The organism is Streptomyces sp. MBT65 (assembly GCF_016612545.1).
Lineage (GTDB): Bacteria > Actinomycetota > Actinomycetes > Streptomycetales > Streptomycetaceae > Streptomyces.
In genome coordinates this window covers 1-44,124 of the sequence record NZ_JAENRY010000043.1, presented here as the reverse complement: position 1 = coordinate 44,124, position 44,124 = coordinate 1, and the positions used below count along the sequence as shown (strand labels likewise).

27 protein-coding genes, 1 tRNA gene and 1 pseudogene are annotated in these 44,124 nt (G+C 69.8%); 14 read left to right on the top strand and 15 right to left on the bottom strand.

The features are described 5' to 3' along the window. Positions 1-77: 77 nt before the first annotated feature. Positions 78-1,097 (bottom strand): sugar ABC transporter substrate-binding protein, encoded by a 1,020-nt coding sequence (locus JHN63_RS12710; RefSeq protein ID WP_200679733.1) that lies wholly within the window; start codon positions 1,095-1,097, stop codon positions 78-80. A 289-nt stretch (positions 1,098-1,386) separates the two neighbouring features. Here JHN63_RS12710 and iolC point away from each other — a divergent pair, with 289 nt between their 5' ends. From iolC to JHN63_RS12680, 6 genes are read left to right on the top strand one after another with little or no spacing between them, the layout of a single operon-like run. Further along, positions 1,387-2,355, top strand: coding sequence for a 5-dehydro-2-deoxygluconokinase (gene iolC / locus JHN63_RS12705; RefSeq protein WP_200679732.1), 969 nt, complete (start codon positions 1,387-1,389; stop codon positions 2,353-2,355). A 39-nt stretch (positions 2,356-2,394) separates the two neighbouring features. Beyond that, entirely contained in the window at positions 2,395-3,273 is an 879-nt protein-coding gene (locus tag JHN63_RS12700; protein ID WP_200679731.1) for a deoxyribose-phosphate aldolase, read from the top strand. Between the two features lie 14 nt (positions 3,274-3,287). Next, the gene (iolB, locus tag JHN63_RS12695) at positions 3,288-4,187 is read left to right on the top strand and encodes a 5-deoxy-glucuronate isomerase (protein ID WP_200679730.1); all 900 of its coding nucleotides are present in this window, start codon (positions 3,288-3,290) and stop codon (positions 4,185-4,187) included. After that, a complete protein-coding gene (iolD, locus tag JHN63_RS12690; protein WP_200679729.1) occupies positions 4,184-6,061 on the top strand; it encodes a 3D-(3,5/4)-trihydroxycyclohexane-1,2-dione acylhydrolase (decyclizing) in 1,878 nt (625 codons plus the stop codon). Before iolB ends, iolD begins: the two co-directional genes overlap by 4 nt. Positions 6,062-6,090: 29 nt before the next feature. Further along, positions 6,091-7,584, top strand: coding sequence for a CoA-acylating methylmalonate-semialdehyde dehydrogenase (locus JHN63_RS12685; RefSeq protein WP_200679728.1), 1,494 nt, complete (start codon positions 6,091-6,093; stop codon positions 7,582-7,584). A 32-nt stretch (positions 7,585-7,616) separates the two neighbouring features. After that, positions 7,617-8,402, top strand: a complete 786-nt coding sequence (locus JHN63_RS12680; RefSeq protein ID WP_307781880.1) for a GntR family transcriptional regulator — start codon at positions 7,617-7,619, stop codon at positions 8,400-8,402. Here JHN63_RS12680 and JHN63_RS12675 read toward each other — a convergent pair. Further along, positions 8,392-9,390 (bottom strand): aldo/keto reductase, encoded by a 999-nt coding sequence (locus JHN63_RS12675; RefSeq protein WP_200679727.1) that lies wholly within the window; start codon positions 9,388-9,390, stop codon positions 8,392-8,394. The two genes, JHN63_RS12680 and JHN63_RS12675, sit on opposite strands and share 11 nt — an antisense overlap. 87 nt (positions 9,391-9,477) lie before the next feature. After that, positions 9,478-10,140 carry an NUDIX domain-containing protein gene (locus tag JHN63_RS12670; protein ID WP_200679726.1) on the bottom strand — a complete coding sequence of 221 codons (663 nt, stop codon included), beginning with the start codon at positions 10,138-10,140 and terminating at the stop codon, positions 9,478-9,480. Between the two features lie 165 nt (positions 10,141-10,305). Between JHN63_RS12670 and JHN63_RS12665 the strand changes: the two genes are divergently transcribed. Continuing rightward, a complete protein-coding gene (locus JHN63_RS12665) occupies positions 10,306-11,433 on the top strand; it encodes a DUF5954 family protein (protein ID WP_234476505.1) in 1,128 nt (375 codons plus the stop codon). Positions 11,434-11,483: 50 nt separating this feature from the next. Here the strand turns inward: JHN63_RS12665 and JHN63_RS12660 are convergent, their stop codons facing one another. The 9 genes from JHN63_RS12660 to JHN63_RS54255 all read right to left on the bottom strand — a co-directional run bounded on the left by JHN63_RS12660 (position 11,484) and on the right by JHN63_RS54255 (position 31,083). Then, positions 11,484-12,101 carry a DUF305 domain-containing protein gene (locus JHN63_RS12660; protein ID WP_200679724.1) on the bottom strand — a complete coding sequence of 206 codons (618 nt, stop codon included), beginning with the start codon at positions 12,099-12,101 and terminating at the stop codon, positions 11,484-11,486. Between the two features lie 68 nt (positions 12,102-12,169). Next, positions 12,170-12,586 (bottom strand): DUF6153 family protein, encoded by a 417-nt coding sequence (locus tag JHN63_RS12655; protein WP_200679723.1) that lies wholly within the window; start codon positions 12,584-12,586, stop codon positions 12,170-12,172. A 61-nt stretch (positions 12,587-12,647) separates the two neighbouring features. Continuing rightward, complete coding sequence (locus tag JHN63_RS12650; RefSeq protein WP_200679722.1) at positions 12,648-13,295, bottom strand: hypothetical protein; 648 nt, start codon at positions 13,293-13,295, stop codon at positions 12,648-12,650. A 126-nt stretch (positions 13,296-13,421) separates the two neighbouring features. Further along, positions 13,422-15,395 (bottom strand): discoidin domain-containing protein, encoded by a 1,974-nt coding sequence (locus tag JHN63_RS12645; RefSeq protein ID WP_200679721.1) that lies wholly within the window; start codon positions 15,393-15,395, stop codon positions 13,422-13,424. A gap of 65 nt (positions 15,396-15,460) precedes the next feature. Next, the gene (locus JHN63_RS12640; RefSeq protein WP_200679720.1) at positions 15,461-19,018 is read right to left on the bottom strand and encodes a choice-of-anchor D domain-containing protein; all 3,558 of its coding nucleotides are present in this window, start codon (positions 19,016-19,018) and stop codon (positions 15,461-15,463) included. A 236-nt stretch (positions 19,019-19,254) separates the two neighbouring features. Further along, positions 19,255-22,371, bottom strand: coding sequence for a discoidin domain-containing protein (locus tag JHN63_RS12635; protein WP_234476504.1), 3,117 nt, complete (start codon positions 22,369-22,371; stop codon positions 19,255-19,257). A gap of 338 nt (positions 22,372-22,709) precedes the next feature. Then, positions 22,710-23,381 carry a hypothetical protein gene (locus JHN63_RS12630; protein WP_234476503.1) on the bottom strand — a complete coding sequence of 224 codons (672 nt, stop codon included), beginning with the start codon at positions 23,379-23,381 and terminating at the stop codon, positions 22,710-22,712. 400 nt (positions 23,382-23,781) lie between these two features. Further along, complete coding sequence (locus tag JHN63_RS12625; RefSeq protein WP_234476509.1) at positions 23,782-24,450, bottom strand: hypothetical protein; 669 nt, start codon at positions 24,448-24,450, stop codon at positions 23,782-23,784. A gap of 108 nt (positions 24,451-24,558) precedes the next feature. Further along, positions 24,559-31,083 (bottom strand): RHS repeat-associated core domain-containing protein, encoded by a 6,525-nt coding sequence (locus JHN63_RS54255; RefSeq protein ID WP_200679719.1) that lies wholly within the window; start codon positions 31,081-31,083, stop codon positions 24,559-24,561. A gap of 248 nt (positions 31,084-31,331) precedes the next feature. Between JHN63_RS54255 and JHN63_RS12615 the strand changes: the two genes are divergently transcribed. Continuing rightward, positions 31,332-36,284 carry a LamG-like jellyroll fold domain-containing protein gene (locus JHN63_RS12615; RefSeq protein ID WP_200679718.1) on the top strand — a complete coding sequence of 1,651 codons (4,953 nt, stop codon included), beginning with the start codon at positions 31,332-31,334 and terminating at the stop codon, positions 36,282-36,284. 90 nt (positions 36,285-36,374) lie between these two features. Here JHN63_RS12615 and JHN63_RS12610 read toward each other — a convergent pair. After that, positions 36,375-36,448: transfer RNA gene (locus JHN63_RS12610), tRNA-Pro, on the bottom strand. Positions 36,449-36,546: 98 nt separating this feature from the next. On the opposite strand from JHN63_RS12610, the gene JHN63_RS12605 reads away from it, so the two are divergent. The 4 genes from JHN63_RS12605 (at position 36,547) to JHN63_RS12590 (ending at position 40,609) form a co-directional block, all read left to right on the top strand. Beyond that, positions 36,547-37,080, top strand: coding sequence for a DUF309 domain-containing protein (locus JHN63_RS12605; RefSeq protein ID WP_200679717.1), 534 nt, complete (start codon positions 36,547-36,549; stop codon positions 37,078-37,080). Between the two features lie 78 nt (positions 37,081-37,158). Then, positions 37,159-37,932, top strand: a complete 774-nt coding sequence (cobF, locus tag JHN63_RS12600) for a precorrin-6A synthase (deacetylating) (RefSeq protein WP_200679716.1) — start codon at positions 37,159-37,161, stop codon at positions 37,930-37,932. A 70-nt stretch (positions 37,933-38,002) separates the two neighbouring features. Further along, positions 38,003-40,084 carry an MDR family MFS transporter gene (locus JHN63_RS12595; RefSeq protein ID WP_200679714.1) on the top strand — a complete coding sequence of 694 codons (2,082 nt, stop codon included), beginning with the start codon at positions 38,003-38,005 and terminating at the stop codon, positions 40,082-40,084. Positions 40,085-40,144: 60 nt separating this feature from the next. Continuing rightward, positions 40,145-40,609, top strand: coding sequence for a hypothetical protein (locus JHN63_RS12590; protein ID WP_200679712.1), 465 nt, complete (start codon positions 40,145-40,147; stop codon positions 40,607-40,609). Here JHN63_RS12590 and JHN63_RS12585 read toward each other — a convergent pair. Together JHN63_RS12585 and JHN63_RS12580 are read right to left on the bottom strand one after the other, a co-directional pair. After that, positions 40,593-41,363 carry a cobalt-precorrin-6A reductase gene (locus JHN63_RS12585; RefSeq protein ID WP_200679710.1) on the bottom strand — a complete coding sequence of 257 codons (771 nt, stop codon included), beginning with the start codon at positions 41,361-41,363 and terminating at the stop codon, positions 40,593-40,595. The genes JHN63_RS12590 and JHN63_RS12585 overlap by 17 nt on opposite strands. Before the next feature lie 54 nt (positions 41,364-41,417). Then, complete coding sequence (locus JHN63_RS12580; RefSeq protein WP_200679708.1) at positions 41,418-42,203, bottom strand: sulfite exporter TauE/SafE family protein; 786 nt, start codon at positions 42,201-42,203, stop codon at positions 41,418-41,420. A gap of 130 nt (positions 42,204-42,333) precedes the next feature. Here JHN63_RS12580 and JHN63_RS12575 point away from each other — a divergent pair, with 130 nt between their 5' ends. Then, positions 42,334-43,158, top strand: a complete 825-nt coding sequence (locus tag JHN63_RS12575; RefSeq protein ID WP_200679707.1) for an alpha/beta hydrolase — start codon at positions 42,334-42,336, stop codon at positions 43,156-43,158. A 91-nt stretch (positions 43,159-43,249) separates the two neighbouring features. Then, a pseudogene (locus JHN63_RS12570) lies at positions 43,250-44,063 on the top strand (SAM-dependent methyltransferase). Positions 44,064-44,124: the final 61 nt, after the last annotated feature.

Here is a 44,124-nt window from a genome sequence, read left to right as displayed (position 1 = left end):
GGTCCGGCCGTCGGTTTCCTTCGGGCCGGGGGCCGGCGGTGAGGACACCGCCGGCTCGGCATGCTGGGTCATACTCATCACCGGGTTCCGTTGGCGGCGTACTTGGCGACGGCTGCGACGTTGGTCTTGTCGACGAAGGCCGGGCCGGTCAGTACGGGCTGCTCACCACCGCCGCTGTAGTTGCCGTTGTTCTTGTAGAGCCACAGCGAGTCGACCGCCAAGTAGCCCTGAAGGTAAGGCTGCTGGTCGACCGCGAACTGGATCGTGCCCTTGCTGATGGCGCTCGTCAGGTCCTTGTTGAGGTCGAAGGTGGCGACCTTCGCCTTGCTGCCCGCGTCGGTCAGCGACTGCACGGCGGTCAGGGCGAACGGGGCGCCCAGCGTGACCACGTAGTCGATGGCCTTGTCCTGCGTGAGCTTGGCGGTGATCGTCGACTTCACCGACGGCATGTCCGTGCCGTTGACGTTCAGGACTTCGGTGGTGCCGGTGAACGTCTTCTTCACGCCGTCGCAGCGCTGGGTCAGGCCGATGTTGCCCTGCTCCTGGATGACACAGACGACCTTCTTCGCGCCTTCGGTGTTCAGCCGCTTGCCGAGCGCCTCGCCCGCGACCGTCTCGTCCTGGCCGAAGAACTCCAGCAGGCCGAGGTTCTTCCAGTCGCTGAGACCGGAGTTGAGGCCCACGACGGGTATGTTCGCGGTCTTCGCCTTGCCGATGACGTCCTTGAGGGCGTCGGGCTTGGCGAGGGTGACGGCGATGCCGTCGACCTTCTGGTCGATCGCGTTCTGCACCAGGTTCGACTGGTTGCCCGCGTTCGGGTCGGCCGAGTAGATGAGCTTGATGTTGTCCTTGTCGGCGGCGGCCTGCGCGCCCTTGCGGACGATGTCCCAGAACGTGTCGCCGGGGGCCTGGTGGGTGACCAGGGCGACCGTCATACGAGGAGTGCTGGCCTTGCCCGCGGAGGCGCCGGAGGTGTCCTCCGTGGACTTCTTGCCGCCCGAGCTGCTGGAGCAGCCGGCGAGGGTCAGTGCCGCTGCCGCGGCGACCGCCACGAAGGGGGCCATTCTGCGCGTACGGGAGTGGGAAGAACGGTCCATCTTTCCTGCACCTCACTGTGCTTCAGGGGAAAGGGAGCAATGATCTCAGAGATCAGGGCTCGGGGCTTGGGCAACCCCGGGTCGTAGCCGTGAAACACGGCTGTTGCGCTGGGACGGAATCCAATCCCCGGTCGCGCCCGCTGTCAATACTTTGTTAAGACATCATTTCACAAGCAGGTCCGAATGTAAGTACAAACTATTGACAGGCGACCCCTCCGAGTCCTACACCTGGGAGTCGGCAGGCCCTCGGGACCCGCCCACCCCCCAGTAGCTCAGAGGAGTGCCGCGCATGGCCGAGTCAGCCCAGCCCTTCGATCTCATCACCATGGGCCGCATCGGGGTCGATCTCTACCCGCTGCAGTCCGGCGTACCGCTGGCGCAGGTGGAGACCTTCGGGAAGTTCCTCGGCGGTTCGGCCAGCAACGTGGCGGTCGCCGCCGCCCGGCTCGGCCGCAGCACCGCGGTGATCACCCGCACCGGCGACGACCCCTTCGGGACGTATCTGCACGAGGCCCTCAAGGACTTCGGGGTGGACGACCGCTGGGTCACGCCCGTCGCGGACTACCCGACCCCGGTCACCTTCTGCGAGATCTTCCCGCCGGACGACTTCCCGCTGTACTTCTACCGGCAGCCCAAGGCGCCCGACCTGGAGATCCACACCGACGAGCTGGACTACTTCGCGATCCGCCAGGCCCGCGTCTTCTGGATCACCGGCACGGGTCTGAGCGAGGAGCCGAGCCGCTCCGCCACGCTGGCCGCCCTCAAGGCGCGCGAGAAGGCGGGCACCACGGTCTTCGACCTGGACTGGCGCCCGATGTTCTGGAAGGACCCGGAGGAGGCCCGCCCGTACTACGCGGAGGCGCTGCGGCACGCGACGGTCGCGGTCGGCAACCTCGACGAGTGCGAGATCGCCACCGGCCTCCGTGAGCCCCGCGCCTGCGCGCAGGCGCTGCTGGACGCGGGCGTGGAGCTGGCCGTCGTCAAGCAGGGCCCCAAGGGCGTCCTGGCCGTGCACCGCGACGGCACGACCGCCGAGGTGCCGCCGGTCCCGGTCGAGGTGCTCAACGGCCTCGGCGCGGGCGACGCCTTCGGCGGCTCGCTGTGCCACGGACTGCTGGCCGGCTGGGACCTGGAGACCACCATGCGGTACGCCAACGCGGCGGGCGCCCTCGTCGCCTCCCGTCTCGCCTGTTCCACCGCGATGCCCACCGAGTCCGAGGTCGAGGACCTCCTCGCCGGCGCACGCGTGGGCGGCTGACCCCGTGACCGCCCGAGCCTTCCCCGAACGGAGTTTCTCTTGAGCATCAGCATCCCCGACCTGGTCACGGTCAGAGCCCGGCACCCGGAGGCGATCGCCGAGGCGGCCGCCCGCCGGGTCCGCCGCCCGCTGCTCGGTGACAGCGGTCGCCTGATGATCGTGGCCGCCGACCACCCGGCCCGCGGCGCGCTCGGCGTCGGCGACCGCCGTACGGCCATGGCGAACCGCGCCGACCTGCTGGAACGCCTGTGCGTGGCACTGTCCCGGCCGGGTGTCGACGGGGTGCTCGCCACCGCCGACATACTCGAGGACCTGCTCCTGCTCGGGGTCCTGGAGGGCAAGGTCGTGATGGGCTCGATGAACCGCGGCGGCCTGTCCGGCGCCGCGTTCGAGATGGACGACCGGTTCACCGGCCATCGCGCCGAGGACATCGAACGGCTCCGCTTCGACGCGGGCAAGCTGCTGCTCCGCATCGACTACGACGACCCGGGCTCGCTGACCACCCTGGAGTCCACGGCCCGCGCCGTCGACGACATGGCGGCCCGCCAACTCCCCCTGTTCGTCGAGCCGTTCATCTCCCGCCGGGTCGACGGCAAGGTCCGCAACGACCTGTCCGCGGAGGCCGTGACCCGCTCGATCGCCATCTCCTCGGGCCTGGGCGGGACGTCGGCCTACACCTGGCTGAAACTGCCCGTCACCGACGACCCGGACGACATGGCCGAGGTCCTGGAGACCTCGACGCTGCCGGCGGTGCTGCTCGGCGGCGAGGTCGGCGACGACCAGGAGGGCGCGTACGAGAAGTGGCGCAAGGCGCTGCGCCTGCCCACCGTCCAGGGCCTGGTCGTGGGCCGCTCCCTGCTGTACCCCGCCGACGGCGGCGTGGAAGCGGCGGTGGACACCGCCGTGGGTCTGTTGTGAACCGGAGGCACACGATGACGAGCGCGTACCACCTTCCCGCGGGCAAGGCCCTCGGCGGCCCCTACGTCGTGGACGTCACCCCCGAGTCGGCGGCCTGGGGCTACTCCAGTCTGCGGGTCCTGGAGCTGCCCCCGGGCGGCACGCACACCTTCGACACCGACGACAGCGAGTGGATCGTCGTCCCGCTCGCCGGCGCCTGCACGGTCGCCGCCGCCGACGACTTCGGCCACGACACCTTCGAACTCCACGGCCGCGAGAGCGTGTTCACGTCCGTGAGCGACTTCGCGTACGTCCCGAGGGATGCCCGTACGACGATCTCGTCGGCCGGCGGTGGCCGCTTCGCGCTGACCGGCGCCCGCTGCACGCGCCGGCTGCCCGCCCGTTACGGCCCGGCCTCGTCGGTGCCGGTGGAGCTGCGCGGCACCGGCAACAGCAGCCGCCAGGTCAACAACTTCGGCGCGGCCGGGGTCTTCGAGTGCGACAAGCTCATCGCGGTCGAGGTGATCACGCCGGGCGGCAACTGGTCCTCCTTCCCGCCGCACAAGCACGACGAGCACCGGCCCGGTGAGGAGTCCGTCCTCGAAGAGGTCTACTACTTCGAGTTCGCCGACCACGAGGGCACCCCGGGACTGGGCTACCAGCGCGTCTCGCCGTCCGGACAGGGCCGTAACACCGACGTCCTGGCCGAAGTCCGGGGCGGGGACGTCGTGTTGATCCCGGACGGCTGGCACGGGCCCTCGATGGCGGTGCCCGGCCACCACATGTACTACCTCAACGTCATGGCGGGCCCGGACGAGGACCGCTCCTGGCTGATCTGCGACCACCCCGATCACGCCTGGGTGCGCGGCACTTGGCCCGAGCAGCCCGTCGACCCCCGCCTCCCCCTCTACACGGCACCGGAGAAGTCCTCATGACCACCCCCACCCGCCGCCTGACCGTCGCGCAGGCCCTGGTGCAGTTCCTGTCGGTCCAGTACACCGAACGCGACGGCGTACGGCACCGGTTGATCGCCGGCACCTGGGGCATCTTCGGCCATGGCAACGTTGCCGGACTCGGTCAGGCGCTGTTGGAGGCCGGCGAGGACACGATGCCGTTCCACCAGGGCCGCAACGAACAGGCCATGGTTCACGCGGCAGTTGGGTACGCCCGCCAGCTCGACCGCCTCTCCGCGCAGGCCGTCACCACGTCCATCGGCCCCGGCGCCACCAACCTGGTCACGGGCGCCGCGCTCGCCACCATCAACCGTCTGCCGGTCCTGCTCCTCCCCGGCGACTACTTCGCGACCCGCGCCGCCGACCCGCTGCTCCAGCAGTTGGAGCACCCGGTCGAGGCGGACCTCTCGGTCAACGACACACTGCGCCCGGTCTCCCGCTACTTCGACCGGATCTCCCGCCCCGAGGCACTGATCCCGGCCGCGCTGAACGCGATGCGCGTGTTGGCCGACCCGGTGGAGACCGGAGCAGTGACTCTGGCTCTCCCGCAGGACGTTCAGGCCGAGGCCCACGACTGGCCGGAGGAGTTCTTCGCCGACCGCGTGTGGCACGTACGGCGTCCCGCGCCGGACGCCTTCGAGCTGACGGAGGCCGTCGCGGCGATCCGGTCCGCCGAGCGCCCGGTGATCGTCGCGGGCGGCGGCGTCCACCACAGCCAGGCCGAGGACGCGCTGAAGGCCCTGGTGGACGCCACCGGCATCCCGGTCGCCTCCACCCAGGCGGGCAAGGGATCGCTCCGGTACGACCACCCGGCCGACCTCGGCGGCATCGGCCACACCGGCACGGCGGTCAGCGACGACATCGCGCGCACGGCGGACCTGGTGATCGGCGTCGGCACCCGCTACACGGACTTCACGACGGCGTCGAACACGCTCTTCCAGAACCCTGCCGTCCGGTTCGTCAACCTCAACATCGCCGCGTTCGACGCCCACAAGCTGGCGGCACGCACCCTGGTGTGCGACGCGCGGGCGGGGCTCACCGCGTTGACCGAGGCACTCGCCGATCACCGTGTGAACTCGGTTTACGAGGCCGAGTACCGCGCGGGCAAGGAGCGGTGGGAGCAGGTCGTTGACACCGCGTTCACCGCCCCCGACGAGAACGCCGTACCGACCCAGACCCAACTCCTCGGCGCCCTCGACGCGATCGTCGGCGACGACGACGTGGTGATCAACGCGGCCGGTTCCCTCCCCGGCGACCTGCACAAGCTCTGGCGAGCCCGCAGCCCCCGCCAGTACCACCTCGAATACGGCTACTCCTGCATGGGCTACGAGATCCCGGCCGGCATCGGCGTCCAGCAGGCCGCCCCCGACACCCCCGTCTGGTCGCTGGTCGGCGACGGCACCTACCTGATGATGCCGACGGAGATCGTCACGGCGGTCCAGGAGGGCCTCCCCGTCAACCTGGTCCTGATCCAGAACCACGGCTACGCCTCCATCGGCGGTCTCTCCGAGTCCGTCGGCGGCGAGCGCTTCGGCACCGCCTACCGCTACCGCGCGGCCGACGGCACCTTCTCCGGCGCCCCGCTCCCGGTCGACCTCGCCGCCAACGCGGCCAGCCTCGGCATGGACGTCCTGCGTCCCAAGACCGTGCGCGAACTGCGCGAGGCACTGGCCACCGCCCGCGCCTCCGACCGGCCGACCTGTGTCTACGTCGAGACCGACATCGCCACCCCGACCGCTCCCCCGGCCGAGGCCTGGTGGGACGTACCGGTCGCCGAGACCGCCTCGCGCGCATCGGCCGTAGAGGCCCGCGAGGAGTACGACCGCCAGGTCGCCGACCGTCGCCGCCACCTCTGAACTCCCCTCCCCCGAAAGGCACTCGCACCATGAAGACGATCACCCACTGGATCGACGGCAAGCCCGTCGAGAGCACGTCCGGCCGCTTCGGCCCCGTGTACAACCCGGCGACCGGCGCGCAGGAGAAGCAGGTCGGCTTCGCGACCGTCGACGAGGTGGACGCCGCCGTCGCCTCCGCGAAGGCCGCGTTCGAGAGCTGGGGCACCTCCTCGCTCGCCAAGCGCACCGCGATCCTGTTCAAGTACCGCGAGCTGCTGGACGCGCACCGCGACGAGATCGCCGAGCTGATCACCGCCGAGCACGGCAAGGTCCACTCGGACGCGCTCGGTGAGGTCGCGCGCGGCATGGAGATCGTCGAACTCGCCTGCGGGATCAGCGTGCAGCTGAAGGGCGAGCTGTCCACCCAGGTCTCGACCCGCGTCGACGTGGCGTCGATTCGCCAGCCGCTGGGGGTGGTCGCGGGCATCACGCCCTTCAACTTCCCGGCCATGGTGCCGATGTGGATGTTCCCGCTGGCCATCGCGACCGGCAACACCTTCGTCCTCAAGCCCAGCGAGAAGGACCCGTCGGCGTCATACCGCCTGGCCGAACTCGCCTCCGAGGCGGGCCTCCCCCAGGGTGTGCTGAACGTCGTGCAGGGCGACAAGGTGGCCGTCGACCGCATCCTGGAGCACCCGGACGTCGAGGCCGTCTCCTTCGTCGGCTCGACGCCGATCGCGAAGTACATCCAGCTCAAGGCGGTTGAGCACGGCAAGCGCGTGCAGGCCCTCGGCGGCGCCAAGAACCACATGCTGGTTCTCCCGGACGCGGACCTGGACTTCGCGGCCGACCAGGCGATCAACGCGGCCTACGGCTCGGCCGGCGAGCGCTGCATGGCCGTCTCCGTCGTGGTCGCGGTCGGCGACACCGGCGACGAGCTGGTCGGCAAGATCGCCGAGCGCGCCGGCAAGCTGCGCATCGGCCCCGGCAACGACCCGGCGAGCGAGATGGGCCCGCTCATCACCCGCGAGCACCGCGACAAGGTGGCGTCGTACGTCGCCTCGGCCGCGGCCCAGGGCGCGGAGGTCGTCGTCGACGGCACCGGCCTCTCGGTCGAGGGCCACGAGGACGGCTTCTTCCTCGGCGTCTCCCTCCTCGACAAGGTGCCGCTGACGGCGGACGCGTACAAGGACGAGATCTTCGGCCCGGTGCTCGTCGTCGTGCGCGCCGAGTCCTACGACGAGGCCATCACCCTGATCAACAGCTCCCGTTGGGGCAACGGCACCGCGATCTTCACCCGGGACGGCGGCGCCGCGCGCCGCTTCCAGATGGAGGTCAAGGCGGGCATGGTCGGCGTGAACGTGCCGATCCCGGTGCCCGTCGGCTACCACTCCTTCGGCGGCTGGAAGGACTCCCTCTTCGGGGACCTCCACGTCTACGGCAACGACGGCGTCGCCTTCTACACGCAGGGCAAGGTGATCACCACCCGCTGGCCGGACCCGGCCGACGGTGGCATCAACCTCGGTTTCCCCAGCAACTCCTGACAACCCGTCACGATCCGTGAGGAGGTGCCCCTGTGGCGAAGACCGGTGACTACTCGCGCGCCGTGGCCGGGTCCCCGCTCGATGCCCTGCATTTCGCCCTGGACCGCAACAGTCCGGTGCCGCTGTACTACCAGCTCGCGCAGCAGCTGGAGGCGGCGATCGAGCACGGGGCCCTGGCACCGGGCAACCTCCTGGGCAACGAGATCGACCTGTCCGTACGCCTGGGCCTGTCCCGCCCCACCGTCCGCCAGGCCATCCAATCCCTTGTGGACAAGGGGCTGTTGGTCCGGCGGCGGGGGGTCGGCACGCAGGTCGTGCACAGCCAGGTGAAGAGACCGCTGGAACTCAGCAGCCTCTACGACGACCTGGAGTCGGCCGGACAGGGCCCGACCACGACGGTGCTGCGCAACGAGGGCGTGCCCGCGACCGCGGATGTCGCGGCCGCCCTCGGCGTCCCGGAGGGCAGCGAGGTCACCCTCCTGGAGCGGCTGCGTTCCACGCACGGCCAGCCGGTGGCGTTCCTGTGCAACTACCTCCCGTCGAACCTGCTCCAACTCGACACCGACCGGCTGGAGTCGACGGGCCTGTACCGGATGCTGCGCACCGCCGGCATCACCCTGCACAGTGCCCGCCAGACGATAGGCGCGCGCTCGGCGACCCCCGAGGAGGCGGCCCGCCTCGACGAGAAGGAGAGCGCGGCGCTGCTCACCATGCAGCGCACGGCGTACGACGACACCGGGCGGGCGGTCGAGTACGGGACGCACATCTACCGGGCGTCGCGCTACGCGTTCGACTTCCAGTTGCTGGTCAGGCCCTGACCGGGACGGCGGAGTCCAGGCGTGCGCGCTGCTCCGCCGTCAGTTCCAGGTCCACGGCCGCGAGGTTCTCCTCCAACTGGGCCACCGACGAGGCCCCGGCGAGCGGGACGATCGGCAGCGGACCGCCCAACTGCCAAGCCAGGACGACCTGGTTGACGCTCGCGCCGGTGTCCCGCGCCACCTCGCGCAGTACGGCGAGCCGGGTCGAGGTGCCGGGGTGGTCGTACTCGGCACTCAGGGGTTTGTCCTGGCGTGTGTAGGCGCCGGCCAGCAAGGGTGAGTAGGCGACCAGGGTGAGGGCGGGCTCGGCGCGCAGATAGCCCAGCAGGTCCGGTCCCGCGCTGCCGAGGCTGCCGTCGGGGAAGAGCCCGGACGCTACGTCGGTCCGGGGGCGCAGATAACTGTGCTGGTACTGGAGCACCTCGTAGCCGGGCAGTCCGGCCGCGGCGGCGAGCGCGCGGGCCCGTTCCACGCGCCAGGCGGCGTGGTTGCTGACGCCGAGGAGACCGACGGTGCCCTCGGCTACCAACTCGGCGAATCCTTCGACGGTTTCCTGTATCGGAACGCCAGGGTCCTCGATGTGGGCGTAGAGCAGGTCGAGTTTGTCGACGCCGAGGCGTTCGCGGCTGCGTTCGGCGGACTCACGGATGACCTTCGCCGAGAGGCCCTCCGGGTTGTCGACGAATCCCGTGCCGGGTGCCAGCGGGCGGGCGCCGAGCTTGGTGGCGATGACGATCTCGTCGCCGATGCCGCGGCTGCGCCGCCACCGTCCGAGCAGCTTCTCGCTCTGGCCGCCCTGGCTTCCGTCCTCCCAGAACGCGTAGTTGTCGGACGTGTCGATGAAGTTCCCGCCGGCCTCGACGTAGCGGTCGAGCACGGCGAAGGAGGTCGCCTCGTCGGTGCGGGAGCCGAACAGCATCGCGCCGAGCGCGAGCACGCTCACCTCACGGCGGTGGGCCGGATCGGTGCCGATGGTGCGGTACTTCATGGTGATCCCTCCCGTTCGCACCCGGTCCTCCGGGCGCGAACGGGAGTCTTTCTGTTGAAGCGCACTTCAAGTCAAGGCCCTCGGCGGCTACTTGGCGAACGGGCCGTCCAGCGCCGCCCATTGGAGCAGCATGATGGTCTTGGCGTCGGCGATCTCGCCGCTGCGGATCATCTCCAGGGCTCTGCGGAAGGGCAGTTCGAGGATCTCGATGTCCTCGCCCTCGTCCTGGAGTCCTCCGCCCTCGTGGGTGCGGGTCGAGTGGCCGTAGGAGGCGGCGTAGAAACCGATGCGTTCGGTGACCGAGCCGGGGCTCATATAGACGTCGAAGACGTGCTCCACCTCCCCGACGGTGTGGCCGGTCTCCTCCACCACCTCGCGTCGTACGGCCTCCTCGGGGTGTTCGTCCTCGTCGTCGAGGAGTCCGCCCGGGGTCTCGACGAGCATGCCGTCGGGGTGGCCGTTGACATACACGGGGAAGCGGAACTGGCGGGTGAGCAGGACCGTTTCGCGCTCGGCGTCGTAGAGGAGCAGGGTGGCGCCGTTGCCGCGGTCGTGGGTCTCGCGTTCCTGGGTGGTCCAGGTGCCGTCGGCGTGCCGGAAGTCGAAGGTCGTGGTGCGCTCGACGTACCAGTGGCTGGACAGCAGGGTCACGTCGCGGACCTTGACGCGGGGGTTGCCGGTCAGGTCGAGGCCGGTGCGGTGCAGGCCGGTGCGGCCCCGGCGGTCGGGGGTGTCGGCGCCGGCGGTCATCGGGCACCGGCCGGGCGGGAGGGGACGATCATGTTGTTCATGTCCGACGTCTATCACCCCGGGGCGCGCGGCGCTTGGCCGGATCCTGTGCCTCGCGAGCCCAACTGGTGTGCCGGTTGCGTTGATTCGTCGCGTGCTGTCCCCGCGTCCGGGCATGCTGGAGGCATGTCTGAGCACGGTGATCAGGTTCCCGGGTACCGGATGATCAGGATGGAGGCGCTGCAGGAGGCCCCGGCGGCGGCGCTCGCGGACGTGGAGGCGTGGCAGGCCCGCAAGGCCTATCCGAACGTCCTCGGCGGGGGTGGCGCGGTGTTCGGTGTGGCCGAGGAGCTGGAGACCGGCGGCTGGCGGATCGTCTCCTTCTTCGCCACCCCCTACCCGCAGGGCGCCCGCGACTCGATGGCCATGACCTTCCGCGGACTGGCCCGGGCCGCCGAGGACGCCGGCGACACGGCGACCCAGCGGGAGTGGCTGCGGGGTGCGGAGCGGCTGGACTGGGAGGCCGTGGACGAACTCACGGTGCTCGGCCGCCGGTTCCGGGTGATCCGGGCGGATCAGTTCATCCGGATGGGGCCGACAGGACCTGAGCCGCCCCGGCCGTCCGACCCCGACCCGGCGAAGGTGGGGCACGGCTACGAATTCCAGGGTCCTACGAAGGGGTTCGTGATCGATCCGTACACCCCGACGGGGATGTCCGAGGGCATCCTGCGGATGGAGCTGCTGTCGCTGGTCCACGCGCCGGGCACGTCTCCCGCCGCCATGCGGAAGGACTCGCGGCGCGCGCTGAAGACGCATCCCGGGGGTGTGCTGCTGCCGGCGGAGTTCACGGCGGCCGAGTTCTCGGACGGTCACTGGGCGCCGACGCAGATGACGAAGTCGAGCCCGCAGGGGTCGCGGGACTCGCTGACCAACTATCTGCGGGTGATGGCACCGGTCATGGAGCAGCTCGACGAGGAGACGAAGGCGGAGTACGGGCGGCTGGCCGACCGGATCGACGCCGAGCGGTGCAACGAGATCGTGATCGACGGCTGCCGGACCCGGATCGTACGCGTCGAACGCCTGGTGCGGGTCGGCCCGGACGGTCCCGAGGGCCCGCGCCCCTCCGACCCCGACCCCGAACTGCCCACCGGCGTCCAGGAGCAACAGCTCCGCGAGGAGGGCGTGTTCGACGAGGACCGGGTGCTGAGCGACGAGGAGATCGAGCAGCAACGCATCGCGGAGGAACAGGCGAAGGAGTTCCTCCGCCTGTTCGAGGAACAACGCCGAAAGCGCGAGGCGGCGGAGGGCTCCTGAGCGGGGGCCCGACCGCGGGGTGCGCGGTCGGGCCCCGTTCACCGACGGGGTCAGCTCTTGCCGAGCATCTTGTTCATCTGGGCGATCTCGGCGCTCTGTGCCGTGATGACGTCGGCGGCGAGCTTCGTGGCGGGCTGGTACTTCCCGTTCGCCTTCTCGGTCTTCGCCATCTCGACGGCACCCTCGTGGTGGTCGACCATCATGGTCAGGAACATGGCGTCGAAGGCGGTACCGGAGGCCTTCTCCAGCTTGGTCATGTCGGCGTCGCTCATCATGCCGGGCGTCGAGGACGACATGGCGTGGTCCATTCCGGACATGTCCTCGGGGACCTGCTCGCCCCACGAGGTGAGCCAGCCGGACATGGTCTTGATCTCCGGGCCCTGTGCCCCCTCGATCTTCGTGGCGAGGCTCTTGACCTGCGTCGAGGAGGCGTGGCCGGCGGCCAGTCCGGCCATCTCCACGGCCTGGCGGTGGTGCTGGATCATGTCCTTCGAGAAGGAGATGTCCGCGGCGTTGTGCCCGCCGGTGGCGGAGGTGGAGGCGGTACCGGTCTCGCTCCCGCTGCTCGCCTTGTCGCCGTCGCCGCCGCACGCGGCGAGCGTGAGGGCGGCCACCGTGGCGGTGACGGCGAGAACGGTACGACGGACGAACCTGCGCTGTGCGCTCAAGGTGGAACTCCTGGTGTGTGGATCCGTTCAGGGCATGCCGATGCGCGCGTGTCGGCGCGCGGGCCGCTCTAGATCCGCAGGAGTTGGAGTTCGGAGAGGGAGGGTGGCGCCCGGCCCCCGTCGGGACCGCTGCCCGCCTCGGACGTACGCCCGTCCGGCGCATCGGCGCAGGCCGCCACATCGGGTTGCAGCACCGGCACCACGGCCGGGGCGTGGGCGACGGACGCGGAAGCGCAGGTCGCGTCGGCGTGCGTCATGTGGCTGCCGCAGTCGCCCTGGTCGTGGTCGCAGGCGTCCGGTGTCGACACCCGCTCGCCCGTCAACGCGGCCGCGGCCGTCACGGTGGTGTGTCCTGGCGCGTGGTCGGACATGAGAACGGGCCCGAGCCCGTGCATCCCGAGCAGACCGAACAGCAGGGCGGCAACGAGCAGCACGGAGGACCGCACGCGAGGGTGCGGTCCTCCGGGCTGTTCGATGCGGGCCATGGGGCCACCATACCCACCCTGGGTATCCGGTTCGCACCGGACGCCGCTTTCGGTGGATCTGTCAGTGGCTCACGGCCGGTGCTTTCGCGCTGCGGTAGGTGGAGACACCCAGGGCCAGCAGCCAGTAGCTGAGGATCGCGCCCATCAGGGCGGTGGTGCCCCAGCCGTTCGCGGCGTAGAAGTGCGCGGGAGTGTTCCCGAAGAACAGGGACGGCACGAACGCCAGGTTGATCCCCGCCAGGACATAGGCCGACCTGGCGGTCCAGCGCGGCAGCAGTCGGGTGCGGGAGACGGCGAAGCCCAGCGCGGTCAGGAAGAACGCCAGCATCAGCCGGGAGATCGACCCGTAGAGGATGTAGGTGCCGCTGACGTCGATCGTCGGGTCGATCGGACGGTCGGCGGCGATGACCGCGCCGGCCTCCAGGCCCATGGAGACCAGCGTGATCGTCGCGTAGACGAGCCCCGCCGTGAAGGCCAGCGAACCGGCCCACTCGTACGCGGGGTTCACCCGCTTCACCAGGTCGCGGAACGCGGTCACGAACACCAGCAGGAACGCCAGCGCGACGATCCCGATCAGCAGCCTGGCCAGGACGTTGGCGTCCGGCGGTGGCCCCGAGTAGACGAAGTACAGGGGCACTTGGACGATGAGTGCGACTGCGGCGGCGATGCCCGCGCCGCCCACCAGACGCCTGGCCGACATTTCGTTCATGGAGTCCCCCGGAGGTTCCGTGCGGTGGATTGGGTACGCCATGAATCCTGCCGTCGGCGACGCTCGCGGTCCCTGGGCCTGAACACCGGATCGGGGGTGGTTCTGACGACACCCCCGGCGGAGGGTTCAGGCGCCGAAGACCTGGAACTCCGAGACCTGCCCGGCCGGCCACCCCGTGTTGGCGGTGAAACTGAGCCGTACGTAGCGGGTGGTGACGGTGGCGGGGAGCGTGAGGGTCGCGGTGTTGCCGGTGGCCGGGTCGAAGGTGTAGCCCGCCGCGGCGAGGAACTGGGTGGCGGTGCCGGCGTCAGTACCGCCCTGGACGGAGATGGTCTGGGTACGGGTGGACCAGGCGGTGGCCGGGGGCAGCCGCAGGACGATCCGCTTGACGCCGGTGGCGGACCCCAGATCGACCTGGACCCACTGCGGGAAGGCGTTGTTGGCGGACTCCCAGTAGGTGTTCGCGTCGCCGTCGGTCGCGTTGCCGGAGGCGTAGACCTGGGTGTGGCTGCTCTCCGAAGTCGGTTGGTGGAGGGCGAGGTTGGTGGTGCTGGACGGAGGGTCGGTGGTGACGGTGACCTGGTTGGAGGGCTGCGACATGTTGCCCGCCGCGTCGAGCGCGACGACGTCGAAGGTGTAGGCGGTGGACGCGCCAAGTCCCGTGACGGTGAAGGACGTTGAGCCGGTGGTGCCCACCTGCGTGCTGGTCGAGCCGGACACCTGGAGGACGCGGTAGCCGGTCACGCCGACGTTGTCGGTCGAGGTGTTCCAGGACAGCGAGACGGAGTTGGCGGTGTGCCCGGTGACGGTCAGGCCACCCGGCGCGGCGGGCGGTGTGGTGTCACCCCCGTTGGGAACCACCGGCTGCGTAGGGCGAGTTGAGGTCAGCGCGAGCTGCCCCTTCAGCATGCGTCCGCCGTCGCCGGTGAGCCGCAGGTAGTAGTCGGAGGAGCACGCGGTGCCGTCCTCGTCGAGGGCGAGGAACCCGGAGTCGGTGGGCACCCAGGCCTGCGTCTCGGCGGTCTTGGCGATCTGGTTGCCCTCGTTGAACTCGTCGAACATCGAGATGTAGATGCCCTGCACACCGGCCCGCACCACGTTGTAGAACTGCCGCCACATGAAGTCCCCGTGCGCGCGCTGCCGTCCTGAGACGTCGCCGGGCAGGACACACGGCTGGTAGTCGATGCCGTTGGCGGTGCAGTCGGCCCGGTCGGGGACGGTGTACGTGGAGTACGCGTTGTCCGCCTCGGTGACATTGCCGATGGCGCCGACCATCCACGGCGAGATCATGTGGAAGGCGTGATAGACGCCGAGGAAACCGGGCTGCAAGCCCCCGGTCCCGGTCCGCCATTCACGCGGGACGCCTCCGATGACGTAACACCCCTGTCCCTTGAACCAGTTGACGACATCGAGACAGGCGTCCGGGGTGAAGGGGTGGTTCGGGTCGTTGAAGCCGAAGCCCCAAATGCACACCACCGGCTTGCCGTTCTGCCTCGCGTACGCCGAACTCGCCGTGTGCGCCGACATCTTGGCCGTCCAGTCCGTCTTGATCTCGGACTGCATGTTCGTCCAGTTGGAGACGTCGTACATGATGTAGAACTTCCGGCCGTACGACTCCGCGGCAGTGCGCACCTTGGTCGCCATGGCGTCCCGCGTGGGGCCCTCGCCGCCGGTGGGGTTGAAGCGTTGCAGGGCTGCCGTGTCGATGCCGTTCTGCTGCAACCACAGGAAGTGGGTGTTGACCGTCTGCCGGTCGTAGGAGGAGAACAGCTTGGCGGCCTGGCCGTTGCCGAGGGCGGCGTACGCCGTCTGGTAGGTGTTCGTGTACTCGCGCACATCGGGCCAGCACTTGATGTTGGTGTTGTTCCGGGACGGCGACTGGCCCCAGTCCTGGCTCCAGTGCCACCAGCCGTTGATGGGCGCGCCGTCGCCGACGCACGCGAACCACCCCTGGTAGCCGACGGTGACCTTGCCGACGACGTCGCCCGGCGAACTGGCCGCCGACGCGGTCGGGGCGAGCACGGTCTCGGTCGCTCCCGCGGCTCCCACCGCGGTGGCCGCGATCGCGGCCCTCAAGAAGACTCTGCGGGTGACACCCATCTCGACTCCTTTCGGCGGTCGGTGCCGCCGGGCACGTCCATGCCCGGCGGCACCGTCAGGACAGGTCAGGTGTTCCAGACCTGGAACTCCGAGAGCTGACCGGCAGGCCAGCCGTTGTTCGCCGTGATGTTCACCCGGAGGTAGCGCTGGGTGCTCGCGGTGAAGGCGATGGTGACCGTGTTGTTGGTGGTGGGGTCGAAGGTGTACGTCGCCGACGACTTGAGGGTGCTGAAGGTGGAGCCGTCGGTGCTGCCCGACAGGGACAGCGTCTGGCCCCGGGCACCCCAGGTCGCGGGGAGCTGGAGGACGACGCGGCTCGCGCTCTGCGCGGACCCGAGGTCGACCTGGACCCACTGCGGGAAGGCGCTGTTGGCGCTCTCCCAGTAGGTGCCCTGGTTGCCGTCCGTCACATTGGACGACGGGTAGACGTCGGTGTGGCTGGACTCGGTGGTGGCCGCGCCCGCCGCCAGGTTTCTGCTCACCGTGCCGGCCCCGGTGCCGGTCAGCCCGACCGTGGTCGTGCCGTTCGACGCGTTGCTGGCGATGCTGAGATCACCGGTGCGGGTGCCGGACGCGGTGGGCGTGAACGTGACGGCCACCGTGCAGGAGGCGCCCGCCGCGATCGACGTCCCGCAGGTGTTGGTCTGCGCGAAGTCGCCGGTGGTGGTGACGCCGGAGACGGTCGCGGCGGCGGTCCCGGTGTTGGTCACCGTGACCGACTGTGCGCTGCTCGCGGTGTTGAGCGCCTGGGTGGGATACGTCAACGAGGTCGGGCTGGCCGACAGCGTCGCCGGCGAGGAGCCGCCGCCGCCGGGGAACACCTCGAAGTCCGACAACTGGGCCGCGTTCCAGCCCGAGTTGGCGGTGATGTTCACCCGCACGTATCTCGCCGTGGCGGCGCCGAACGTGATGGTCACCGTGTTGCCGGTGCTCGGGTCGAAGGTGTATCCGGCCGAGGCCTTGACCGTGGAGAAGCTGGAGCCGTCCATGGACCCCTGCACCGACAAGGTCTGTGTACGCGTCGACCACGCCGTCGCCGGCGGGAGCTTGAGCACGACCTTGCCGACGCCGTAGTTCTGCCCGAGGTCGACCTGCGCCCACTGCGGGAACGAACCGAGCGTGCCCTCCCAGTACGTGGAGGCGTCCGTGTCGGTGAGGTTCGAGGCGACGTACGGACTGTCGCTCGAACTCGCCGACGCCGGGCGTCCGGCGGCGATGTTGGTGGTGCTGTCGATGCCACTGCCCGTCAGGGCGACGACAGTTGGGCTGTTGTTGGCGTTGCTGGTCACGGTCAGGTTGCCCGCGCGCGCTCCGCCCGTGGTGGGCTTGAACCCGACGGTCACCGTGCAGGACGCGCCGACCGCGAGGGTGGAGCAGTTGTTGGTCTGACTGAAGTCACCGGTCGCCGCGACCGCGGAGACGGTCGCCGACGCGGTGCCCGAGTTCGTCACCCTCACCGTCTGCGCGGTGGCCGAGGAGCCGACCACCGTGCCGTCGAAGGCCAGACTCGCCGGATCGGTGTTCAGCACGGGCCCCGGCGCGGTCCCGGTACCGGACAAGGTCACCGTGTTGGTGACCCCGCCCGCGTTCACGGCCAGAGATCCGCTACGGCTGCCGGTGGCGGTCGGCGCGAACTTCACACTGACCGTGCAGGAGCCGTTCGCCGCGATCGACGAACCGCAGGTATTGGTCTGGGAGTAGTCGCCGCTGGTGGAGATCGACGAGACGGACGCGGCCGTGTTGGTCGGGTTGGAGACCGTCACGGTCTGCGCGGCGCTCGTCGAACCGGTCGCCACGGAACCGAAGTTGAGCGCGCCGGGGGTGGCCGTCACGCCCTCGGACGGATAGGGCGGATACACCGGGGCGGGCCAGCCGCCGCAGTAAGGCGTGCCGCTGATACCGGAGTTGCCGCCGCCGTCCGTGATGACGAAGTTGCCGCCCGAGCAGTTGTACACCGGGTTCGAGTAACCGACGCCGGTGGCCGTGACGTTGGTGAACTTGGCGGCACCGCCGGTCTGTTCCTGGAGGGCGAAGGTTCCGGTGCCGGCGATGGTCACGTTGTTGAGGTTGACCCCGCTGATGGTGCCCTCGACCCACTGGACGGCTTCGTAGGGGCTCTGCTGGATAAGGGCGTTGGTGACGTTGATGGGGCCGGTGATCGCGCCCTGGCTCCCGTCGAACCACAACGCGCCCACGCCGAACTGCCAGTTGGGGTCGAGGCTGCCGGCCCGGACCATGGTGTTGTCGGAGATGGTGGTGGTGCCGACCGGTGTCGACGTGAAGCGCTGGCCGACGTGGATGCCGCCGCCCTGCGCGATGCCGGTGTCCACCACGCGGTTGCCGCTGACGGTGTTGTCGTGGCCGCCGTAGATCGCGATGGCGTTGGCGAGGATCTGTAGTGACACGGTGTTGTTGGAGATCGTGTCGTTGGCGTCGGCGCCGAGGGCGGAGTCGGCCCAGGTGGCGATGCCGTCGTCGCCGGTGTTGCGGATCTCGCTGTTGGTCACCTTCGAGTTGGTGACCCCGCCGTGGAAGTTGATGCCGTCGGCGGTGGTGTCGCGGATGCGCATGCCGGTGAACGTCAGTCCGTCCATCGGCCCGTCCATCCAGGCGCCGACCTTCATGTGGTCGATCCACAGGTTGGAGACGGTGGAGCTGCTCATCGCGCCGCCGATGCCGTTGACCTGGGCGCTGTCGTCGCGTTCCTGCACATTGCCGAAGATGGCGAAGTTCTGGAGGCGGACGCCGGTGCTCGCGTTGGGCGCGGAGTTGCCGTAGAAGCCGGGGGCCGTGCCGGTGACGGTCGAGTACCACATGCCGGCGCCGGCGATCGTGACGTTGTTGACGCTGATGTGGCCGGGGATGTTGAAGGTGCCCGGCGGGATCCACACGGTTCCGCCGGGGCCGGCCGAGCTGATCGCGGCGTTGAAGGCGCTGGTCGCGTCGGCCGCGCCGGTCGCGTCGGCGCCCTTGCTGGTCACCGAGACCGACCCCGAGGGGGCGGTCAGTGCGGCGCCGACCTGCTCGAAGTCGGCGAAGTCGATCGTGTACGAGGAGGCGGTGTCCCCCGCGTCGACCTGGAGCTTGAAGGTCGTACCCGCCGGATAGGTGGTGGAGAACAGGCGGTGGGCCTCGTCGTAGAAGTGGTGCGGGTTGCTGCCCGGTGTGTTGGTGAAGGGGTAGCTGCCGTAGTACCAGCTGTAGGCGTTGGTCAGGGTGAAGTCGGGCTGCTTGACGCCGTTGACGTACAGCGACAGCGCGGCCGTGTAGACCGAGCCGCCCGAGGTGTCGGGGATGCTGTAGCGGAAGTTGATCGAGTTGGTCGCCACCGGCGTGGTGAACGTGACGTACTTGCCGGTGCCCTGGAGGGTCGTCGCCTTGCGGTACGACGCCTCGTCGGCCAGCTGGCCCGCGGTGTAACTCGGGCCGATGTTCGTGCCGTTGGTGTCGGAGTTCTCCGCCTGCACCTCGACGTAGGGCAGGCTCGCGCCGCTGCCGCCGGTGGCGGTGGACGCCGCCAGGGCGGGCGGGGCAGCCAGTGCGAAGACGCCTGCGGCGGCCACCATCGCGGTGCTGACCGCGCAGACGAGGGCTCGTCTCAGATCTCGGATGGAATGGAACACGTGCCACTCCTTCAGTAACGAAATGCCGGAACTATTCCGTTGGCACCGCCGGGAAGGGAGGGGGAGACAGGGGGTGGCGACGATGCAAGAGGGACCGTAATATCCTTGGCATGATCACGCAATAAGTAGACAGAGCTTTGCAACAAACAAAAATGAGGCCCGCAAGATCTCAATCGCTCGCGGACACGAGGGTGCCGCCGGACGGAGCGTCCGGCGGCACCGTGGGGCGGGTGGGGTCAGGCGGCCCAGATCTGGAACTCGGAGATCTGGCCCGCGGGCCACCCGTTGTTGGCGGTGACGGTGACGCGGTAGTAGCGCTGCGCGGTGGCGGGGAAGGTGAGCGTGACGGTGTTCTTGGTGCCCGGGTCGAAGGTGTGGGCGGCCGAGGGCTTCAGGGTGGTGAAGGCGGTGCCGTCGGTGCTGCCGCCGAGGGCCAGGGTCTGGGTGCGGGCGCCCCACGCGGCGGGCAGTTGCAGCACCACGCGGGAGGCGCTCCGGGCCGAGCCCAGATCGACCTGGACCCACTGCGGGAACGCGTTGTTGGCGCTCTCCCAGTAGGAACCCTGGTTTCCGTCCGTGACGTTCGACGACGGGTATACGTCGGTGTGGCCGGACTCGCTGGTGGGCTTGCCGGCGGCGAGGTTCGTGCCGGTGTCCGCGGTGCCGGTGCCCGAAAGGGCCACCGTGGTGGGACTGTTGGACTGGTTGCCGGTCAGGGTGAGGGTGGCGGTGCGGGTGCCGGAGACGGTGGGCGTGAACGTGACGGAGACCGTGCAGTGCGCGCCGGCGGCCAGCGAGGTACCGCAGGTGTTGGTCTGCGCGAAGTCACCACCGGCGGCAGCTCCGGTGAACGAGGCAGTGGCGGTACCGGAGTTGGTGACGGTGACGGTCTGTGCGGCGCTGGTCGTGTTCACCGTCTGGCCGGCGAAGGCGAGCGAGCCGGGGGACGTGGTGAGGGTGGCCTGCGGTGAGTCGCTCCCCGCCGCGAGGGTGAGGTGGTTGATGTTCCAACCGCCGCTGTCCTGATGGAGCGTCAGAACCTGTCGGCCCGCGGGCAATGTGACGTGGGTGGTGGCGGTGCCCCAGGTCTGCCAGTCGCCGGTGGCGGGCAGGTCGACGGCTCCGGTGAGGTTCGTACCGGAGGCGTCCGCCAGGTGCAGCGCGCCCGGCACCGCGGACGGGGCGGCGATCCGCAGGTCGAGGGTGTAGGTGCCGGCCGTGGCGACGTCGACCGTGTAGCGGAACCACTGTCCGGCGCCGGTCCAGCCCAGGTTGTAACCCCCGCCCGTGTCCGCGGTGTTGTCCAGGTCCACGCCGTCGGCGCGGTAGGAGTTGGCGTTGCCGTTGACGGAGGTGACGTTGTACGCGACCCCTTGGCCGCCGGTGTCGTAGTTCTCCGCCTGCACCGTGCCGGGCACGGCGGCCGGGGTGCCGCCGTAGGGGCCTTCGGGTGCGGGCGGCGGCCAGTGGTTGTCGCTCAACGTAGCAACGAAACCGGTGGAGTTGTTGACGTAGGGCGAGGTGCCGGGGTCGAGCGCGGTGACCGTGTTGCCAGTGATCGTCGCGGAGCCGGTGGGCGCGGGGTAGAACGGCGGCGCGATCGAAATGCCGTTGCGGCCGGGGCTGTTGACCGTGTTGTCCTGAAGCAGGGTGTTGGTGGAGGTGGAGAAGGCGATCCCGTCGTAGAGGGAGTCGGTGACGGTGTTGCCGGTGACCGTGACCTTGTCGACGGTCCCTACGTTCTGTCCGTCGCCGCCGTTGCCGATGTGCAGCGCGGGTTGGCCCTGGCTGTAGGCGTTGCCTCCGGAACGGACCACGGTGTTGCCGGTCACGGTCGCGGACAGCAGGTCGCTGCCGTTGACACCGAAGCGTCCGGCGCCCAGACCGATGTAACGGGCCGTGTCGCTGACGTAGTTGTCCTCGACCAGGTGGCCGCTGCCGCCGTAGATGCCGACGCCCTTGCCGCCCCAGGGTGCGATCGAGGTGTTGTGGCGGACGGTGACGTCGGTCATCGGGTGGTAGAAGGTCTGGGAACCGTCGCCGTTGGTGTTGTAGTTCACCGAGTTGATGGCGATCGCGTCGTCGCCGGTGCCGCGCACGAAGTTGTCGGTGACGGTCAGGTTGTTGCCGGTGTCGGCGCCCAGCGAGACGTTGTTGACGTTGATCCCGTCCGCCCAGATCGACGTCAGCCTGCTGTTCCTCACCGTGCCGCCGGCGCCCGAGGCCCAGAAGCCGGACATGGTGTGCTGGGTCCAGATGCCGTCGGCCAGCCAGTCGGTGCCGGTGGTGTCCATCGCGCCGCCGTCCCCGCCGATGGTGCTCCGGCTGACGGCGTTGGCGTCGATGTGGAAGTCACGCACCGTGCAGGAGGTCAGGTCGAACAGGGCTGCCAGGGGTGTGCTGTTGGGGACCGGGACGTCACGGTAGACCGTGCTGTACCAGAGGCCCGCGCCCACGATGGTGATGCCCTGCGCGTTCAGTCCGGCGGTGCCCTTCACATAGAAGGTGCCCGGCGGGATCCACAGGATCTTTCCCTGCTCCTGCGCCTGGTCGATGCAGGTCTGGATGGCGGCCCGGCTGTCCACCGACTGGCTGTCGGCCGCGCCGTTGGTCGGGGCGTTGTCCGCCACGGCACCGCAACTCGCAATGGAGATCGAGTCGTTGGGCTGTGTCTTCGGCGCTGGCGGGTTCTCCACGTCGACTGAGTCCACGTCGTAGAAGGACGCGCTGTTGTCGGTGTCCTTGCGCAGCGAGAACGTGGCGCCCGCCGGGATCGGGGACCCGGTGACGAAGGTGTGCGACTCGTCCCAGAAGACCCTCGGGTCACCGTCGGCCGGGTTCTGGTCGTCGCTCGTGTTGTAGTTTCCGTTGCCCTCGTACACCCAGCTCTGCTTCGAGTTGAGGTTCAGGGCCTGCCGGAACACTCCGTTGACGTACAGGTTCAGTGTCCCGGTGACACCACCGCCGGACGCCGAATCGGGAATGCTCGCGCGGATGTTGAGGAAGGAGATCGGCTGCCCGGTGGTGTTCGTCCACTGCACCGACTGACCCGTGCCGTCCAGGTGCACGTAGGAGTGACCCGAGGCCTCCAGGGCAGCGCTCGAGTACTGCGTCGTCGGCGCCGAGGCCAGCGACCGGACGACCGCTCCTCCGGCCGGGGTTCCGCCTTCGGCCTCGTAGACGGAGAAGGGCGTCGTCGCGCCCACCGCCGCGCTCGCGGCCACTTGCGCCTTCTGCGCGGTGGACCGCGGCGCCCCCTGTAGGGCGGCGGCCGGTAAGGCGGACACGCACAGTGCAGCCACCGCGGCGACGACGGCCACCGCCAGTCGCCGGGGTCTGGGGATCGTCGGCATCTGATGCTCCTTCAGGGAGTGGGGGAGCCGGCGCCCCGACCGTACAGAGACCTCATCGAGCCCGCTAGATTCCGATGAATTAAAGAATGAATTGCGCAAGTGATTGCAAGTAACTTGCTCTGAATCCGCAAATACCCAACATGCCGACTCCCGGGCCCGACTGCGTGCCGACCATGCGAACCAAGGGGAGCGCAATGGCTGCACTGGGTCAGCTCCGGACAAGGCAGTGGCACGGATCGGCGGACGTGACCGAGGCGGGCTACGCGTACGGGACCGGGGTCAACCTGGCCGGTGATGGTGTCGGTGGTGACGACGACATAGCGCTTGTCACGTCCGGGTCACTCCTGCTGCGCTTCGCCCAGCAGGAGTCCCGAGTCGCGGCGCCAGACTTCGCTCTCGGGCGTCCACGCGACCCGGGAGCCGAGGGAGATCCAGACACCGAACTCGCCCGGGGACGGCTCGACGTGTTGCGGCACCCAGACGCTGTTCAGGCAGAGCAGCACACCGCAGTCCTTGGACTCGGGCAGACCGCGCCAGGCGCAGTCCCATTTGACGTCCAGGGACAGCGGCCCGAGCACCGAGACCATCCGGTCCAGTTCGTCTTCCGTGGCATCGTCCTCGGGCTCGCTGTCGGGGGTGCCGAAGGGCGGAGTCGTGGCCAGAACGAGGCCCACTCCTTCGGGCAGGGGCCAGAGATCGACCAGGTCGGGGCGGAGCCGCACGTCGCCCGAGATGTAGGACTTCAGCTGCTCCGTATCGAGGGTGACGACATCGCGGCGCCGCAGTTCGTTCAGAAACGACACGCCGTGGGGTTCGCGGTCCGCACCGAACCGGGCGGTGGCGAAGGTGCCGAGTGCGTACGCGAATTGCTCCGCGGTCGTGATGTCGTCCACTCGGGGCCACGGAGGGGCGGTCCACTCGGCCAGGTCACGCATGATCGCCCGCGCCCGCGACAGCGCGCTCACCGCGTCGGGGAGGGGTTCGCGTACTCGGTAGAGCGTCGAGGACAAAGAGCGCGCCTTTCGAACAGGGCCAGGGAGGACTCGTCCTCACGGTACGCATCCGCCTCCATCCCGGACCACAGCCTGAAGTCAGACAGCGGTAGCCAGTGGCTCAGCAGGAGCAACTGCTCAGCGAACAGCAGGTATGTACCTCGACATGGCCTTGGTCGGCGTTGCTACCGAGGTCGAGGTCGCCCAGACTGTCGGCGCTTTCGTGCAGACCCGCGGAGGGAAACCCTGAGCTCACCGAGGCCGGCTGGCTGCTGACCGGCACCTGCCTGCCGGTCGCCGGGGAGGACCGCCGGGCAGTCTGCCCAACCTCCATTGCTTCGCCCACGTGTTCCGCCCCACCCTGGCGTCACCCCGCGCGCCTCGCCTCCACCGGGGCGTAGGGCTCCGGGCGTCCACGTCACCAGCCTTGCTGGGGTTCGCCCAGCGGAAGTCCGCAGTCGCGACGCCAGTTCTCGCCCGCAGTCGTCCAGGCGATGCGGTTGCCGAGGGAGATCCAGACGCCGAACTCGCCGGGCGACGGCACGGCGATCTGCCGCGTCCAGACACTGTTCAGACAGAGTTGTACACCGCAGTCCTTGGACTCGGACAGGCCGCGCCAGCCGCAGTCCCAGTCCACGTTCAGAGACAGCAGTCCGAGGACGGAAACCATGTCATTCAGTTCCTCCTCGGTGCAGTCGGGGTCGGGCTCGCTGTAGGGATCGCCGAAGGGCGAGGTCGAATCCAGAGTGAGAGTCAGTTTCTCGGGCAGCGGCCAGAGGTCGATCAGATCGGGGCGGAGTATCGCGTAGCCGGCGAACGAGGAGTTCGGCTCTTCGTTGTCGAACGTGACGACGGTGCGGCGCCGCAGTTCGTCCAGGCAGGGTCTGACGCCGGGTTCTGCCTGGTTCCCGTAGATGCGGGCGGTGTCGAAGGCGGAGAGGGCGTAGGCGTATTGCTCGGCTGTGGTGACCGGCTCCATCCGGGGCGTGGGGCAGGATGTCCAGTCGGCCAGTTCGCGCGAGATCTCCCGCGCCCGTGCCAGCGCATTCGGCGCGTCAGGGAAGGACTCGCGCAGTCGGTAAAGCATCGAGGACAAGAAAGGCGCCTTTCGGACAGGGGCGGGGCGGACGCGCCCTCGCGGTACGCGTCCGCCCCGCCCCGGATTACGGTCTGAGGTCATTCAGCGCTGGGCGGTTCAGTAGGAATACCCGTTCGGTGAATGGTAGGTGTGGTCCTCGACATAGCCTTCGTCGGCGTTATTGCCCAGATCGAAGGTCCCCAGACTGTTGCCGCTTTCGCTGAAGACCCGCAGACGATACCCGCTGATCGACTTCACTCCGCCCCTGCGAGCATTCCGGTAGCTCTTGACCCAGCTCTTGACCTCCGGAGGATCGGCCAGGTCGGGGACCTGGATGAAGATCTCGTTGACCTCCGTGCCGCCCTTCCAGTCCTGCCGCCAGCGCAACTGCTTGACGGCACTGTCGAGTTGCCCGTCGAACTTCCCCTCGTCGGCCTCTCCGATGGTCTTGACCTCCCCGTAGCCGACAATGTCACCCTGCTGGTCGAGGTATTCGAGGTCAGCGTTCTTGACCTTCTCTTTCCCCTTGGCTCCTGGCTTGCTCGCGAGCTCGTTCTCCTTGGGCATCACCCGGGCACGAGTCCCCTCCGGAGCGCCGTCCAACGCACGGTAGGCATTGTCCAGAGTGAGCTGCGGCTCACCGTCCTCGCCTTTGTGTTCCTTCCGCAGAGACTGCGCATCCCTGTCCCGGTCCGAATCCTCGGCGGACGAGCCGTCGGACCCACCCCCGTCGTCGCCTCCTCCGGCACCATCACCGTTCTGGACGGCGAAGGCGATGTTGGGCGCGGCGACCGCAGTGGCCACCGTGGCGCTGCCGGACACGGCGAGCATGGACCCTGCGGCGATCAGTGCCTCGCCCGGTCCGAGCGCCCCGATGCCGCTCAGCATGAGCGCACCGCCCAGGCCGTCCGCGGCCGCGCCGAGCAGCAGTTGCCCGACGCCCAGTGCGGCCATGGGACCGTTGGTCCGGTCGATGACCTGCTGGGCGGTGTCGGCGAAGCTGGAGACCGCGTTGGACAGGGAGCTGAACCAGCTCTGGCCGGTCGGGTCACTGCCGGTCACCGGGTTGTTGGCGGCGTAGTCGTAGCCCGTCAGCTGCGAGGGGTCGGTGGCCTCCAGTTGCGGGTCACGGCTGACGAAGCGGCCGGTCTGGGTGTCGTACTCGCGCAGACCGAGGTTGATGAGACTGGTGGCGGTGTCGGTGGTGCCGCCGACGTAACCCTTGTCGCCGAGCCAGGAGGTCGGGGCCGTGCCGCGGGTACCGCCGAAGGGCAGGTACTGACGCCGTGTCACCGCCTGCGTCTGGTAGTCGACGGACAGGTAGTCGGTGCCCTGCCGGTTGGGGATCAGGTACTGGACGTCGCCACTGCTGGAGCGGGCGGCCACGGTGGTGCCGTTGACGGAGTAGTAGCGGGTGCCGGTCACCGCCTTGGTGGCGGTGTTCTCGACCAGTTCCTCGTTGCCCAGGTAGAGCGTGGCCTGGGTCGGGTCGGTGCGCAGCACCAGGCCGCCGTCGAGGCCGTAGAGGTAGCTGGTGGCGCCGGCCGACGTGGTGTCGGTGTCCAGCCGGTTCTGGTGGTTCCAGGTCAGGGTCTGGTCGCCCAGGGCGCCGCCCTGGATCGAGGTGGTGTTGCCGGAGGCGTCGTAGTGGTAGGACGCCGTGTTCGCGGTGGCCGCCGGGCCGGTGGCGGTGGTGCTGCCGAGGGTGTGCGGCTGGTCGGTCGCGGAGCCCGCGGTCGGGTAGTGGTAGGTCGTGGTGGTGTCGTTGGCGCTGTTGCCGGTGGTGTCGTGGTCGGTCTGGGTCTGGCGCTGTCCGTCGGCGGCGTAGGTCCAGGTCTGCCAGTAGGGGTTGGTGCCGCCGACGGTGGTGCTGCTGCCGGTGTCGGGTGTGGCAGTGCAGTTGTCGGTGGCGGTCCAGGCCGCGGTCAGGCGGGCTGCCCAGTCGTAGCCGAAGCACTGGGTGTCCGCGACCGAGCCGCCGTTCTGGCTGTCGGTGGTCGAGGTGAGCAGTCCGGCGCCCTTGGAGACGGCCGAGTTCCCCCAGGTGTAGGCGGTGTCGTCGACGACCGTGCCGCTGGTGGAGTCGGTGGTCTTGGCGTCGGTGGGCTGACCGGTCTGCGGGTCGTACTTCAGGGTCAGGTCGACCCAGCCGGTGGTCGGGCCCATGGAGTACTGGAGCGGGTCACCGTACTCGTCGTAGCCGATGGCGGAGACGTACGTCCAGGCGGCGGTGCCGGTGCTGCCGACGCTGGTGGGCTGACCGTACTGGTCGTAGCCGTAGTTGACGGTTTCCGCGGGCAGTCCGCCGCCCGCCGGGTCCTGCTGGCCTGCCAACGTACCGGTGGTCTTGTACGTGTAGGCCTCCGTGTAACCGGCGGACGGCGCCAGCGCCGCCAGGTTGCTCGGCAGGTTGGCCAGCGTGGTCTTCGAGGCGGCGACCTCGCCCATGCCGGTGTAGGCGAGCACCGCGTTGGTGACCGAGGCACTGCCGGTGCCCAGCTGGTAGGAGGTGGAAGAGGTGAGGTACCCCTTCTTCAGCGTGTCGTACGTCCAGGCGCCGACCTGGTTGGCGGCGGACGCGGTGGCGTTGCCGGTGGTGTCGTAGGCGGCTGTCCGACGGCCGTCCTTGTCGTAGGTGTAGGTGGCCTGGTCGCCCCGGGCGTCGGTGGTGGTCTGGAGCTGGCCGGCGTTGTCGTAGCTCGCCGAGGAGGAGCCCGCGTCGGGGTCGGTGGCCGCGACCTGGTCGCCCAGGAGGTTGTAGGTCCAGGTCCAGGTGTTGCCGGCCGGGTCGGTCTGGCCGGACTGGTGGCCGTCCGGGTAGTACGTGTAGTGCGTGTCGGAGTAGTCCGAGGCGGAGTCGTGGACCGGGTCGGCCGCGGCGCCCGCGTGGTACTGGTACAGGTCGGTCTGGCGTCCCCGGGCGTCGGTGACCGAGGTCTCGGCCACGCCGCCCTTCGGGGGCACGGTGGTGGTGAAGTTGCCGCCGAAGACGGTGGTGGTGTTCCAGGTGGCGGTGCCCAGCGCATAGGCGGTGGCCACGGTCTTGCGTCCGGCACCGTCGTAGGTGAAGCCACTTTCTGAGGGGATGTCACCGTCCTGCGCCTGCACCAGCGTGGAACTGGGGGCGCCGGTGGTGTAGTAGGGGGCGGTGGTCTTGGCCACCCATCCGTTGGTGTCGTAGACGGTGTCGGTGACGTCCCGGCCGCCGTCGACGGTGGCGATCTGCGTCTCGCGGGGCCGTAGCAGCGCGTCCATCAGCAGTTCGCTGCTGCGGTAGCTGCCGTCGTCGTTCAGGGTCTGGGTGACCACGGAACTCGGCTTGTCGGCGGCGAGCGCGTAGCTGTACTTGGTCGTGGCGTCGGTGATACCGGGCCGGAACACGGCGGTGATCCGCCCCAGCGCGTCGTACTGCGCCTTGGTGACATAGCCGGCCGCGGTGGTCTGCGTCAGCATCAGACCGCGCAGCGGGTCGTAGGTCTGGCTGAGCGTCTGCTGCATCGGGTCGGTGGAGGCAACTGCGGTGGGTGCGGCGCCTGTTGTGGGGGTGTAGGTGGTCGTGGTGGTCCGCTGGTCGGCGTCGGTGCTGGTCAGCGTCCGGCCGTAGACGTCCGTCGTGAGGGACGACATGGTCGAGTAGACCGGGGTGGACCCCTTGTACGAGGTGGCCTGCTCGGTCGAGGTGGGGTCACCGACCGTGGGTGCGGCGCCCACGGTGCCGGAGCCGTCGTAGTAGACCCGTTTGTCGCTGACCGCGTCGTCCGGGAGCGTCGCGGTGGCCGAGCAGGTGACGGACACCGTCTTCGTCTCGTCCACCAGGTCGAAGATCCAGGCGGAGGTGTTGTCCGCGTAGCTCGCCGTGGTGCACAGGTCGTCGTTCGCCGTGGATACGTCACCCTTGTCGTCGGCCTTGGTGACGCGGCCGTGGGAGTCGTGGGTGTAGTCGGTCTCGGTCTCCCGGGTGGCCCCGGACGCCAGCGGCGTGAAGACCTCGACCGCGCTCTGGCCGGTCAGGAACGCCTTCTGCACCGGCAGTCCGCCGGACAGTGCGTGGACCGCGGTGGCGCTACTGCTCCAGGGGGCGGTGATCGTGTCGTTGACGACCTTTCCGCTGTTCAGGCCGTTGTAGAGGATCGCCTCGTAGGTCAGGCCCGCGTACTGGGCCGCGTCGGTCACCGGTGGGTCGCCGCGGGAGTCGGTGACGGTCGCCGAGCGGGTGCCGCCGCCGGACAGGGTGTCGCCGTCCATGCCGCGGAAGTAGGTGTATTCGGTCTCGGTGACCGGGTCGGGCGCGGTGCCCGTGGTGACCTTCATGCCGCCGTAGCCGCGCCACTGGTCCCAGGTCCGCTGGGCGGTGGGCGTCAGCGGACTGTCGTCGTAGTGCCAGGCGGCGGTGCCCACGGGGACGTAGCGGGTGACGATGGCGTCGTTGACTCCGCCGCCGGTCGGGTCCTGCTGGGTGACCGTCGTGACGATGTACTTGTTGAACCAGTCCAGCATCGGGCTGGTGTGCCCGGTGGGAGTCCAGTAACCGGGGTAGCACAGCGAGGTGTTCAGGCCGGCGTCGCTCGGGGTGCCGCTCGCGCAGGCGGGGGCCGAGTAGCCGACGCTGATGATGCCGCCGGACTCGGTGGTGATGGTGTTGAGCCGGTAGCGGGTGATCGGCGGGTAGCCGTCGGTCAGGTCCACCCGGTTCGACAGGGGTGTGCCGGAGAAGGTCACCTGGGGCATGGCGAGCGCCGACGCGGAACCGCCGGCGGAGGTGTCCTGGCCGGTGCGGGTCACCGAGTTCAGCCACAGCGAGGGCGTGGTCGCGTCCCCGGTCGCCGGGAAGGAGTAGGTGAACGCCCAGGAGTCGACGTTCGTCTCGGTGGAGCCGACCAGCACCTGGGTCTGAACGCCCGTCAGCTCGTTCTCGGTCCAGAACGTCGGCGAGTTGGACGCGCAGGCAGCACCGCTGGCGCAGTTCAGGTCGAACGGTACGTCCGGCCACTTGGACGCGGTGGAAGTCGTCAGCGTGGAGGTGGCACACCCGGTGGCCGAGGTGTTGCAGCGGCCGTTGTAGGCGAAGGTGACCTGAGCGGCGGGGCTGGTGGAGTACACCGAGCCGTCCCGCTGGCCGTACTGGATCTTCGCGAGCACCGCGTCGCGCACGTAGGGGGTGTCGGCGGTCTTGCCGAGGTTACGGGCGTAGTAGGCGGTGATCGGCGTGTAGAAGTAGGACATCACGTCGCCGTGGGTGTCCTTGACCGAGTCGAGCATCCAGCGGTAGCCCTGCTGGCACCAGGAGTTGGCCCACGTGGCGTTGTAGCAGGGCTGGGTCGAGTCGGTGGCGTAGACGGGCTCGGTCAGCACCGAGTTGGTGGTCGCGTTCCCCGACGCCCACCCCGGCAGCCTGTTCAGGCCGAAGGTGTACTGGGTGCCGTTCGAGGTGGTCACCCGGAAGTACTCGCCGCCCTGGGCGCCGTTGACCGCTCCGGTCAGCCGCTCGACGCGCTCGTCGGAGTCGCCCTGGGCCCGCAGGGTCCCTGTGGTGTCGTCCTTGATCAGGGTGGTGGTGGTGCCGTTGAGCGAGAGGGTGAGCTGGTTGTCGGAGGACCAGCAGTTGTCCCAGGTCTTCGTGGCGCCGGTGGGGTTGTCGTGGCAGGAGCCGTAGGAACGCTCGATGTAGTTGCTCGGCAGCGAGAAGCCGTCGCCGACGACCGAGGCCTGGTTGTTGGTGGAGGAGGTCAGGCCGTCCACGCTCTGCGAGTCGTAGCCCAGCGAGAGGTTGGGCGTCAGTCCGCCGGGGACGCTGGGGCCGGTGATCGGGTAGGACCAGGTGAACGCGTCGGTGCTGCCGCCGGCCTGCCAGGAGCCGGAGGGCTTCAGCGAGGTGGCGGCGAAGTCGCCACCGCCTCCGCTCGGTGCGGCGGTGGCCGCCAGGACCACGCTGTTCTCGGCGAGGGCGAGCGGGGCCGAAAGGGTTTGCGCCGTGGCGCTGTTGGCGGACGCGACAGGGGTCTGGGTACGGCAGGCTGCGCGTCGCGGTGTGGTCAGGGCGCAGTCGGGCAGCTTCACGAGCCGCAGCCGCGAACCCCAGTCGGCACCGAACGCGGCGGTGAAGTCCTGGTAGTCCAGGCCGACTTGGACCTTGCCGTGACTGCTCCTGGGCAGCCCGGACAACTGGAGCAGCACTCCGTCGACACCGGCCGACCGCCCGGACCGCTGCGGCAGGACGCGCACCGAGGCGTGGTCGAGGGCGAGGCCGGTGGAGGGTGCCAGCCAGACCGGGAGGTTGCCCGCTCGCAGCCGGGCAGCGGATGCCACGGGCGTCCGAGCGGCAGCGCGGCCCGTCGCCGTCGGAGCCGCACCGGTCGTCGCGGAGGTGGCGAAGGCTGCCGTGCCGCTGGGCCAAGTCACCTTGGGCGACGGCGAGTTGGCCAGGTGCCGGACGGGGCCGTAGTGGGAGTGCACGGCGGCCACCGGGACCGGCTTGACCTGGGTGAAGCCGGGTTGCGGGCGGCTCGTGACCGCTTCGGCCGTACCGGTCAGACCCACGAGTACGGAGATCACCGCCGTCAGGGCGGTCAGACCGCGTAGCGGCGGGCGCCCGGGGCTCAGGCGTCGGCCCGTCCGTTCGCGTGAACCTGTCGCCCTTGGCACGACCCTGCTCCCTCTGACGACGATGAAGTCGATCTTGAAGACCCAACGGAAGGTACCCAAGGCGACCGTCGAAGAGTCGCCGCGCGGAGGACTCTTGCCAGATTCATGACATGGACATATCCGAAGCCTTATGACGTTCAGTCACATATGTTCCCTGGTAGCCGAATTGACCTATGCGAGGTCCCGGACAACCACTTACATTCGCCTCCGGGTCGGACCTCCGACCGAGATCGAGAGACGGGAATCCGATGTCCATACCTCGCGCACACGCGCGAAACGGCAGACCGCGTGCCCTGCTCGCGGCCGCCGCGGTGTTGGCGGTCAGCGCTGCCGGACTGGCCTCCACACCCGCGACGGCCGCGCAGCCGACCGCGGGCCTCCAGATCACCGGCAAGAGCGCCCCCGCCGCCAAGTCCCCTGCGAGGTCCGGAGGTTCACCGGTCCTGCCGGACGGCTTCGGCCCCACCGCCGCCGACTCCGCCGCGATGCAGGCCGCCGCCGCGCAGGCGCACGCCACCGGCAAAGCGGTCGCGGTCCCGTCCCTGACCAGCCCGACCGTGCAGGTGGAGGCGGAGCCCGGCGGCGGCTTCCGCTCGGTCTCCAACCCGCTGCCGGTGCGCACCCGGCAGCGCGGTCACTGGGTGCCGGTGGATCTGACCCTCACGCACCGGGCCGACGGCAGGTGGGCTCCGAACGCCACCGCCTACGGCACCGTGTCCTTCTCCGGCGGCGGCACCGCCCCCCTCGCGGTCACCCGCTCCGGGAGCACCTCGCTCGCCCTCACCTGGCCCACCGCCCTGCCGACCCCTCATGTCTCGGGCACCACCGCGACCTATCCCTCCGTCCTTCCCGGCGTGGACCTCCTGGTCTCCGCCACCGCGGCCGGCGGCCCCGGCGAGACGCTGGTCGTCCACGACGCCGCGGCGGCGCGCAACCCCGCGCTGGCCTCACTGCGCCTGGGTGCCCAGCTGCGGGGCGGCCACCTGGCCGGCGCCGAGGACGGCGGGCTCACCGTCACGGACGCGCACGGAGCGGTCGTGGCGGACGCGGCCACACCGCTGCAGTGGGACTCGAACCGGACCCTTCCCACCGGCGGGCAGCCCGCCGGGGCCAAGGTGGCGGCCGACGCCTCCGACGCCGCGCACCCGGGACTGGCCGCACGCGTCGCCCCGGTCCGGGCCCGGACCGGCTCCGGTGCGCTGACGCTCGTTCCTGACCGGGCGATGCTCACCCGTGCCACGACCGTCTACCCGGTCTTCATCGACCCCTCGGTCAACTGGCACCCGGTCGCCTACACCAACCCCGCCTTCGACGAGGTCAAGCAGGGCTGCCCCGGCACGTCCTTCTACAACAAGACCGGCTCACTGGCCGACAACGGTTACCTCGGCGTCGGCTACAACGGCTGGCCCGAGGGCTCCTGCAACACCGGCGACGAGCACGCCCTCTACCAGTGGACCCTGTCCAAGACCATCTTCGGCGCCACCATCAACAGCGCCGAGGTCGACGCGACCGACATCTACTCGGCCTCCTGCGCCACCACCGCGACGGTCAACCTGCACTGGTCCAAGGGCATCGGCTCCGGCACGAACTGGAGCAACCGCCCCGGCTACAACAGCTATTCGACCTCGGCCGGCTTCGGGCCGGCGTACAACCCCACCTTCTGCCCGGACAACGGCAGCACGACCAACGGCTTCAACGTGCTGACCCCGATCAAGACCGCGGCCCACGGACACGCCACCACCTTCACCGCCACCCTGAGCGAGGACTCCATGGAGTCCAGCCGCAACGACCTCGGGTTCAAGCGGTTCGCGCACAACCCCACACTGCAGATCTTCTACGACAACCCGCCGAGCGCGCCCACCGCCGCCACCATGGCCGCCGTGTCCGGCGCCGCCGACGCGGCCTGCGACACCGCCTCGCCGTACCCGTACATGGGCAAGACCATCGCCTCCACCCCGCCGGTACTGCGCGCCAAGGTCAAGGACCCGAACGGCGACAAGCTCCAGGCCACCTTCCAGTACTGGATCGACGGAACCACCACCAAGTACACGCTCAAGAGCGGCGACAACCTCGCCAGCAACACCTACGCCACGACCTCGCTCCCGGCGTCCTTCGTCTCGACGCTGACCGCCGGCAAGACCGTCGACTGGGACGTCACGGTCACCGACGGCATGGCGTCCACCACCTACGCCCAGTCGCCCACCTGCCACTTCACCGCCGAGCCCACGGCTCCCGACGAGCCGACCCTCGCCTCCGAGAGCAACCTCTTCCCGAACACGGACGTCACCGACGCCGCCGTCGGCGCGGCTGCCGGCACCTCGGGCAAGTTCGACATCAACGGCTCCGGCACCACCGCGACCAAGTTCGTCTACCACCTCGACGTGCCGCCGCCGACCAGCAACCCGCCGGCGAGCGAGACCGTGACCGCGAGCGCCAACAAGGCAACGGTCACCGTCGCCCCGCCCTCGCCCGGCCCGCACACCCTCTACGTCTACTCCGTGGACGGAGCCGGCGACGTCTCCGGCACCTCCGCCTACCCGTTCCTGGCCGCGGGCCACCCCAACACCACCTGTGCCAGTCTGGCCGCCTGCTTCAACAACGTGGGCATCAGCTCCGACAGCAACATGACCGCGGCCAACTTCGACGGCAACGGGCACAGCTTCTCCGCCACCGACTGGGCCAACGCCGGCTGGACCAGCGGCGGCAAGGTGACCGTCGACGGCGCCACCATGACCCTGCCCGCCTTCGGCTCCGGCCAGAAGGACAACCTGCTGGCGGCCAACCAGACCGTCGGCTACTCGGGCCAGGGCAGCGCGCTGGTCTTCCTCACCTCCTCCACCTACACCAACCTGGCCTCCCCCGGCGCCATCGCCGGTGACACCACCGCCCCCTATGTGCCGGCCGACACCCGGGTCAGCGCCACCTACTGCTTCTCCGGCGACGACGCCGACGCCTTCTGCCCGGCCAGCGGACAGATCACCTACACCGACGGCACCAGCGCCGGCTACATGCTGACCGTGCCCGACTGGTCCAACAGCGACAGCTCCATCGCCGCCGCGGTCTTCCCGCACGCCAACGGCACCACCCAGAGCACGGCCAACCGCCAGCTCTACGCCTTCTCGGTGCCGGTCGACCCGACCCGCACCATCGCCTCGGTCACCCTGCCCGACCTGACCGGCGCGGCCGGACCGAGCGAGTCAACCCTGCATGTCTTCGCCCTGGGCACCCGCAACACCACCGGGGGCACCACCGAGGCCAACGGCAGCTACGTCACCGCTCCGGCCGGGCAGTCCTGGACCGGCGCCTGGTCCAGCGCCACCGAGGGCAGCTACGGACTGCCGGGCGGGGGCACCTTCTCCAACCAGACCATCCGGGTGGCCCTGAAGCCCTCGATCTCCGGCGGCACCGTCCGCGTCAAGCTCGACAACGCGCTCGGGACCGGCAAGCTGTCGATCGGCCACGCCACCATCGCCCTCAGCTCCACCCCGAACGCGATCGGCGCGGTCCCGGCCGGCACCCCGCCGACACTCAAGTTCGGCGGCAGCCAGTCGGTCACCGTCCCCGTCGGCGGCATGGTCTACAGCGACCCGCTGGCGTTCAACGTCACCGCGGGCCAGTACCTGCTGGTCTCCTACCAACTCAGCAACGCCGTCCCCTACTTGGTGCAGCACTCCTACGCGGGCGGCTCCTACGAGTACATCACCGCGAGCGGCACCGGAGACCTGACCACGAGCACCAGCGCCACACCGTTCACCACCAACGCCGTCGCCTACGGCAACTTCACCGACCTGGTCACCGACCTGGACGTACAGTCGGCGAGCGTGCCCACCGAGGCCGTGCTGGGCGACCACCTGGTCGACCCGTTCCAGCCCGGCACCACACTGCCCAACTCCAACGGGTACCGGGTGGCCGACGGGCTGACCGCCGCCGAGCCCTCCACGCCCACCCCCTACGGCGTCATCGCCGAGGGCATCGAGTCCAACCAGCTCATGGCCGACAACCCGGAGACCTACAACGGCAGTGTCATCGGAGGGCCGTCGGTGCTCTCCCGCCTCGACCGCGACATCCTCGACCAGCCCGGCATCTCCACCGTCATCGTGGACGACGGCCTCGAAGACCTGCTGGCCGGGGCCACCAGCGACGACCTGGACGCCAACGGCTACACCGCGCTCGTGGAGCAGCTCCAGGGCTGGGGCATCAACGTGGTGCTCACCTCACTGACGCCCTGCGAGGGCTTCACCGGTGACGGCGCCACTCCCGACGACCCCTGCACGAGCACCACGGACGCCAACCGATCGGACGTCAACGCCTTCCTCGGCGGCATGAACCTGGGCAACCCCTGGGCCACCCCGGCCGTCTACTTCGCCGATCTCGACGCGGCCGTGGCCGTGACGGACTCGGCCACCGGTGAGGAGAAGCTCGCGGCGGCAGCGGACAGCGGCGACCACGTCAACCTGTCGAACCCCGCCTTCGGCGCGCTCACCACAGCCCTGCTCTCCCCCGTCGACACCTGGAACCTGGACGACGGGGACGGTATGCCGGTGGCCACCGACACCGCCGCGACCGACACCCTCAACACCCTCAACGCGGCGGGCGCGAACCCGAACCTCGGCAACAGCCCGCTCACTCTGACCGGCGGCGCGACCTGGGCCACCGATGCGACCCGGGGCACCGTGCTGAGTCTCGACGGCAGCACCGGCTACGCCGTCAGCCCCAACCCCCAAGTGGTGAACAGCGCCGGCAGTTTCACCCTCTCCGCACGGGTGAAGCTCACCGCCGTCGGCACCGCCGACCAGACCGTCCTCGCGGAGGAGGGCACCGAGAACAGTCCGTTCTCCCTGGAGTACAACCACTCCCACACCGGCAGTCCCGGCTGGGCCCTGCGCTTCACCAGCGCCGACACCCCGAGCCCGACCCTCACCTTCGCCTATGCCGCGGGTGCCTCGGCCACCACCTGGACCCACCTGGTGGGTGTCTACAACGCCGCCACCAAGACAGCCCAGCTGTATGTGAACGGCACCCTGGCCGGCACCGCCACCGGCGTCACCCCGTGGGCGGCCACCGGAAACCTGGTCCTCGGCCGGGGCCTGGACAACGGCGGCCAGGACGACTGGGTGAACGGTTCCCTGAGCGACGTACAGGCGTACGACTACGCCCTGACGGCCAACCAGGTCACCGCGATGTACCAGAACATTCCCTGAGCCTCAGGGCCAGGCAGTGACACGGGGAAATGATCGAGGGGCCGTTTCGGAAGAACTCCGAAACGGCCCCTCATCTGCGACTTCGAAAAGTCGGGACGACAGGATTTGAACCTGCGACCCCTTGACCCCCAGTCAAGTGCGCTACCAAGCTGCGCCACGTCCCGATGCGCTGCCCACGGAGAACCGTGTGATCGCGCGAACAGCACTTTACCCCACACCAGGGGGTGCGCCGAAGCCGGTGCCGACGCGGGACAATCGTCGTATGGGCGACACAACCGCAGGTGCGACCTCGGACGGTACGGCCGACGCGCGGGACCGGGACGGCGAGGGACGGGCCCGCAACGCCCGGCCCCGGGACGGGCTCGGGCGACCGCTGCCCTACGACGCGGACGGCGTGGCACGGCAGCCCGAGGGGGTCGTGCGCGCGCCGGAGGAGACCGTCGTCGAGGCGCAGGCGCTGCTCGACGAGGGGAAACCGTTCCACGCGCACGAGGTCTTCGAGGACGCCTGGAAGTCGGGGCCGGACGAGGAGCGCGGCCTGTGGCGCGGGCTCGCCCAGCTCGCGGTGGGGCTCACGCACGCGGCCCGGGGCAATGTCACCGGCGGGGCCCGGCTGCTGCGGCGCGGGGCCGTGGGCGTCGAGGAGTGGGCGGCCCGGTCGGGGCGGGAGCGGCCGTACGGGACGGAGCTCGCGGGGGTCGCCGCGTGGGCGCGGGAGCTCGCGGACGAGGTGGAGCGGGGCGGCGGGAGCGTCGACGCGCGGGCTCGGGCGCCCCGGCTGCGAGGGATGTCGTAGTCGGGCCGTTTCGCGGGACGCCGTGGTCGGGCCGGTGCGGTGTACGGACTGTCAGTGGCGTGGGGCAGACTCGGAGGCGTGCGAAAGATTCATGTCATCGGTATCGGCGCGGGCGACCCCGAGCAGCTCACCCTCCAGGCGGTCAGGGTGCTGCGGAGCACGGACGTGTTCTTCCTCCTCGACAAGGGCGAGGTGAAGTCCGACCTCACCGGGCTCCGCCGGGACATGCTCGACGCGCACATACCGGAGGGGACGTACCGCCTGGTCGAGGCGCGTGACCCGGAGCGGGACCGGAAGGCGGGGGGTGCCGCGTACTCCCCGGCCGTCGGCGACTGGCGCAGCGCCCGTGCGGACATCTACGAGCGGCTCATCGTCGAGGAGGTGGGCGAGGAGGAGAGCGGCGCGTTCCTGGTGTGGGGGGATCCTTCGCTGTACGACAGCACGCTCGGCATCCTGGAGGAGATCCTGGAGCGGGGCGCGGTGGCCTTCGAATACGACGTCGTGCCCGGCATCAGCAGTGTCTCGGCGCTCGTCGCCCGGCACCGCACAGGGCTCAACCGGGTGGCCGGGCCGGTGCAGATCACCACGGGCCGGCGGTTGTCCGAGGGGTTCCCGGAGGGGGTGGACGACGTGGTCGTGATGCTCGACGCGCAGCAGACCTTCCGGCGGTACGCCGACCAGGACATCGACATCTACTGGGGTGCCTACATCGGCACCCCGGACGAGATCCTCGCCTCCGGTCCGATAGCCGAGGCCGCCCCGCGCATCGAGCAACTGCGCGCGGAGGCCCGGGAGCGCAAGGGCTGGATCATGGACACGTATCTGCTGCGCCGGCACACGGCAGTGGAATAGCGCGCGAAGAAGCAACCCGAGCGGCCCCGCCCACTGTGCACGGATGGTCCACCGGTGTGAAAGTGACCTCGTGACAGTCGCCGAGGAAACCTCGCTGCCTTCCGCGCAGCAGCCCCCCGTGCTGGACCCTCGCCGCCGCAACGTCGTCTTCGTGACGATCATGCTGGGCATGCTGCTGGCGGCCCTCGACCAGACCATCGTGGGGACGGCCCTGCCGACGATCGTGTCGGACCTGGGCGGTGCCGCGCACATGTCGTGGGTGGTCACCGCCTATCTGCTGGCGGAGACCGTGGCGACCGTCCTGGTCGGCAAGTTCGGTGACCTCTTCGGCCGCAAGGTGGTCTTCCAGGTCTCGGCGATCGTGTTCATCACGGGCTCGTTCCTGTGCGGTCTCGCCACCAACATGACACTGCTGATCGCCTGGCGGGCGGTGCAGGGCATCGGCGCGGGCGGGCTGATGGTGACGGCGATGGCGCTGATCGCCGACGTCATCCCGCTGCGGGAGCGCGGCAAGTACCAGGGCGCGATCGGCGCGGTGTTCGGTGTGGCCACGGTCATCGGACCGCTGCTCGGCGGCCTGTTCACCGACCATCTGACCTGGCGCTGGGCGTTCTACGTCAACGTGCCCATCGCGATCGTCGTCGTCATCGCGGCGGCCCGCACCATCCCCGTGGTCAAGTCGGCGGTGCGGCCCGTCATCGACTACCTGGGCATCGCGCTCGTCGCGGTCGGCGCGAGCTCCCTGATCCTGGCGACGAGTTGGGGCGGCAACGAGTACGCGTGGGGTTCGGCGACCATCATCGGCCTGTTCGTGGGCGGCACGATCGCGCTCGGCCTGTTCTGCTGGGTCGAGACCCGGGCCGCGCAACCCATGCTGCCCATGCGGCTGTTCGGCAACCCGGTGTTCGCGGTCTGCTCGATCCTCAGCTTCATCGTCGGCTTCGCGATGCTCGGCGCGCTGACGTATCTGCCGACCTATCTGCAGTACGTCGACGGCGACTCGGCCACGGTCTCCGGGGTGCGGACGCTGCCCATGGTGATGGGGCTGCTGATCGCGTCCGTCTTCAGCGGCAACGTGGTCAGCAAGACCGGCCAGTACCGCATCTTCCCGATCATCGGCTCCGCGGTGATGGGCGTCGGGCTCTATCTGATGTCCCTCATGGGTCCGGGTACGGGCGCGTTCCTGGAATCGGTGTACATGTTCGTGCTCGGCACCGGCATCGGCCTGTGCATGCAGGTGCTGACGATCGCCGTGCAGAACACCGTCGAGTACACCGACCTCGGCACCGCGACCTCCGGCGTCACCTTCTTCCGTACGCTGGGCAGTTCGTTCGGCACCGCCGTCTTCGGCACGATCTACGCCAACAGCCTGGCCCCCAACCTCAAGGACGGGATCGCGTCCGCCGCGAGGACGAGCGCGCTGAACCCGGCCGTCATCACCAAGGCGGCGACCAGCCCCGAGGGCCTGCACAAGCTGCCGCACGCCGCCGCCGCGCCGATCATCAACGCGTACGCCGACACCATCCAGACGGTGTTCCGGTGGACGGTCCCGGTCGCCGTGATCGGATTCGTCGTGGCCCTGTTCCTCAAGCAGGTCCAGCTGCGCGACAGCGCGCGGATGGGCTCCACCGACATGGGCGAGGGCTTCGCGTCACCGCGCGGCGGGGACTCGCAACGCCTCCTCGAAGCGGCCGTGGGCAAGGTCATCGGCAGCACCGACCTGGACACGGCCCGGCGGATCATCACGGACTCCGACACGCGGCTGGACATCGCCGGTGCCTGGGCGGTGATGCAGGTCGAACTGTTCGGCCGGATGGTCGGCCATGCGAGCCTCGGCCTGATCGCCGCCCGGCGTCACATGCCTCCGGAGGTGCTCCTCCCGGTCTTCGACCGCATGGTCGAGGAGGGCTATCTGACCCGCACCGGCTCTCTCCTGTCGCACACCGCGGCGGGCGAACGGGAGGCCGAGATCATCGGCAGGGCGTGGGGCAACTGGCTGGAGGACCGGGTGGAGAAGGACATCGGCCGCCCCTCCGGAACGGACCTGCGCGCCGCCGTCGACTCCATCGCCAAGCGGCTCCTGGTGGAGGACCTCAGCACCGGACTGCCGCGCCGCCCGGCCGAGTTGGAGGGGAGCACGGCCTCCTCCTGAAGACCCCGTCGCCCTGAAAACCAGGTGCCGGGCGAGCGGGCCGGTGGTCATACTCACGGCATGTCCCCGGCTCCCGTGCGCTTCCGCGACCCGCGCGCCGAGCGCTACCACTTCGCGTCGTCGATGTTGGTGCGCTGCCCGCGCTGCGAGCGGATCGCCCACTTCGAACAGCGCCCGTGCACACCTCCGGACGCCGAGGGGAAGCGGTATCCGCACACCCGACTGGTCTGCCGGTCCTGCGGCCTGTGCCGGATCGACACGGGCCCCTCTCCGCGCTCCCGGCCTCCCCTCTGGCTGCGAACCGGGACCAGACACGGCGAGTTGTGGGCGTACGACCTCCAACACCTGGACCTGATCCGGCGGTTCGTCGCCGCCGACCTGCGCGAGCGCGCGCCCTGGTACGACACCGGGCGGAAGATGACGCTGGTCGCCCGGCTCCCGGCCTGGATGAAGAGCGCCAAGAACCGGGACGAGATCCTGCGCGCGGTGGACCGCCTCCGGGCCACGGTCATCGCCCCGGGCTGAGCCCCAGCCGCTCCAGACCTTCCAGCCGCTCCAGCACCCCGGCGACATCGGGCACCGCGCTCACCCCGTCCGGCAACGGCGGCCGTCGTACGACCACGACCGGGACGCCTGCCTCCCGCGCGGCCGTGAGTTTGGCCGAGGTCGCCGCTCCCCCGCTGTCCTTCGTCACGACCACGTCGATCCGGTGCTCGCGCAGCAGCGCCGCCTCGTCGGCCACGGTGAAAGGCCCGCGGGCCGACAGCAGTTCGATGTCCGGCGGCATCGGGGGCTCGGGCGGCTCCACCGACCGTACGACGAAGTGCAGTCGGGGCAGATGCGCGAAGGCGGCGAGGCCGAGGCGGCCGGTGGTGAGCAGGACGCGACGCCCGAGTGCGGGGAGCGCCTCGGCGGCCTCGGCCAGGTCCGCGACCGGGTGCCAGTGGTCGCCGGGGCCCGGCTGCCAGCCCGGTCGGCGCAGCACCACGACGGGCAGGTCGCGCGCCGCCGCGGCCCGCACCGCATTCGCGGTGATCGACTCCGCGAAGGGGTGGGTGGCATCGACGACGGCGTCCACGCGGTGCTCCCGCAGCCACTCGGCCAGCCCCTCGGCTCCGCCGAAGCCACCAATCCGCACGTCCCCGGCCAGCGCACCCGGCCGTGACACGCGCCCGGCGAGGGAGGTGGTCACCCGGATCTCGGGACGCCGTCGCGTCAGCTCGGCGGCGAGTTCACGTGCCTCGGTGGTGCCGCCGAGGATCAGGATGTGCGGGGACATGGGGCGAGCGTACGAGGTCACGGGGCGGAGGCGTCCGGGGAGTCGGCGGCGGTGTCAGCGGAGCAACAGTTGCAGTCCGCCGATGATCGTCGCCGCGATCACGAGTTGCTCGAACAATCGCTGGTTGATTCGGTTCACAGCCCATTTGCCGATCAACGCACCGGGCACGACGAATGCCGCGAGCGCCGCGTCAAGCAGCAGGGAGTGCCCGTCGATCAGGCCGAGGCCCACGCTGAAGGGCACCTTGGTCACGTTGACGATCAGGAAGAAGAACGCCGACGTGCCGAGGAAGCCCAGCTTCCGGAAGCCCGCCGAGAGCAGGTACATCGACATCACCGGGCCACCCGCGTTGGCGACCATCGTGGTGAACCCGCCGAGCACACCGTACGAGCCCGCCTTCGCCCGGCCGGACCTCGTGGTGACGGAGTCCGGCTCGTCACCGGCCCCGGCCTCCGTGTCCGCCTTCCGTCGGCGCCACAGGGTGACCCCTGCCATGAACAGCAGGATCGCCCCGATCGAGGTCCGTACGACCGCGTCGTCGGCCCACACCAGGAACAGCGTCCCGATCACGACCCCCGCCGCGACCGCCGGGAACAGCCGCCACAGCGTGGGCCAGTGGGCGTGCCGCCGATAGGTGAGGACGGCGAGGACATCGCCGACGATCAGGATCGGGAGCAGTACGCCGGTGGAGGCGCGGGCGGGCAGGACGGCCGCGAAGATCGCCAGGCTGACCGTGTTGGCCCCGCTCACGGCGGTCTTCGAGAAGCCGACGAGCAGGGCCGCGGCGGCGAGCGCGGCGAATTCCCAGCCGGATATGTGCCAGAGAGTCATCGTGTTCATGCGAGGACCGATGGTATGTCCATACATCTGGCCGCGTAAGGAGTGTCTCGCCAGGTGGCCCCTGCCGCGCGGCCACCTGGGAAGATCCCCGGGACCAGGACCTTCCCGACACGGCACCGCCGGAGGACACATGGCCGACACCCGCGAGCACCTCCTCACGGGCACCCGGGGCACGATCACCGCACACGAGTGGCCGCACGAGCAGCCGCGCCGGATCGCCCTCGTCGCGCACGGATACGGCGAACACATGGGCCGGTACGCCGAGTTGGCCGCCGTACTGCGAACGCACGGCGCGGTCGTCCTCGGTCCCGACCACCAGGGTCACGGCAGGTCGGACGGTGAGCGGGTGCTGATCGAGGACTTCGAGGACGTGGTCACGGACCTGCACGCCGTCGCCGAGCTGGCGCGTGCCACGTACCCGGGCGTCCCCCTCGTCCTGATCGGCCACTCCATGGGCGGACTGATCGCCTCCCGTTTCGCGCAGCGCCATGGCGCGGAACTGGCCGCGCTCGTGCTGTCCGGGCCGGTGATCGGCGGCTGGGAGCTGCCGGGCCGGCTGCTCGCCCTCGACGAGATCCCCGACCTCCCGATCATCCCGGCCGCGCTCTCCCGCGACCCCGGCGTCGGTGCGGTGTACGCGGCGGATCCGCTGGTCTGGCACGGTCCGATGAAACGGCCGACGCTGGAGGCGTTCGCCGAAACCCTGGGGACCGTCGCCGAGTCGGGCGACATCGGCGGGCTTCCGCTGCTCTGGCTGCACGGCGGCGACGACCGGCTCGTCCCGCTCGCCGGCAGCCGGATCGGCGTGGAGCGGTTGAGCGGCGGCGAGTTGACCGAGCACGTGTATCCGGGCGCCCGGCACGAGGTGTTCCACGAGACGAACCGGGCCGAGGTCTTCGCGGACCTGCTCCGCTTCCTCGACGGGGTGCCGAACCGCGCCACCCGGTCAGCATGACCGTGCCAAACTTCTCGCACGGCCCGCGCGGACCGTCGTAGAAGAGCCCGCGTGGCCCGTCGTAGCGCACAGTCGAGCAGAGGAGCCTCGCGTGACCGGGACAGAGCCGGCCGTCCAGCGGATCGACACGTCGAAGCCGCATCCGGCGCGGGTGTACGACTGGTTCCTCGGCGGCAAGGACAACTACCCGGTCGACGAGCAACTCGGCAGGCACATCACGGCACTTGACCCGGGCGCCCCGCGGACCGCGCGCGCCAACCGCTGGTTCATGCAGCGGGCGACGCGGATGCTCGCCGGGCAGTCGGGCATCCGCCAGTTCCTGGACGTCGGCACCGGCATACCGACCGCGCCCAACCTCCACCAGATCGCCCAGTCCACCGCGCCGGACGCGCGGATCGTGTACGTCGACAACGACCCGATCGTCCTCGCCCACGCCGCGGCGGCTGCTGCGCGGCACCCCCGAGGGGGCGACGGAGTACATCCAGGCCGACGCCCGCGAACCGCTCACCATCCTCCAACAGGCCGCCCGCGTCCTGGACTTCGACCGTCCGATCGCGCTGTCCCTCATCGCCCTGCTGCACTTCATCCCGGACGAGGACGGCGCCCGCGAGCTGGTGAGCACCCTCATCGACGCGCTGGCGCCGGGCAGTTGCCTCGTGCTGTCCGCGATGACGGCCGACCTCGAACCGGAGAAGGTGGAGCGCGGCATCGCCGCCTACGCGGCGGGCGGGGTGACGCTGGTCGCCCGCACACACGCCGAAGTGAGCAGCATCTTCAAGGGACTTGAGCCGATGGACCCCGGCATCGTGTCCGTCTCCGAGTGGCACCCCGAACTCGCGGAGGGCGAGACACCGCTGGGCGAGGGACCGATCTCCCTCTACGGCGGAGTCGGCTTCAAGGTCTGACGAGGCATCCGGGTCACGCCCCCGCTCCTCAGAACCGCCCCACCGGAAACACCGCCCGCAC

Excerpts from the sequence above, each read along its gene's own strand:
- JHN63_RS12710 (WP_200679733.1), bottom strand. The coding sequence starts at position 1,097 with ATGGACCGTTCTTCCCACTCCCGTACGCGCAGAATGGCCCCCTTCGTG.
- iolC (WP_200679732.1), top strand. The coding sequence starts at position 1,387 with ATGGCCGAGTCAGCCCAGCCCTTCGATCTCATCACCATGGGCCGCATC.
- iolB (WP_200679730.1), top strand. The coding sequence starts at position 3,288 with ATGACGAGCGCGTACCACCTTCCCGCGGGCAAGGCCCTCGGCGGCCCC.
- iolD (WP_200679729.1), top strand. The coding sequence starts at position 4,184 with ATGACCACCCCCACCCGCCGCCTGACCGTCGCGCAGGCCCTGGTGCAG.
- JHN63_RS12685 (WP_200679728.1), top strand. The coding sequence starts at position 6,091 with ATGAAGACGATCACCCACTGGATCGACGGCAAGCCCGTCGAGAGCACG.
- JHN63_RS12675 (WP_200679727.1), bottom strand. The coding sequence starts at position 9,390 with ATGAAGTACCGCACCATCGGCACCGATCCGGCCCACCGCCGTGAGGTG.
- JHN63_RS12670 (WP_200679726.1), bottom strand. The coding sequence starts at position 10,140 with ATGACCGCCGGCGCCGACACCCCCGACCGCCGGGGCCGCACCGGCCTG.
- JHN63_RS12665 (WP_234476505.1), top strand. The coding sequence starts at position 10,306 with ATGTCTGAGCACGGTGATCAGGTTCCCGGGTACCGGATGATCAGGATG.
- JHN63_RS12655 (WP_200679723.1), bottom strand. The coding sequence starts at position 12,586 with ATGGCCCGCATCGAACAGCCCGGAGGACCGCACCCTCGCGTGCGGTCC.
- JHN63_RS12650 (WP_200679722.1), bottom strand. The coding sequence starts at position 13,295 with ATGAACGAAATGTCGGCCAGGCGTCTGGTGGGCGGCGCGGGCATCGCC.
- JHN63_RS12645 (WP_200679721.1), bottom strand. The coding sequence starts at position 15,395 with ATGGGTGTCACCCGCAGAGTCTTCTTGAGGGCCGCGATCGCGGCCACC.
- JHN63_RS12635 (WP_234476504.1), bottom strand. The coding sequence starts at position 22,371 with ATGCCGACGATCCCCAGACCCCGGCGACTGGCGGTGGCCGTCGTCGCC.
- JHN63_RS12625 (WP_234476509.1), bottom strand. The coding sequence starts at position 24,450 with ATGCTTTACCGACTGCGCGAGTCCTTCCCTGACGCGCCGAATGCGCTG.
- JHN63_RS12615 (WP_200679718.1), top strand. The coding sequence starts at position 31,332 with ATGTCCATACCTCGCGCACACGCGCGAAACGGCAGACCGCGTGCCCTG.
- JHN63_RS12605 (WP_200679717.1), top strand. The coding sequence starts at position 36,547 with ATGGGCGACACAACCGCAGGTGCGACCTCGGACGGTACGGCCGACGCG.
- JHN63_RS12590 (WP_200679712.1), top strand. The coding sequence starts at position 40,145 with ATGTCCCCGGCTCCCGTGCGCTTCCGCGACCCGCGCGCCGAGCGCTAC.
- JHN63_RS12585 (WP_200679710.1), bottom strand. The coding sequence starts at position 41,363 with ATGTCCCCGCACATCCTGATCCTCGGCGGCACCACCGAGGCACGTGAA.
- JHN63_RS12580 (WP_200679708.1), bottom strand. The coding sequence starts at position 42,203 with ATGAACACGATGACTCTCTGGCACATATCCGGCTGGGAATTCGCCGCG.
- JHN63_RS12575 (WP_200679707.1), top strand. The coding sequence starts at position 42,334 with ATGGCCGACACCCGCGAGCACCTCCTCACGGGCACCCGGGGCACGATC.